Annotated in this window: 50 protein-coding genes (2 of these 50 only partly in view); 34 read left to right on the top strand and 16 right to left on the bottom strand. The window is 64.9% G+C overall.

The features are described 5' to 3' along the window. From ACEN98_RS09285 to ACEN98_RS09370, 18 genes are all read left to right on the top strand, one after another. Positions 1 to 285, top strand: the final stretch of a protein-coding gene (locus ACEN98_RS09285; protein ID WP_413383697.1) for a phage portal protein. It extends 1,128 nt beyond the left edge of the window; the window shows 285 of its 1,413 coding nt (coding positions 1,129-1,413); its start codon lies off the left edge, out of view; it ends in the stop codon at positions 283 to 285. A gap of 69 nt (positions 286 to 354) precedes the next feature. Next, entirely contained in the window at positions 355 to 2,403 is a 2,049-nt protein-coding gene (locus ACEN98_RS09290) for a prohead protease/major capsid protein fusion protein (RefSeq protein WP_413383699.1), read from the top strand. 78 nt (positions 2,404 to 2,481) lie between these two features. After that, positions 2,482 to 2,814, top strand: coding sequence for a DUF2190 family protein (locus ACEN98_RS09295; RefSeq protein WP_413383701.1), 333 nt, complete (start codon positions 2,482 to 2,484; stop codon positions 2,812 to 2,814). 8 nt (positions 2,815 to 2,822) lie between these two features. Continuing rightward, positions 2,823 to 3,125 (top strand): hypothetical protein, encoded by a 303-nt coding sequence (locus ACEN98_RS09300; protein ID WP_413383703.1) that lies wholly within the window; start codon positions 2,823 to 2,825, stop codon positions 3,123 to 3,125. A 2-nt stretch (positions 3,126 to 3,127) separates the two neighbouring features. Further along, positions 3,128 to 3,544 (top strand): hypothetical protein, encoded by a 417-nt coding sequence (locus ACEN98_RS09305; protein ID WP_413383705.1) that lies wholly within the window; start codon positions 3,128 to 3,130, stop codon positions 3,542 to 3,544. Between the two features lie 56 nt (positions 3,545 to 3,600). Beyond that, on the top strand, positions 3,601 to 4,233 hold the full coding sequence (locus ACEN98_RS09310; protein ID WP_413383707.1) for a phage tail tube protein: 633 nt from the start codon (positions 3,601 to 3,603) through the stop codon (positions 4,231 to 4,233). A gap of 2 nt (positions 4,234 to 4,235) precedes the next feature. After that, positions 4,236 to 4,634, top strand: a complete 399-nt coding sequence (locus ACEN98_RS09315) for a hypothetical protein (RefSeq protein ID WP_413383709.1) — start codon at positions 4,236 to 4,238, stop codon at positions 4,632 to 4,634. Positions 4,635 to 4,642: 8 nt separating this feature from the next. Next, a complete protein-coding gene (locus tag ACEN98_RS09320) occupies positions 4,643 to 4,936 on the top strand; it encodes a DUF4035 domain-containing protein (RefSeq protein WP_413383711.1) in 294 nt (97 codons plus the stop codon). 424 nt (positions 4,937 to 5,360) lie between these two features. Beyond that, positions 5,361 to 7,868 (top strand): hypothetical protein, encoded by a 2,508-nt coding sequence (locus tag ACEN98_RS09325; protein WP_413383713.1) that lies wholly within the window; start codon positions 5,361 to 5,363, stop codon positions 7,866 to 7,868. Next, a complete protein-coding gene (locus ACEN98_RS09330; protein ID WP_413383715.1) occupies positions 7,865 to 8,356 on the top strand; it encodes a hypothetical protein in 492 nt (163 codons plus the stop codon). Before ACEN98_RS09325 ends, ACEN98_RS09330 begins: the two co-directional genes overlap by 4 nt. Continuing rightward, the gene (locus ACEN98_RS09335) at positions 8,356 to 8,862 is read left to right on the top strand and encodes a hypothetical protein (RefSeq protein ID WP_413383717.1); all 507 of its coding nucleotides are present in this window, start codon (positions 8,356 to 8,358) and stop codon (positions 8,860 to 8,862) included. The genes ACEN98_RS09330 and ACEN98_RS09335 overlap by 1 nt, the downstream gene beginning before the upstream one ends. Continuing rightward, positions 8,862 to 9,233 (top strand): hypothetical protein, encoded by a 372-nt coding sequence (locus ACEN98_RS09340; RefSeq protein WP_413383719.1) that lies wholly within the window; start codon positions 8,862 to 8,864, stop codon positions 9,231 to 9,233. The genes ACEN98_RS09335 and ACEN98_RS09340 overlap by 1 nt, the downstream gene beginning before the upstream one ends. Continuing rightward, the gene (locus ACEN98_RS09345; protein ID WP_413383721.1) at positions 9,230 to 11,806 is read left to right on the top strand and encodes a host specificity factor TipJ family phage tail protein; all 2,577 of its coding nucleotides are present in this window, start codon (positions 9,230 to 9,232) and stop codon (positions 11,804 to 11,806) included. Before ACEN98_RS09340 ends, ACEN98_RS09345 begins: the two co-directional genes overlap by 4 nt. A gap of 100 nt (positions 11,807 to 11,906) precedes the next feature. Further along, entirely contained in the window at positions 11,907 to 12,293 is a 387-nt protein-coding gene (locus tag ACEN98_RS09350) for a hypothetical protein (RefSeq protein WP_413383723.1), read from the top strand. 67 nt (positions 12,294 to 12,360) lie between these two features. Further along, entirely contained in the window at positions 12,361 to 14,478 is a 2,118-nt protein-coding gene (locus tag ACEN98_RS09355) for a tail fiber domain-containing protein (RefSeq protein WP_413383725.1), read from the top strand. Positions 14,479 to 14,517: 39 nt separating this feature from the next. Continuing rightward, positions 14,518 to 14,916 carry a hypothetical protein gene (locus ACEN98_RS09360; RefSeq protein ID WP_413383727.1) on the top strand — a complete coding sequence of 133 codons (399 nt, stop codon included), beginning with the start codon at positions 14,518 to 14,520 and terminating at the stop codon, positions 14,914 to 14,916. Beyond that, positions 14,916 to 15,443 carry a glycoside hydrolase family 19 protein gene (locus ACEN98_RS09365; protein ID WP_413383730.1) on the top strand — a complete coding sequence of 176 codons (528 nt, stop codon included), beginning with the start codon at positions 14,916 to 14,918 and terminating at the stop codon, positions 15,441 to 15,443. Before ACEN98_RS09360 ends, ACEN98_RS09365 begins: the two co-directional genes overlap by 1 nt. Beyond that, positions 15,440 to 15,928, top strand: coding sequence for a hypothetical protein (locus tag ACEN98_RS09370; RefSeq protein ID WP_413383733.1), 489 nt, complete (start codon positions 15,440 to 15,442; stop codon positions 15,926 to 15,928). Before ACEN98_RS09365 ends, ACEN98_RS09370 begins: the two co-directional genes overlap by 4 nt. Before the next feature lie 128 nt (positions 15,929 to 16,056). Here the strand turns inward: ACEN98_RS09370 and ACEN98_RS09375 are convergent, their stop codons facing one another. From ACEN98_RS09375 to cphA (ACEN98_RS09415), 9 genes are all read right to left on the bottom strand, one after another. Beyond that, complete coding sequence (locus ACEN98_RS09375) at positions 16,057 to 16,461, bottom strand: STY0301 family protein (protein ID WP_413383735.1); 405 nt, start codon at positions 16,459 to 16,461, stop codon at positions 16,057 to 16,059. Then, positions 16,458 to 16,886 (bottom strand): BPSL0067 family protein, encoded by a 429-nt coding sequence (locus ACEN98_RS09380; RefSeq protein WP_413383738.1) that lies wholly within the window; start codon positions 16,884 to 16,886, stop codon positions 16,458 to 16,460. The genes ACEN98_RS09375 and ACEN98_RS09380 overlap by 4 nt, the downstream gene beginning before the upstream one ends. A 134-nt stretch (positions 16,887 to 17,020) precedes the next feature. Continuing rightward, the gene (locus ACEN98_RS09385; protein WP_413383741.1) at positions 17,021 to 18,013 is read right to left on the bottom strand and encodes a hypothetical protein; all 993 of its coding nucleotides are present in this window, start codon (positions 18,011 to 18,013) and stop codon (positions 17,021 to 17,023) included. A gap of 382 nt (positions 18,014 to 18,395) precedes the next feature. Next, positions 18,396 to 18,824: a type II toxin-antitoxin system YafO family toxin gene (locus ACEN98_RS09390; protein ID WP_413383744.1), complete on the bottom strand. Its 429-nt coding sequence runs from the start codon at positions 18,822 to 18,824 to the stop codon at positions 18,396 to 18,398. Between the two features lie 83 nt (positions 18,825 to 18,907). Further along, a complete protein-coding gene (locus ACEN98_RS09395; RefSeq protein WP_413383747.1) occupies positions 18,908 to 19,150 on the bottom strand; it encodes a hypothetical protein in 243 nt (80 codons plus the stop codon). A 112-nt stretch (positions 19,151 to 19,262) separates the two neighbouring features. Continuing rightward, on the bottom strand, positions 19,263 to 19,478 hold the full coding sequence (locus ACEN98_RS09400; protein ID WP_413383750.1) for a hypothetical protein: 216 nt from the start codon (positions 19,476 to 19,478) through the stop codon (positions 19,263 to 19,265). A 71-nt stretch (positions 19,479 to 19,549) separates the two neighbouring features. Further along, positions 19,550 to 19,918, bottom strand: coding sequence for a hypothetical protein (locus tag ACEN98_RS09405; RefSeq protein WP_413337230.1), 369 nt, complete (start codon positions 19,916 to 19,918; stop codon positions 19,550 to 19,552). Between the two features lie 166 nt (positions 19,919 to 20,084). Further along, positions 20,085 to 22,655, bottom strand: a complete 2,571-nt coding sequence (gene cphA / locus ACEN98_RS09410) for a cyanophycin synthetase (RefSeq protein WP_413383753.1) — start codon at positions 22,653 to 22,655, stop codon at positions 20,085 to 20,087. 53 nt (positions 22,656 to 22,708) lie between these two features. Beyond that, positions 22,709 to 24,886 (bottom strand): cyanophycin synthetase, encoded by a 2,178-nt coding sequence (gene cphA, locus ACEN98_RS09415; RefSeq protein WP_413383756.1) that lies wholly within the window; start codon positions 24,884 to 24,886, stop codon positions 22,709 to 22,711. A gap of 307 nt (positions 24,887 to 25,193) precedes the next feature. Between cphA (ACEN98_RS09415) and ACEN98_RS09420 the strand changes: the two genes are divergently transcribed. Next, on the top strand, positions 25,194 to 27,482 hold the full coding sequence (locus ACEN98_RS09420) for an ABC transporter ATP-binding protein (protein WP_413383758.1): 2,289 nt from the start codon (positions 25,194 to 25,196) through the stop codon (positions 27,480 to 27,482). A gap of 3 nt (positions 27,483 to 27,485) precedes the next feature. Next, positions 27,486 to 27,953, top strand: a complete 468-nt coding sequence (locus ACEN98_RS09425) for a DUF1854 domain-containing protein (protein ID WP_413383760.1) — start codon at positions 27,486 to 27,488, stop codon at positions 27,951 to 27,953. An 18-nt stretch (positions 27,954 to 27,971) separates the two neighbouring features. On the opposite strand, the gene ACEN98_RS09430 is transcribed toward ACEN98_RS09425, so the two are convergent. Together ACEN98_RS09430 and ACEN98_RS09435 are read right to left on the bottom strand one after the other, a co-directional pair. Beyond that, a complete protein-coding gene (locus ACEN98_RS09430; protein ID WP_413383762.1) occupies positions 27,972 to 29,948 on the bottom strand; it encodes a prolyl oligopeptidase family serine peptidase in 1,977 nt (658 codons plus the stop codon). A gap of 47 nt (positions 29,949 to 29,995) precedes the next feature. Further along, the gene (locus tag ACEN98_RS09435; protein ID WP_413383764.1) at positions 29,996 to 31,618 is read right to left on the bottom strand and encodes an ABC-F family ATP-binding cassette domain-containing protein; all 1,623 of its coding nucleotides are present in this window, start codon (positions 31,616 to 31,618) and stop codon (positions 29,996 to 29,998) included. 156 nt (positions 31,619 to 31,774) lie between these two features. Here ACEN98_RS09435 and ACEN98_RS09440 point away from each other — a divergent pair, with 156 nt between their 5' ends. Both ACEN98_RS09440 and ACEN98_RS09445 read left to right on the top strand, forming a co-directional pair. Beyond that, the gene (locus ACEN98_RS09440) at positions 31,775 to 33,007 is read left to right on the top strand and encodes a nucleotide disphospho-sugar-binding domain-containing protein (protein WP_413385968.1); all 1,233 of its coding nucleotides are present in this window, start codon (positions 31,775 to 31,777) and stop codon (positions 33,005 to 33,007) included. A 49-nt stretch (positions 33,008 to 33,056) separates the two neighbouring features. Then, positions 33,057 to 33,919, top strand: a protein-coding gene (locus tag ACEN98_RS09445; protein ID WP_413381855.1) for an IS5 family transposase whose coding sequence is annotated in 2 segments (ribosomal slippage) — positions 33,057 to 33,399 and positions 33,399 to 33,919 — 864 coding nt in all. Because the reading frame shifts where the segments join, the coding sequence is not laid out codon by codon here. Between the two features lie 17 nt (positions 33,920 to 33,936). On the opposite strand, the gene ACEN98_RS09450 is transcribed toward ACEN98_RS09445, so the two are convergent. Continuing rightward, entirely contained in the window at positions 33,937 to 34,266 is a 330-nt protein-coding gene (locus ACEN98_RS09450; protein WP_413383766.1) for a hypothetical protein, read from the bottom strand. Positions 34,267 to 34,429: 163 nt separating this feature from the next. Here ACEN98_RS09450 and ACEN98_RS09455 point away from each other — a divergent pair, with 163 nt between their 5' ends. The 8 genes from ACEN98_RS09455 to ahpF all read left to right on the top strand — a co-directional run bounded on the left by ACEN98_RS09455 (position 34,430) and on the right by ahpF (position 46,921). After that, complete coding sequence (locus ACEN98_RS09455; protein ID WP_413383768.1) at positions 34,430 to 35,509, top strand: SDR family oxidoreductase; 1,080 nt, start codon at positions 34,430 to 34,432, stop codon at positions 35,507 to 35,509. Between the two features lie 49 nt (positions 35,510 to 35,558). Then, a complete protein-coding gene (locus tag ACEN98_RS09460) occupies positions 35,559 to 38,099 on the top strand; it encodes an excinuclease ABC subunit A (protein ID WP_413383770.1) in 2,541 nt (846 codons plus the stop codon). A gap of 111 nt (positions 38,100 to 38,210) precedes the next feature. After that, a complete protein-coding gene (locus ACEN98_RS09465; RefSeq protein ID WP_413383773.1) occupies positions 38,211 to 41,681 on the top strand; it encodes a response regulator in 3,471 nt (1,156 codons plus the stop codon). An 8-nt stretch (positions 41,682 to 41,689) separates the two neighbouring features. Then, entirely contained in the window at positions 41,690 to 42,517 is an 828-nt protein-coding gene (locus tag ACEN98_RS09470) for a CheR family methyltransferase (RefSeq protein ID WP_413385969.1), read from the top strand. Continuing rightward, the gene (locus tag ACEN98_RS09475; RefSeq protein ID WP_413383775.1) at positions 42,514 to 43,146 is read left to right on the top strand and encodes a chemotaxis protein CheB; all 633 of its coding nucleotides are present in this window, start codon (positions 42,514 to 42,516) and stop codon (positions 43,144 to 43,146) included. The genes ACEN98_RS09470 and ACEN98_RS09475 overlap by 4 nt, the downstream gene beginning before the upstream one ends. Continuing rightward, the gene (locus ACEN98_RS09480) at positions 43,143 to 44,375 is read left to right on the top strand and encodes an ATP-binding protein (protein WP_413383777.1); all 1,233 of its coding nucleotides are present in this window, start codon (positions 43,143 to 43,145) and stop codon (positions 44,373 to 44,375) included. Before ACEN98_RS09475 ends, ACEN98_RS09480 begins: the two co-directional genes overlap by 4 nt. A gap of 154 nt (positions 44,376 to 44,529) precedes the next feature. Next, a complete protein-coding gene (gene ahpC / locus ACEN98_RS09485) occupies positions 44,530 to 45,093 on the top strand; it encodes an alkyl hydroperoxide reductase subunit C (RefSeq protein WP_056136676.1) in 564 nt (187 codons plus the stop codon). Between the two features lie 250 nt (positions 45,094 to 45,343). Further along, the gene (gene ahpF / locus ACEN98_RS09490; protein WP_413383779.1) at positions 45,344 to 46,921 is read left to right on the top strand and encodes an alkyl hydroperoxide reductase subunit F; all 1,578 of its coding nucleotides are present in this window, start codon (positions 45,344 to 45,346) and stop codon (positions 46,919 to 46,921) included. 83 nt (positions 46,922 to 47,004) lie between these two features. On the opposite strand, the gene ACEN98_RS09495 is transcribed toward ahpF, so the two are convergent. From ACEN98_RS09495 to ACEN98_RS09510, 4 genes are all read right to left on the bottom strand, one after another. Continuing rightward, positions 47,005 to 47,622, bottom strand: a complete 618-nt coding sequence (locus ACEN98_RS09495) for an NF038129 family PEP-CTERM protein (protein ID WP_413383781.1) — start codon at positions 47,620 to 47,622, stop codon at positions 47,005 to 47,007. Positions 47,623 to 47,633: 11 nt separating this feature from the next. Further along, positions 47,634 to 49,178: a glycoside hydrolase family 30 protein gene (locus ACEN98_RS09500; protein WP_413383783.1), complete on the bottom strand. Its 1,545-nt coding sequence runs from the start codon at positions 49,176 to 49,178 to the stop codon at positions 47,634 to 47,636. A gap of 32 nt (positions 49,179 to 49,210) precedes the next feature. After that, positions 49,211 to 50,437 carry a glycoside hydrolase family 30 beta sandwich domain-containing protein gene (locus ACEN98_RS09505; protein WP_413383785.1) on the bottom strand — a complete coding sequence of 409 codons (1,227 nt, stop codon included), beginning with the start codon at positions 50,435 to 50,437 and terminating at the stop codon, positions 49,211 to 49,213. 373 nt (positions 50,438 to 50,810) lie between these two features. Beyond that, the gene (locus tag ACEN98_RS09510) at positions 50,811 to 51,257 is read right to left on the bottom strand and encodes a hypothetical protein (RefSeq protein WP_413383787.1); all 447 of its coding nucleotides are present in this window, start codon (positions 51,255 to 51,257) and stop codon (positions 50,811 to 50,813) included. Between the two features lie 437 nt (positions 51,258 to 51,694). Between ACEN98_RS09510 and ACEN98_RS09515 the strand changes: the two genes are divergently transcribed. The 4 genes in view from ACEN98_RS09515 to ACEN98_RS09530 are tightly spaced (at most 18 nt apart) and all read left to right on the top strand, a layout consistent with a single transcriptional unit that may run on beyond the window. Then, complete coding sequence (locus ACEN98_RS09515; protein ID WP_413383789.1) at positions 51,695 to 53,407, top strand: RecQ family ATP-dependent DNA helicase; 1,713 nt, start codon at positions 51,695 to 51,697, stop codon at positions 53,405 to 53,407. Positions 53,408 to 53,425: 18 nt separating this feature from the next. After that, a complete protein-coding gene (locus ACEN98_RS09520) occupies positions 53,426 to 54,469 on the top strand; it encodes a ligase-associated DNA damage response exonuclease (protein ID WP_413383791.1) in 1,044 nt (347 codons plus the stop codon). After that, positions 54,462 to 56,093: an ATP-dependent DNA ligase gene (locus ACEN98_RS09525; protein ID WP_413383793.1), complete on the top strand. Its 1,632-nt coding sequence runs from the start codon at positions 54,462 to 54,464 to the stop codon at positions 56,091 to 56,093. The genes ACEN98_RS09520 and ACEN98_RS09525 overlap by 8 nt, the downstream gene beginning before the upstream one ends. Then, on the top strand, positions 56,090 to 57,671 hold the 5' portion of the coding sequence (locus ACEN98_RS09530) for a ligase-associated DNA damage response DEXH box helicase (protein WP_413383795.1). 905 nt of this gene lie beyond the right edge of the window; 1,582 of the gene's 2,487 nt are visible here — the first part of the coding sequence; the start codon lies at positions 56,090 to 56,092; the stop codon falls past the right edge of the window. Before ACEN98_RS09525 ends, ACEN98_RS09530 begins: the two co-directional genes overlap by 4 nt.

Below are 57,671 nucleotides of genomic sequence, written 5' to 3' on the forward strand. Positions count from 1 at the left end.
AAGACGCGCAAGCCGGTGACGGCGATGAAATGGACCATGCCGAAGCTGCAGTGGGTTGACCCGTTGAAGGATGTGATGGCGGCGAAAGAGGCTCACCGCGGCACGGTGAAGAGCATTTCGGAGACCATTCGCGAAATGGGCGAGGATCCCGACACGGTCTTCGCCGAGATCGCCGCCGAGCGCAAGAAGCTCAAGGACCTGGACATCCTGACCGACTCCGATGCGGCGGTCTCGCAGCGCCTGATCGACGCCGGAACCGCGGCGCAAATGATTGGCCAAGAGTAGAACCGTACCCCTTCCTGATACCCGCCCCGCCGGCACGCGCCGAGCGGGGCATTTTTTTTAAGGCGACACATGAATCCAAAAGACATCCCTGGCGAAGTCCTGCAGATGCCCATGCAGGCTCGCACGGCCCCGATCACGACGGTCAACGCCGATACGCGTACGGTCGACCTAGTGTGGACCACCGGCGCGGGCGTGCGGCGTTACGACTGGTACAACGATCGTTACTACGTCGAGGAGCTGAGCCTCGATCCCAAGCACGTCCGCATGGGACGCCTGCAGTCGGGCCAGGCCCCTTTGCTCAACACCCACTCGCGCTGGGATCTGAGCTCGGTGTTCGGCGTGGTCCGGTCCGCGTCGCTTGAGGCGGCGCAAGGCGTTGCCACTGTCGAGTTCTCGAAGCGCGAGGATGTCCAGCCCTACTACCAGGACGTGCTCGACAAGATCATCTGCAACGTCTCGGTCGGCTACACCGTTTTTGAGTACGACCGTATTCCGCCATCCGCCGATGGCCAGCCCTGGATCTACCGTGCCATCGACTGGGAGCCTAGCGAGATCTCGCTTTGCCCGATTGGCGCCGATGCGGACTGCGGCACCCGTAGCGACGATCCGAACCAGCCGAACACCAAACCGGGCCCGGACGTGCGCATGGCGCCCTGCAAGTTCAATACCCGTAGCACCCCAGCAGTTCAACCGCCGGCAGCCGCCGGTAACCAAACCAGAAAGGAACCCTCCATGGGTGTACAAGACACGACGGCGGCGCCGACCACGGCGCCAACCCAGGCTCAACTCGACGCGGCACGCGCCGAGGGCGCCACGCAGGAAGCGGAACGCCAGGCCGGCATTCGCGAGGCTGTCCGCCTCGGCGGCCTGGACGAGGCGTATGCCCAGCAGCTGATCGGCCAGCGTGACATGTCGGCAGCCGATGCCGGCATGGCGGTGCTGCGCGAGAAGGCGAAGCGCGACGCAGCTGCGCCGACCCGCAGCGGGGCCGATATCCGGACCATCAGCGACGAAACCGAAATGCGCCGCGCCGCGATCGGCGACGCCATCGTGCTGCGCGCGAACCCGAATGCCGCCTTCCGCAGCGACGCCAAGCGCATGGACGCCGCGCGCCAGTATCGCGGTATGACCCTGATGGACATGGCGCGCGAATCGATCGAAACGGCCGGCGGCAGCGCGCGCAGCCTGTCGCGCCGCGAGATCGCGGTGATGGCGCTGAACCTGGACCGCGACATGATGGGTCGCGCGGGCATGAGCTCCACCAGCGATTTCCCGCAAATCCTGGCCGGCACCGTGAACCGTACGCTGCGAGCCGCCTACGGCATCCAGCCGCGAACCTTCACCGGCTGGGCGCGCGAGTCCACCGCGCCGGACTTCCGCGAAGTGGCGCGCACCCAGCTGTCCGAATCGGCTGCGTTCAAGCAGATCAAGGAAGGCGGCGAATACAGGATGATCACCTTCGGCGACTCGGCAGAGAAGTACTCGCTGGGCAAGTGGGGCGGCATCGTGGCGCTGACCTGGGAAACGATCATCAACGACGACCTGGGCGCGTTCGACCGCATTCCCCTGGCGCTGGCGGCGGAAGCGGCGGCAATCGAAGGCGACATCGTCTACGGCATCCTGACGGGCGCCGCGGCCATGTCGGACGGCACGGCCCTGTTCCATGCCGACCACGGCAACTTGGCCGCTGTCGCCGGCGCCATCACCGACGTGACCCTCGGCGACGGCCGCGCCGCGATGCGTAAGCAGATCGGTCTCAAGGGCCGTGTGCTGAACCTGACGCCGTCGTTCCTGATCGTTGGTCCGGACAATGAGAGCGCGGCGAACAAGTACACGTCGGCGTCGTTCGTCGCAGCCAAGGCTGGCGACATCAATCCGAACTACAACACCAGCCTGGAGGTCGTGGTCGATCCGCGCATCCCGGGCAAGGAGTGGCACCTGTCGGCTACCCCGGCGCTGGTCGACACGATCGAGTACGCGTACCTGGAAGGAGAGCAGGGCCTGTTCACGGAGACCCGCCAGGGCTTCGAGGTCGACGGGCTGCTGATCAAGGCCCGTCACGTGTTCGGGGCCAAGGCAATCGACTGGCGCGGCATGTACAAGAACGCCGGCGCGTAAGCACGGTTCGTTCGCAAGGCTGGCCAGCTGGCGCTGGCCGTTTCGCTTTTCCGAAGTCTCCAATCTCATAGGAACCATATGCAAAACTTTATCCAGAAGGGCGGCACGCTGACGCTGTTGTTCGCTGCCGGCGCGGTGGCCGGCCAGGCGGTATTGGTCGGTAAAATCTTCGGCGTCGCAGTGGCGGATGTCGCTGCGGGCGACACGGGCGAGGCAGTGACCGAAGGCGTCTTCGAGCTGCCCGCACTCGGGACCGATGTCGCCGCCCAAGGCGCGATCCTGTACTGGGATGCCGCGAACAGCCGCCTGACCACGACGGCCGCCGGCAACACCCGCGTCGGCGTTGCGACCGTGGCCAAGGCCAACGGCGCGGCCACGGCGACGATCAAGATCGACGCGGTCATCGCCTAAGCCATCCCATGGTCTTCGATGCTTCCGTATTCTGGCCGGCCTTCAAGGATGCCGGCATGTTGGATGTGGCGGTCTACCAGCCGCTGAATGGCGTGGCGGTGTCGTTCGACGTCGGCTTCTCTCGGCCTGACCAGGTGGTGCTCGACGGGATGGTGCATACGACCGACTACAGCATCGAGTACCAGGCCGCCGACATCGAGCTGCAACGCGGCTACGTGCTGCGGATCGATGGCGTCGACTACAAGGTTCGCCAGACGCCCGCGGCGAAGGGCGACGGCACGTTCTATGTTGCTTCGCTCGAAGAGGTGTAGCGATGACGCTGCGCGAAAGCTACATCCAGGGGCTGATCGATCTTCTGGCGGCCATCCCGTCGTTCCCGGCCGGCGTGCACCGCTCCATGTCCGTGGCGTTCAGTCGTGAAGACAGCCCGGCGCTGATCGTCCACCGCGGCGCGGAGGACATCGAGAACAGCCTGGGTGACGATACCGAACGGCACTGCGAGATCCTGATCAGCGTCGTCTCGCGCGGCGACGCCCCCGACCAGGAGGCTGACGAGGTCATGGAGATCGCGCACCCCGCCATCATGCAGTTCAGCGCACCGGGGCTTTACCTGGTCGAGGAGGTGGGCACGAATGCACCAGTGTTCGCCGGCGCCGACGGTAACGCCTGCATGGTCACTACCCGCTACAAGGTCCACTACTGCACGTCCAGGCTCAGCCTCGGCGCCTGAGTCTCTGCGGCATCAACTTATACCGCACAAACGGTTTTAACTTTTGGAGGATTTACATGTCCGGAATTTCTGCACAAGGCAGTACCCTGCATATCGCGACCGGCGATGGCGCCGCGAAGAACATCACGGACATTTCCGTGGGCTTCCCCGCGATCGTCGAAAGTGTGGGCCACGGCTTCACCAACGGGACTGTGGTCGCCCTCGCTGATATCGGCGGCACAATGGCGGCCCTGAACGGCAAATCGCACGTCGTCGCGAATGCGACGGCTGACACCTTCGCACTCCTCGACGTCAACACGACCGGCCTGGTGTACGCGGCTGGCGGTACCGCCACGCCGTCGCAGTACACCAAGATCAACGGCCTGCTGTCGTTCGATGGCTTCGATGGTGCCGCGTCCGACATCGACTCGACGGACCTGGACAGCCAGGCGATGGAATACATCAGCGGCCTGCGCGACGAAGGCAAGTTTGGCTTCGAGATCAAGGTGCTGGCGGCCGACAACGGCCAGATCGCCCTACGCGCCGCGCGCACCAGCGGCGTCGTGGTCGGCATGAAGCTGACGTTGCCGGATGGCAGCGTGGCGACTTTCAGCACGCTCGTCAAGTCGATCCCCAGCTCGGGCGCCGTGAATGCGCTGCTCAAGGGTAAGGTCGACACCAAGATCAGCGGCCCGGTCGTGTGGAGCTGACCATGACCCTGTTATCGAAATCGGCAATCCTCGGCGCCCAGGATCTGAAACACGAGGATGTCCCCGTGCCGCAATGGGGCGGCACCGTGCGCGTGCGCGTCATGACCGGTGTCGAGCGTGACGAGTTCCGCGCGGCGATCGCATCCGACAGCGGCAGCATTCCGGTCGGCCAGTTCTCGGCGGCTCTGCTCGCGGCCACCTGCATCGACGAGAGCGGCGCACGGCTGTTCACGATGGACGACATCAAGGCGCTGCAGGCCAAGAGCGCCGCATCCCTGGATGCGCCGGCGGCCGTCGCCATGCGCCTGAACGGCCTCGGAGATACTGCGGTCGAGGACGCCGCAAAAAACTCCGCGAGCGGCCAGAGCGGAGATTCTGGTTCCGACTCGCCAAAGAGCTAGGCAAGAGCGTGCGCCAGGCGCAGCTGGAGATCAGCTCGGCCGAATTCACCGAGTGGATGGCGTTCTACGAGCTCGAGCCGTTCGGGGACATGATTGCGGACCTCCGGCATGGGACTGCGGCGGCGCTCCTGGCGAACATCAACCGGGACAGCAAGTCCCGGCCAGAGCCGTACTTAGCCGAGGACTTTATCTCGTGGCGTCGTGAGGATCAGCCGGCGGAAGAGGATCCGGTACTGCTCGAGGACCCAGTTGCGCAGTCGAACCTGCTGAGGGCCGCGCTGTTCGGGCTCCCTCCAAAGTAATTGTGGCATTATTGCTCCATAGACATACTTAGGGGGAAATGGTGAGCGAAGTAATCTGCAGGGATTGTGGCACGGCCGGGAAGCCGGCTCGGATTACCAAGGGATCAACGATGATTGAGCTGATCCTTTGGATCTGTTTTATCGTGCCTGGCCTGATTTATTCATTCTGGCGACTGTCATCGCGGTATGACGCCTGTGCTTGCTGCGGCTCGACTGCGCTCGTGCCGGTGGATTCACCAGTCGGGCGTACGTTGGCGCATCAGCATCAGTCTGCTGTGTCATCAGACCCGGTTCGGACGTCGAATGCACACGCCACAGGCGCTGCGCTGGGCCGAACCTTCAGAAAGCTTGTTCTGCGCAAGTAGCTGTACACCTGTAATGCACAAAGCTCGCTTCGGCGAGCTTTTTTTTATTGGACAAACATATGGCAAATCTCGGCTCGCTCGTCGTCACCCTCGAGGCCAACATCGCGAAGTACCTCAGCGACATGAAGAAATCGGGCAAGGAAACTGAAGACGCCATGAAGCGTGTCGAGGGCGCGATAGAGATTGGGAAAAAAGCCCTCGAGGTCTTGGGCGTTGGGGTGACGGTCGGCGCATTTGCGGAGTTGATCAAGGGATCGATCGACGCGGCAGATGAGCTGCGCGATATGTCCCAGAAAACGGGCGTAGCTGTTCAAACGCTGAATGGCCTCGGCTTTGCGGCTGGCCAAGCCGGCGGTAACCTGGAAAGCGTGTCGGCAGCTGCAGGCAAGGTCAACAAGTCCGTCGCCGAGGCCGCTGGCGGCAACAAGGACATGATCGAGGCGTACTCCAAGTTGGGAATCTCGGTGCGCGATGCACAAGGCAATCTGAAGACGGCCGACGTCGTCATTGCCGAGGTTGCGGACAAGTTCAAGGATTACGCAGACGGCCCGGAAAAGACGGCGATCGCGCTTCGCGTCTTCGGTAAGGCCGGCGCCGATATGATCCCGCTCCTGAATGACGGCGGCGATGCGCTGCGCGAGAACATCGCCTATGCCAAGCAGTACAGCGGCGTAACGGACGAGCTGGCCAGCGCGTCGGACAACTTCAACGATACGATGGGAAAGCTGACGGTCCAGCAGAAGGGATTCGCCAACTCGATCGCATCTGCCGTGCTACCGCTCCTGCAGACCGTAGCCGACGAAATGCTCGGCGCCGCTGAAAGTTCGAACAAGTTCTCCCTGGCCGGCGCCGTAGTCCGCACGGTCCTCGAAACGTTTGTCGTCGTCGGATCGGAAGTTGCCTTCACCTTCAAGGCTGTCGGCACGGAGATCGGTGGCATCGCGGCCCAGCTCGCTGCGCTGGCACATGGTGACATCAAGGGCTTCAACTTTATCGGCGACGCCATGAAGGCCGATGCCGCGAAGGCGGCGAAGGAGCACCAGGAGTTCATCGACAAGGTCCTCGACCGCACGCCGCAGCCTGCGGTAGCCCCGGCCCCGGCTGTGGCCGACGATGCCAACAAGCCCAAGCCCCGTGCGCCGACGTTGCGCGCAAAGGGCGACGACCCGACCAGGGCGTTGCTGGAGGGACAGATCAAGGCGATTGAGGCCGCCTATGCCCAGGAGCGCGATACAGCCGCCTTCCAGGACCAGTTCATGCAGGAGCTGCGTGCCCAGGACATCGTGGATGTGCAGACGTATGCACAGTACAAGATTGCCGCGATCGAGCAGGCCCGAGACGCTTCGGTCCGTGCATACGACGCGGAGATCTCGGCGCTGCAGAAAGCCCAGGCGGTGGCCGGCAAGGATGCCGACAAGGCTGCGATTGCGAACAAGATCGCCGAGAAGGTCGCGCTGCGAGACAAGGCCCGCCTGGACGCGACCCGTGCGTTGGAGATGCAGACCTTGAGCATGTCGGCCGCCCAGTCTGGCCTGAACAAGTCGATGGAGGATTGGAATCGTGAGCAGGATCAGGCGGAAAGTCAACTCAGGTTCAACAATGACCTATACGGCAAGTCTGCGCTCGAAGTAGCCAAGTTGACCGACGCGCGCCGACTTGAGCTCGATATCGAGGAGAAGATCCGGCAGGCAAAGGAAAAGGGGACGATCACCGAGGCATCGATTGCACAGTACCGGAAGGACGCGGCCGACCACGCAGCCAAGATCAACAGTGCCACGACACAGAGCATCGGCCGCCAGACCATAGATTCGCTGAAAACGCCGCAGGAACAAGAGAATGCGCAGTATGCGAACCATCTCAAGGATCTGCAGTCGTATCGCGACAAGGAGCTCGCAAATACCATTGAGGCTGACCAGGCTATCGAAAGGGAAAAGCAACGTCATGCGGCCGCGATCGCGGAGATGGAGGCGGCGAACTACCAGCAGTCGCTCTCGATGGCTGGTGGTGCGGCCGATCAACTCTACGGCCTGCTCCAGCAATCGGGGAGGGAGCAGTCGGCACTTGCGAAGGCTGCATTTCTCGCGAGCAAGGCGATAGCTGTTGCTGAAATCATTTTGAATACCGAGGTGGCAGCAGCGAAAGCAGGCGCACAGTTGGGCGTCTTCGGCCTTCCGATGGCAACGGTGATCCGGGTGTCCGGTTATGCAAGTGCAGGGATGGTGGCCGGGATGGCGATCGCCGGCGCCCGCGAGAAGGGTGGACCGGTATGGGATGGCGGGGCCTTCCTGGTCGGCGAGAAGGGTCCGGAGATCTTCCGGCCGCCGACCCACGGCACGATCATCCCGAACGACAAGATCGGCGGCGGTGGCGGCGACATGAAGCTGACCATCGTGAATAACACCAGGGCGCCGATCGGCAACGTCACCGAGCACCGGATCTCGGCCACGGAGCGTGCGCTCATCATCGAGGAGGCCGTGAGCGCTACTGCATCTTCGCTGGCCGACCCAAACAGCCGCACGTCGCGCGCAATGAACCGTAACTACTCCGTGCCGAGGTCCCGCTCATGACGAATCCAGTAATGCCGAACGGCTTCACGCCGACCGTGTCCTCATATTCGCTGGATGATCCGGGCGGCGTGCTGCGCACCGAGGTCGCCGGCGGCGCCGCGCGCTTCGGCCTGGACTGGGACCGCGGGCCGCAGCGTTATCAGGTGACGCTGATCCTGGATGCGCTCAAGTTCTCGGTGTGGACGGCCTTTTACCACCACATCATCAAGAAGGGTGCGATCACCTTCGACATGCGGCTCGACTCCGGCTTCGGCCCCGAGCTGCACGCCGTGAACATCATGCCCGGTTCGTACTCGGCCGCGCGCACGGGCGGCACCGCCATCGTGGTGTCCTTCGTCGTCGAGGCCGAGAACAAGGTCTACGAAATGACAGCTGCCGATGCCGCCGGGATGCTCGACGTGTACAACACCTACGGTGCGGGCTCCAACGCGCTGCTGCAGCGCCTGGCGACCTTCGCCCTGGTCGACACTAACGTACTGGACTTCTGATGAGCCTCGACCTTGAAACGCGCCTGCGCCGCTTCCTCGCGTCGGCGCCGCAGACGATCTGGACGATCGCGACGCTGCAGATCAGCCACTCGGCCATGAGCAAGACCTACCACCTGTGGCGCGAACCCTACGCCGGCCAGACGGTCGTCGATGGCGTGCTGGTCGATATGGATCCCTGCAACATCGAGATCAAATTGGCCGGCAATGAAGGGCATCTCGACCAGAAGTTCGATATCCAGATCGGCCTGGTCGACATCGAGGACGAGTTCCGCGAGCAGCTGGACCGGATCCCGGTCGACACGACGGAGAAGATCAGGATCGTGTATCGCGAATACTTGAGCGACGACTTGACGATGGCGCAAGCGACGGCGGTGCTGCAGGCCGAGAGCATTTCGTATGCCCTCGGCGCGGCCAGCATCAGCGCCGTGTCGCCGCGCCTGAACATGAGCCGCACCGGCGAACTCTACGCACCGAAAGACATCCCGATGTTGAGAGGATTCCTGTAATGAATATCAACGATTACTTGGCCAGGCAGTACGACACGCCGCCTTGCTGGCAGCTGGTTGCAGACGTCTACACTTCCGAGCTGGCCTTGCCGGTCACGGACTACAAGACCGTCAACACGTCGATCCGCGCGATCGCCAGCGCCTTCCGCATCGCCCTGCACAAGTCACCCGAAGGCTTTGCCCAGATCGCGGAGCCGGCCGATTACTGCGTCGTCCTGATGGGCAAGACGGCCGCGATGGGCCTGCATCACTGCGGCGTGTTCTACCAGGGGAAGGTGCTGCACGCGCTCGATGCCGGCAACCGCTATGAGGAGATGTCGGTAATCCGCGACGCCTACGGCGTGATTGAATTCTGGGCGCGCGCAGCATGATCCGCATCCGCTTATACGATTCCCCGTTCGCACCAGCGGCGCCCCGGGTGTTCGAAGTCCCGAGCCTGGCGGAATGGCTGCTGGACCACTACGGACCGGCGCCGGACGTTACGGTCCAGATATTCCGGGGCGAACCCTGCGCCGAGACCGAGATCAGCCGCGATGTCCGGGCCATCCTTGCCGGCGACTGCGCCGAGTATGTGGTGCTGCAAAGCCCCGGTGCGCAGTACTACGCGGTGATCGCCATCGTCTCGGCGATCATCGCCGTGGCGGCGATCGTGCTGATGCCAAAGCCGGTCATGCCCAGCAACGTGAACCGGACCCAGCAGAGCCCGAATAACGCGCTCGGCAACCGCGAGAACAAGGTGAGGCTGCTCGAGCGTGTTGAGGACATCTATGGCACGGTCAAGTCGATCCCGTCGCTGATGATGCCGACCTATAACAAGTACATCCAGCATTCGAAGTTCGAATATGGCTACTACTGCGTCGGCCGCGGCTACTACGACATCGACGAGGTGCGCGACGGCGACACGCTGATCGCCGACATCGATGGCGCCAGCGCGGCCTTCTACGCCCCGTTCACGTCGCCGAACAGTGGCACCCCGATGCTGCAGATCGGCGCGCCGATTGGCGACGGTGTCGTGACCGCGAAGCGGGCCATCGAGGTCGACGGGATCACGCTCAAGGCGGTCAACCAGGTGCAACTGCCGGCCAGTGCGAAGTACCGATACACTCCGGCGGCCGGAGGCGACACGATCACGCAGATCGACAAGAAGCCGAACTTCAATTCGGTGATCGACGTCGGGGATCAGATCACGGTCGTGATGGCAGGCTTTAACAAAACCACGTACGCCGGCCTCGATTACGACGGGTCGAAGGTCGACGAAACTGTCGTCGCGGGCCCGTATAACTATTCGGGCACGTACACGGTCGCTGCGGTCGACGATGGCGTGATCACGCTGACCACGGCCAGCTGGCCAGCCGAGAAAGAGGTCGACAGCGCGATCACCATTGTGGGCGCCACGTACGTCACGGACTGGGTAACGCTGCCGGAGGCGGACCGCACCGAAGTGTGGTGCAACGTGGTTGCCCAGAACGGCATGTTCAAAGACGACAACGGAAAGCTGATCACGGCCGTCGGCTTCACCATCGAAATCGAGCGTCTGGCTGCGGACCTGACGCCGACCGGCGCCGTTGAGACCATTACCGCCTCGTTGTCGGGAGCGGTGCAGGACGAGCGGGCCGAAACAGTCGAACATGTGACCGGCTGGACCGGGCCGGCGCGCGTGCGGATGTACCGCACCACGCCGTTCGACTTCGACTTCAAGGGGACGGTGGTCGACGAGATCAAATGGACTGATCTCTATAGCGTATCGCCGGTATCGAAAGCGGAGTTCGGGAACAAGACCACCGTGCACACGGTGACGCAGGCAACGGCGCGCGCCACGGCTGTGAAGACCCGTCAGCTGAACTGCCTGGCGTCGCGCAAGCTCCCGATCTATAACGGCGTATCGTTTTCCGGCGTGCTCGGCGACGATGGCCGTCTCGTGTCGGGAACTATCGCGGCCACATCGAGGCTGGTTGACATCATTGCCGCAGTGTCGATCGACCCCAAGATCGGGCGGCGCGATCTGGCGTCCGAGGTCGACATGAAGCAGATCTGGGACGTGCAGCAGGCGCTCGATGCGTGGAATCCCGAGTGTGGGCAGTTCAACTACACCTTCGACACGGACAACACCAGCTTCGAGGAAGCCGTGGTCATGATCGCCAACGCCGGCTTCTGCATCGCGTACCGGCAGAACGGCAAGATCCGGCTGGCCTTCGACCAAGCTCAGGCGAACAGCACCGCGCTGTTTACGCATCGGAACAAGAAGCCGAAGGCGGAGACGATCACGCGCACGTTCGCATCGGACTCGGACTATGACGGCGTGGAGTTCGTGTACGCCGATCCAGACACCGGCCAGTCGGAGACGATCACGCTGCCGCTCGACGGCTCGCATACGAAGGCGAAGAAATTCGAGATCGCCGGCATTCGCTCGTTCGCCCAGGCTTGGCTGCGGGCGAACCGGGAGTATCGCAAGCTGCTCGGTCAGCGCATCACCATCGAGACCACGACGACGACAGATGCACGCTCGTTGCTGCCGAACGCACGGATCGACATCGTCGACAACACGCGCTTCAAGTCGTACGACGGTGAAGTGGTGGGACAGGATGGGCTCACGCTGACGCTAAGCGGTGACGTGGCCTTCGTGCCGGGCCAGCCGCACAGCATCGTCCTGATGCGCCGGGATGGCTCGTTGCAGAGCATCGCCTGCAGGGCTAGTGCGGAGCCGAACCAGGTCATCCTGCAGGCGTTGCCCAGCGAGGAGATCGTGACGAGCTATGGGTCGGATGGTATTCGGACGATCTATAGCTTCGCGGCCGATAGTGCACGCGGTGCGCAGGCTTACCTGGTGCAGGAGATGGATCTCTCCGACCCGCAGTACGTCACGATCAGGGCCATCAACTATTCGGCCGACTATTACGCTGCGGATCATGCAGCGATGCCCGATAAATCCGAGATCATTAATTGAGGGATGGGATATGGTTGTACAGGTACAAGTTCCTCACAGCGTAATCGCGGGGAAGGAGCCGCTACCTACAGAGGTGATCGTGGGTGGCCTGGCGCTCAACTTGACGGATTACACGCTGTACAGCAAGGGATACGACGACGTCATCGTCAGGCTTACCGGAGTGGTCGCGATTGAGAACGATGAGGACACGGATGCGACCGTTTACCTGCCTTGGGTCAAAACTGTTGGTGCCGCGGTGCGTCAGTACACGTCGACTTCGAAACTTTCGTTTAACCCGGCAACCGGCCGACTGCATGCAACGTCGTTTTCCGGGGATGGCGCAGGCCTGACGGGCTTTACCGCTGAGCAGATCGAAGCTGCGCTGGGGTTCGTTCCCGTCGAGCCAGCAGGTGTGCCGCTGCCGCCGGAAGCGACTGATCTGCCGACGGCGCTCGACCTGCTCAATAGCATCCGCAGTTTGTTGGTCGGTAGCGAAATGGGGTCGTAAAAATGACAATTGCAGTTTCAGCAAAGCGCCAGTGGCGCTTTTTTTTCGTCCAAAGAAAAGGATTTACATGCCGGCGCTGAATATCAACGACCTGAATAACGGCAAAAAGGATCTCGACCATATTGGTGAGGTCGCGACATCCGAAGCAGAGACCGCGACGGACCGTCTCGGCAGGATTAAGTTGACAGTCCGTGGGGCGATCAATTCGCTAAAGGCTTTCAATGTACGCGGAGCTTTCGTCGGGGGAACGCCGTACGCAACGAAAGATGTCTATGTTTCCGACGGTGTTGCCTATGTCGCGCTGATTGACCATGTTGCGACGACGGTCGATGCAGACCTTGCGGCAGGTAAGGTCACGGTCCATCAAGGGGCAACGCGCGAGGATTTGATTGCCTCTTTGGGCTCATCCCTGATCGGCTTCATCCAGGATGCGATCGGCGCGGTCAAGCGTACCGTGTTGGAAAAGCTCCGCGAGCGCGTGAGCATTACCGACTTCATGACCGACGCCCAGCGCGCAGACGCGAAGGCCTACACTTACACGCTGGATATGACCGACGCATTCTCGGCTGGCATGTCCTATCTCGTCTCGCGCGGCGGCGGCCGGCTGTTCGTCCCATCGGGCGGCTACCGCCTTGATGGCAAAGCCGGTGCCGATGCCTACAAAGACGGCATCCTGATCCCGAGCACTGGCGGCGTGACGACGACCGCTAACGGCATCATCATCGAGGGGGAAGGCGCGGGCACCATCCTGCGCGCCAATTCTGCCACGATGATGGCCGTGCGGAACGCGCGCCTGTTCTCGGGCGTGCGCGACCTACAGATCGACGGCAATGGCCTTGCTTCGGTAATCGGTTACGGCGGCGCCCCCGAGAGCATCACGCAGACCACGACGTTCACCAGCCAGTCATACCAAACCGTGCGCGACGCATTCATCTCGAACTGCACGCACCAGATCATGCTGCAGCCCGGGCCGACCGTTGGCGGATCGGATTCCGGCGGCTTTTACCACTACTTCGAAAACGTCACGACGAACATCAGCGGAACGTATGACGTGTGGTTCCGCCCCGACCCGACTGGCGCAGGGAATCGCACTACACGCACGACGTTCAAGAACTGCCGATTCCTGCGGGCAGTCGACTCGATCTACATCCAGGCTGGTACCGAAATCGACTTCATCAGCTGCTGGTGGGAGCTGTGGACGGGGAAGCTGCTGAACTACGTCCCGGCAAGCGCGGCCGCGGCGAACATCCGCCTGATCGGTGGCTATGGTGAAAGCTCGGGCGCCGCGGTCGGCCCGGTGGCGACGGCGCCGGAGGCGGTATCGCTGATCGGGTTCTCCCACAACCGACCGCCCGATGCCTCGGAATACAAGATGCATCGCAGCCTCCCGGGCGCGATCAACGTCGCGAAGCTGCCCAATCTCGCCGCCCGCCTGACGTTCGGCTATCCCGGCTTCGTCGACTTGGTTGCGGACCCGGACAATGCCGGCGCCAAAGCGCTGGAACTGCAGATGAATGGCGCGGCGAAGAAGCGTTTCAGCTCGACCGGCATCGAGACGTTCTACGGCACGGTTGGCAATATCCAGTTCGAGGCCTCCGGCGCAACGCTGACTTTCACCCGGGCGGGATCCAACGTGATTTCGGCCACCGGTGCGGGGGCAACGCTGTCATACCAGTCGGACTCTCATTTCTGGAAAACGGCGGCCGGCACGGACATCCTGTCGCTGTCCGCCTCGGGGCTGCTGGCGCGCCAGGACAACGCGACCGACCTTGGTGGGGCGACCTTCCGCTTCAAGACTGTGTACGCCGGCACCGGCGCCATCAATACGTCCGATGGACGCGAAAAGCAGCAGGTGCAGGACATCGACCAGGCCGCCATACGGGCGGTAAGGCGGGTCAAGTTCGTCCAGTTCAAGTTCATCGACGCCGTGGCCACCAAGGGCGACGGCGCGCGCTTGCATTTTGGCGTGATCGCCCAGCAGGTCAAGGACGCGTTTGAAGCCGAAGGCCTCGATGCGTTCGCGTACGGGCTGCTCTGCTACGACGAGTGGGAAGAAACACCGGAAATCGTGGACGAGGAAGGCGTGATCGTCCAGGTGGCGCGCCCGGCGGGCAACCGGTACGGCGTCCGCTACGACGAACTCTTTTCCCTGAAGCTGGCCGCTCTTGAGGCGGGCACGAATTGATCCGCAACTACTACCACACCTACCATGAAAGTAAATGAAATGAGCGAACCCATCACGACCGGCGCGGCCGGCGTCGCAGGCTGGAAAATCCTGGGCGGCCTGGCCGGCACCGGCGTCGGCGCAGGCCTGGCCGCATACATCGTCATGTCCATGACGAAGCCGAAGACCGATCAAGAATGGCACGTTGCCCTTATCTGCACGCTCGTCGGGTCCATCGGCGGCGGCGCCTGCCTGATCAGCTGGCTCGGGCTCCAGCGCTGGGCCGATGACATTTTCGGCCTCGTTGGCATGTTCGGTATTGCGTTCGCGTGCGGCCTGCCGGCGTGGCTGATCATCCGCGCGTTGTTCATCTACATCGACAAGCGCCGCGACGCCGATATCACGCAGATCATCGCGGACGGCGCGCAAGCTGCGAAAGCCGTGAAGGATGCGATCTGATGGACGCCGACGACCTCCGCAGCATCATGCCGCTCGCCCGCAAGCTGGCCGACCTCTTCGCCACGCCGTTGACGTCCGCGATGGCCGAGTTCGGCATCGACACGCCGCAGCGCCAAGCCAGCTTCATTGCCCAGATCGCGCACGAAAGTGGCCAACTGCGTTTCACTCGCGAGATGTGGGGACCGACGCCAGCGCAGCGCGGATATGAAGGCCGTGTCGATCTCGGCAACACGTACCCGGGCGATGGCTTCCGCTATCGCGGCCGCGGCCTGATCCAGATCACCGGCCGCGCGAACTACAGGACGTGCGGGGCGATGCTGGGATTCGACTTGCTGAGCTCCCCGGAACTGCTTGAAGGGCCGACGCTGGCTGCGCGGTCGGCGGCGTGGTTCTGGCGCAAGCACAGTTTGAATGCGCTGGCCGATGCAGGCGAACAGGTCGAGATCTGCCGGCGCATCAACGGCGGCAAGAATGGCCTGCAGGAGCGTCTCAACTTCTATGCTGCGGCACGGAAGGTCATCGTATGAGCCGCATCGGAGACCCGCTGATCGGCGTCGTGCTGGCGGTTCTGCTTGCCGTGGGTGGATGGCTTGGCCTGCGCCACTATGGCGCCGAACGATACGACGCGGGCCACGCTGCGGCGATCGCCGAGCGCGCTGCAGCCGACGCCGCTGCCGTGGTGAAGCGCACGCGCGAAAACGCTACGACGGCCGCCCACCAGGTGGCCAGCAACGCAACCATTACGGAGAAAAATCATGAAGAAATTCAGCCTGTGCGCGAGCGCATTGTTACTCGTCGCGTGTACGTCGGCTCCGCGTTATGTGGTGACCGACCTGCCGCCCCCACCGAAGCGCAAAGCGCCGGCGGCAGCAACGAAGCCGATCCACCCGGCAGGCTGGTTCGACAAGACGCTGAGCGAGATATTAGAGCGCTGAAGCTGCAGGTCGAGGAAGACCTGGCCACGGGGCGTTCGTGCCAGGCCGTGCTCAAGGACGAAGGCATGGTGCCGTGACGGACCCGCACATCATCGCCCGGGCCGCGCGCCCGAGCTGGTGCTGCGCGTGGTATAGGGTCAGCCGGTCATCGTGCCACCGGCACTGCGGCCGCAGCCAGCCCCACCCAGCTCGACGCCCGTTGGTACTACTTGCACGTCGCCTTGACGGTCATCGGGACGTTCCGACCTTCGCGGACCTGCACGACGCAGCTGGTCACCTTCGGGTTGATCTGTTCCCACCATGCGATCGTCCTGTCCTCGCCGTAGAAGCAGACGAGCCACTTGCTCTCACCTGGCTCGAAGCCATGGTGCAAGTCTCGGCCGCCCTTCACCTTGTGCGGCTCGCCGACCAACGCCTGTTTGCCGTTGATCTCGCCAGCGTACATGAGGGCGTTGCGGAGCGGGGACTTGGCGACGAAGCCCCCGCCCTTGTGCTGGTACGGTACCTCAGCCAGGGCCGTGTCCGTCGAAGGGTAGAACTTCGGGCACTCGATGACTTGTGAATGCACGGCCGGCGCCAGGGCCGCGCAAAGCAGAAGCGCGCGCCTCATTTCACCACCACGTAAAACTGATCCGCGTTGTCGCTGTCGTGGTGGCCGGCGCCCGGCTGGTAAGGGCGATCGCCGTAAGCCCTGATAGGCCTGGAGTGCACTCGCTGCCCAATCCACTGATCCATGACGATGATCGACGTCGCCCGGCCGCTGGTAACGCTGCGCCCTCCAAACCCCATGAACAATGCTGCGTGTGAACCCTTCTTGTTCGGAAAGCGGAAGCCGCCTTTGCCATCGGGCTCGAAATTGGCGATCACCGTGCCCGGAGCAAGGGAGCGCAGGTCGACTACACGCTGTCCGCGCTTCCAGGTGCTTGTGTGCCCGGCGCTCGTCAGCCGCTGCACGAGCGCGACGCATCCGCCGTCGCCGTACGACGCATGCCCTTCCAGTTTCTCGATTTCCCCGGTATAGACCACGTTGCCCATATGCCCTCCTGTTGTCGATGAAGACATAGTGGGCGTGTTGGGTTTATGGCAACTTGGCAGTCGTCAACTGCCGAGCGGTGTGAGGTCAAGGTGACGGGCGCACGGATGTTTACCTCATAACATCCAGCGGTGCTTTATTCATCCCTTGCTGCGAGCGGTTGCTGTGTGACTGAAATCACGGTTGCTGTTGTGATTTCACCGCGCAGCGAACGAGCGTTTATGCTGAGATAGACCGGTCGCCGGGACCACTCGGCATCTTGTAAAAGTGCTACTTGCGAACGATTAAGTGTTTGATCACGGAACGACGCGAAAAATTCCTGTCCCGTTTGGCGGTTTTCCACCCGCAAGCGGATTTCGTCAGGTCGGCGGAGGTCTGTCGCTAGGATAGTGTAATTACCATTCAGTTGGACCTCTTCCGACTCTGTGCGTCGAGCAGTTCCGATTACGCGGGCTGCCTCGCCTTCAATCTCGAGGTCGTTAACTTCGAGGGAGTTCGCGTTTGCAGCTGAGCGCAGAATGCCTTGTCGGGCATCATCGAAATCATCACGCGTGTGGCGTAGAGCAGGCACACGTGTCAGCGCATCCGCCATGATTTTGGCGCGCTTTGTTTCCTCTTGGCTCATGGCAATACGATCACGAGTGGTTTGCTCGATCTGTTTGTCATCGCTCCGGTGCTTGAGGAAAGCTTTGTAGGCCAACAAACTGGCCCCGGTAACGGTAATGCCAAGCACGGTGAGCACAAGCATTTCAGGGCTCATTTTCGTAGTAATTGCTGTAGCAAGCTTTTCAGCGAACTCGCCTAGATTGATCTCGAGAACTGAGCTCCCGCGTTTGACCTTGGCCTTGAACTGGACGTCTCGTCGTTCAGTATCGGTCAGGCTTCGGGAGTTTGCAGTGCCGTGAACTGTACGTGCGTAAGCTCTGTTTACTGCACGTTGCAACTCTATCACGGCCTCGGCGATGTCAGAAGTGATCGTCGAGTCGTATCCCGGCCCTTTGAGGCGGATCTGTAAGAACGGCCAACCGTCGAATTTTAGTTCAAGCGGGGTGTCGCCGATCTTGTTTTTCAGAGCTTTCTCGAGATACTCGAAGGCTTTTTCTTCACTGTCGATTACAACTTGTTTCAAATCATCCCTCTCTACAGTTGACTTGCAACCGTTCAGCGGTGCACACGTCCGCGTCGGGTTAAGGTAAAGATGGATATTGAACTAGAAATATTGCTTTTGCAACGTGGGTTTTGCCTCGGCGCTTATTTTTAAGGCGTAGCTTTTGGCGTAGCTTTTTCTAAATCGGTTCCGCTGTCATAGGCAAAAGTACCTATGCATCATTGGGGTGTGCTTTTCGGTCGCGAGGCGTTTGGCCGCATCGGCGTTGATTTCGCGTGGAACGTTCATGTGGTCAAGATCGGGGACAGCGGGGCAAGAGGGTGCCAGGACCGCCATTTTACCGCGTCAGCGTGACCTGGGGAGGGCTCGCTGCGGCACGCGCCAAGTCAAGGCCGTCACCGCGTTAGTTTGACCTGGAATAATTTACATCGATGAAATTTGCCGGCTGTCTCGCGTCATGGTTGAACGCCTGCGCGATCCTAATGTATTCATTCATCACCGCGATTTCGATCGGGGTACGCTTTTTGATGAACTCATGCGCGTTTGGATTCTCCAGAATGCCAATCAATAAATAGGTTTCCCTTTTCGTGAAACCATTGATATTGCACGCATAAACAAGCGCTTTATTGCTTGTTTTTCGCGATGGAGGACGCCGTTTGAAGTCGATGTTCCATTGGGCATACAACGGATCGTCCTCCGGCGGCACCATATGGGCATGGCGCAACGTGTCGGGAGGACTGGCTGGCGGGACGTAGAAGCCGTCCTTGCCGAAAATATAGCTTTCGTGTTCGCCCGCTGGACCGAGTTTTTTCCACTCGAAAAAATCCGTCAACAGTTGGTTGATCTCGTGAAACGATAAGGCGCCACTAAGGAGAGTCGAAATTTTTACCGAAACTTTAAGAGTCAAAGAAACCCCTATTCTTGCTCGAACGGCTTGCCGAACAAGGCGCGGTATTGCTCCTCTGGGGTCAGCTTTTTATTTCGGTAGATGGACTTATAGACGTCCAGCGTTTCTGGTGCGCCACCCGCGGCGATGGTACCCTGCTTGCGACGATACTTTTCCAACGCTGCGTTGGAAACCTTTGAGCCTACGGTCAACCTGGCGAACGCAGAGCGCAAAAATTCGAGACTTGTTTGAGCGTGAGTATAAATGATCATGACATGCTCCTTTGCTCCAAGTGTATCACGCTCGATGCGGGGCCGGACAGCGACTGTTCGGCCACGGCCGCACGCCGATGACAGGAAACAAGGCAGCACATGTGCGGCTCGGTCATGAAATCGAACCGCGCCGTCGCTTGCCCTGCACCGCCAACACCCTGAGCGCCGTCTCCAGCCCCACGCGCCGATACTCCATCGCCCTTGCCGCCGCGTGCACGCCCCGCGCCCGCAACGCATCCTGCACACTCTCGGCCGTCCAGCGGTCGCTCCGCCGTTCACCGAGCATTTTCTTCAGCAAGCCCTGGTCGTCGATCCATCGGTAAGTCATGACGTCCTCCTTGTGGTTGAGGACATCAGTTTCCCGTTAATTTCGCCAAGGCAACTTACTGGGCATCAAGTTCAGGACAGGCGCGCGTGGTTGAGGATGAGCCAGGCCACGGTGATGACGACCATGCCGGTAAAGGTCACGCACGACCACGTGAAGAACCAGGCCGACACGATCCCGGCCTGCAGCACCTTCTCGAACAGGATGCCGAGCGCGAAATCGAAGGCGGTCAGGAACGACCAGCGCCGCAGGTAGACGGGCAGGTAGCGGCTCATTTTGCGGTTGTGCTGGTGCGCGGCGTGCCGTTCGATGCGGTCGCGCGCGGCGCTGACGTCGCGGAACAGCCAGTCGAAGAACAGGAAGCGGTACAGGAGGCGCCGGAAGGGCATTTCCGGGGCCGGGTCGTTGTCTGCAACGGGGTGGGATTGCTTGTCGATCGTCATGGTTGCACCGCTCGCTCGAATTCTCATTCATGGTATGCCAGATGCCGCGCCTGGCCACGTTCGTTGCCTAACGTAGCGTGCGCGGTGCCTGACGTTTCTGAGCAGCACCAATAAAAAGCAAAACGGGCGCTCGCGGCGCCCGTTTCGGAACAACGGCCAGAGGGCGTCAGCCTTCCTTGACCCGCTTGGCGATGTGCGCCAGCGCCTCGTCCACCTGGTCGATCAGGATCAGCGACAGGTCGCCCGGCCGCAGGCGTTCGAGCGCCTTGTCGATGGCGACGAACTCGCCCTTGATCTCGTCGATGTGCGTCGTCCGGGGCGCGCCGGCGAGGCCCTCGCGCAGCAGGCCCACGACTTCGCCCTCGAGGCGGCCGCGCTGGCACTGGTCTTCGTACAGCAGCACGTCGTCGAACGCTTTACCCAGGATGCGGGTCTGGTCGCGGATGTCCTCGTCGCGGCGGTCGCCCGCGCCCGAGATCACCACCGAGCGGCGCTTGGCCGGCATCGATTCGACGGCGTTCACGAGGGCCTGGATCGCGTCCGGGTTGTGGCCGTAGTCGGCGATGACCGTCGCGCCGCGGTAGTCGAACACGTTGAAGCGGCCGGGCGCGTTGTCGCTCTCGCCGACGAACGTCTTGAGACCCACGCGGATCGCATCCCACGAGATGCCGACGGCCCACGCGGCGGCCACGGACGCCATCACGTTCTCGACCTGGAAGCCGATCACGCCGCCGCGGGTGATGGGCACCTCGGCCAGTGGCACGCGTTCTTCGTTCTTGCCTTGCGCCGCGACGAGGTGGCCCTTGTCGACGTAGACGATGCGGCGGCCCTGCGCGCGGTGCTTCTGCATGACGGGCAGCGAGCAGTCCGCGGCGAAATAAGTGATGTCGCCCTTCGTGTTCTCGGCCATGCCCGCGACGATCGGGTCGGCCGCGTTCAGCACGGCCATCCCGTTCGGCGCGACGTTCTGCACGATCACGCGCTTCAGGACCGCGAGGTCTTCCAGCGTGGTGATGTAGTTCAGGCCCAGGTGGTCGCCCGAGCCGATGTTGGTGACGACGCCGACCTGGCAGCGGTCGTACGCGAGACCCTCGCGCAGGATGCCGCCGCGCGCCGTCTCGAACACGGCCGCGTCGACGTCCGGGTGCAGCAGCACGTTGCGCGCGCTGCGCGGGCCGCTGCAGTCGCCGCTGTCGATGCGGCGGCCCTGGATGTACACGCCGTCCGTATTCGTCATGCCGGTGCGCAGGCCGGAGCTTGCGAGCAGGTGCGCGATCAGGCGCACGGTCGTCGTCTTGCCGTTCGTGCCCGTCACGGCGACGACCGGGATGCGGCCGTCGTCGCCCGGACCGTACAGCGTGTCCATGATGGCTTCGCCGACGGCGCGGCCCTTGCCGAACGACGGCGAGATGTGCATGCGCAGGCCCGGCGCGGCGTTCACTTCGACGATGCCGCCGCCCTGGTCCTCGATGGGTTTCAGCACGCTGTCGCACACGAGGTCGACGCCGCAAATGTCCAGGCCGACCATGTGCGCGGCCGCGATGGCGCGCGCCGCCACTTCCGGATGCACGTCGTCCGTGACGTCGGTGGCGGCGCCGCCCGTCGACAGGTTCGCGTTGTTGCGCAGGGTGACGCGCCGGCCCTTCGGCGGGACCGATTCCGCGTCATAGCCCTGCTTCGCCAGCGAGGCGAGGGCGATGTCGTCGAAGCGGATCTTCGTGAGCGACGTCGCGTGGCCGTCGCCGCGGCGCGGGTCCTTGTTGACGATGTCGACGAGCTGGCGCACGGTGTGCACGCCATCGCCCACGACGTGCGGCGGGTCGCGGCGCGCGGCGGCGACGAGCTTGTTGCCGACGACGAGCAGGCGGTAGTCGTGGCCCGGCAGGTATTTTTCGACCATGATCTCGTCGCGGAACTCGGACGCGGCGGCAAAGCCCGCGTCCAGCTGCTCGCGCGTGGTGACGTTCACGGTCACGCCCTTGCCCTGGTTGCCGTCCTTCGGCTTGATCACGACCGGCAGGCCGATTTCCTGGGCGGCGGCCCAGGCGTCGTCCGGATCGTTCACGCTGCGGCCCAGCGGGACGGGCACGCCGGCCGCGTTCAGCAGGGTCTTGGTCAGTTCCTTGTCCTGCGCGATGGATTCCGCGATGGCGCCGGTGGCGTCGATCTCGGCGGCCTGGATGCGGCGCTGGCGGCTGCCCCAGCCGAATTGCACGAGGCTGCCCTCGGTCAGGCGGCGGAACGGGATGCCGCGCGCGACGGCGGCGTGTACGATCGAACCCGTCGACGGGCCGAGGCGCACGTCCTCGTCCAGGTCGCGCAGCTGCTTCAGCGCGCCTTCGAGGTCGAACGGCTGGTCGTTGCGGGCCGCGGCGCACAGCTGCCCGGCCAGTTCCATTGCGAGGCGGCCGACGTCTTCTTCGCTGTACTCGACGACGACCTGGTAGATGCCGCGCTCCAGCGTGGCGGTCGTGCGGCTGAACGTGACGGGGCAGCCGGCCTGCGCCTGCAGGGCCAGCGCGGCGACTTCCAGCACCTGGGCCAGCGGGATCGTGTCGTCATGGCCGGTCGGCTGCAGCGGCCAGATTTCCGGGAACAGGGCGCGCAGGCGCGTCTCGAAGCCGGGCAGGGCGCCGATCGATTCCTCTTCCGGCGCGCAGGCGACGATCGCCTCGATCGACGTGTGGTGGCTCCAGAGGTTGGGACCGCGCAGGGCGCGTACGCGTGATACTTCCATAAGTCTTTCCTTTAGGGTCTTGCGGTATCGGCCCGGTCATGCCAGGCTCGCCATTAGGCCTTTTTCTTTTTGCCGGCCGGGTCGAACGTGCGCAGGCCGGCGCAGATCAGGTCCGTCGGCACGTCCAGCGCCCAGCCGGCCAGCGCGGCCGCGAGCAGGGCATTCGGCTGCGCCGCGGTGGCGGGCTTCACTTTGTCGATACCCAGCAGCGGCATTTCCTCGCTGCCCTGGGCCAGGACGATGTGGTGGTTGCGCACGAATGCGACGCGGCCGCCGCCCGCGCGGTGCGCGGCCAGGGTGGCGTTGGCTTCGTCCTGCGCGTAGAACAGCACGGCGCCGTCGGACAGTTCGGCCAGCGCGGCCACGCGTTCATCGGCCGCGTTCAGCACGGCCGCGCCATCGGACAGCACGACGTCGACCTGGCTGCGCACCACGTTGTAGAGCGCATCGTCGTCGCGCACGTACAGGTCGGCCACGTCGGCCACGCTGCCCATGTCGGTCACGATGCCGACGAGGCAGCGGTCGTACGGCAGGCCCTCGGTCAGGATCGTGCGCGCGTTCGATTCGAACACGGCGGCCTGCACGGTGCGGTTGATCAGCAGGCGCTGGCCGGCGTCGAAGCGGGTGCCGTCCTGCGCCGTGACCTGGCGGCCGTCGAGGAACAGGCCCTCGCGGTTGGCCACGCCCACGTGCTTGCCGGCCAGGTTCAGCACGGTGCCGACGAGGCGCGCGGCGAGTGCCGCGTCCGTGGTGCCCGTGACGCCCACGAGCGGGATGCGGCCCGTCTCGCCCTCGGCGAACAGGTGTTCCACGATCGCCTTGCCCACGTTGCGCGGCTCGCCCTTGGCGGGCTTGATGTGCGCGAGCAGGCCCGGGCTGGAATTGACTTCGATGATAGCGCCGCGCTGCTCCTCCAGCGGGCGCGAGATGTCTTCGCACACGAGGTCGATGCCGGCGATGTCCAGGCCGACGACGCGCGCGGCCAGCGCGGCCACGTACGCGACTTCCGGGTGGACCTCGTCCGTGACGTCGTCGGCCACGTTGCCGTTCAACTGGATCAGCACTTTCTGGCCGGCCTGCGGGACCGAAGCCGGCGTGAGGCCCTGGCGTTGCAGGTCCAGCTTGACCTCGTCGCTTTCGGCCGGCACGACGGGGCTGAGCGGGAATTCTTCGGAATTGCCGCGGCGCGGATCGATGTTGATCTGGCCGTCGCACAGCTGCGTGACGGTGGAGGTGCCGTCGCCGACGACCCACAGCGATTCGCCCTTGGCGGCGGCGACGACTTTCGAGCCGACGACGAGCAGGCGGTGTTCGTTGCCGGGAATGAAGCGCTCGACGAGGACGGCGCTGGAATCGCCTTCTTCGGACGCGATGGCGTAGGCGGCATGCACGTCCGCTTCCGACATCAGGTTCAGCGACACGCCGCGGCCATGGTTGCCGTCGACGGGTTTGATGGCGACCGGCAGGCCGATGTCCTGCGCTTCTTCCCACGCGGCTGCCGCGCTGCGCACGACCGACCCTTCCGGCACCGGCACGCCGCAGGAGGCGAGCAGGGTCTTGGTCAGGTCCTTGTCGCTGGCGATGGATTCGCCGATGGCGCTCGTGCGGTCCGTCTCGGCCGTCCAGATGCGGCGCTGCGCGCTGCCGTGGCCCAGTTGCACGAGGTTGCCTTCGGTCAGGCGGATGGACGGAATGCGGCGGTCGGTGGCGGCGTCGACGATGTGGCCGGTCGAGGGGCCCAGGCAGTAGCGGTCGACCAGTTCCGTCAGCGCATCGACCTTGGCCTGCAGGTCGAACGGGGTGTCGTTGATGGCGGCCATCAGCAGCGCGTGGCCAGCCTGCAGGGCGGCACGGCCGACGGTTTCGTCGCGCGTGCGGAATGCCATTTTATAAATGCCGCGGTCGGCGGTGGAGCGGGTTTTACCGAAACCGGTCTTCATGCCGGCCAGGTTCTGCAATTCGAGGACGATGTGTTCGAGGATGTGACCGGACCACGTGCCGTCGCGCAGGCGCTCCAGGAAGCCGCCCCGTTCGCCGACGCCGCAGCGGTGTTCGATCAGGCCCGGCAGCCAGGCGGTGAGGCGTTCATACAGGCCGGGGAGTTTATTCGAAGGACATTCTTCGAGTTCGCCGATGTCGAGCCACGTTTCGATGACAGGGCGGTAGGTCCAGATGTTCGGTCCACGCAGGTGGTTTACACGAAGAATTGCAATGTCTTTCTTATTTGTCATGAAAATATCCAGCCACGCGACGACCGCTCTCTCATCGCGTGGCATTGCCTAAGTTTGCACATCGATGGCCAAAGACGCTGCCGGATCGCGGCCCCGTCTTCCTCTCTTTCCATAATGCACATGTTGTATACTTGCCGGAACGAAGCTTACCGTGCCGAACCGATTTCTGCCACTCTGGCCCCTCCGATAGAATACCGTACACGCCGAAGCGCCGCGTTTCGGAAGGTGCGCGTGTCAACGGCAACACCGCCCTCAACGTTCCATCGTACAGATCAGAACCAAAACTCGCCTTTGCCGGCGGCATCACATGACAACTCAACAACTTATTCCCTCCGGTCCGCAGGCGTTGACCGCCGGTTTCCTGCCTGAGCACTGGCAGGCGGACGTCGCGAAGAAGCTTGCGCCAGGGGAAAACGTTTTAAACAGCGTCGAGGTTGACCTCGATGCGAAATTACGTTTCACCAAAGGTATTCTTGTCGTCACGAATTATCGCCTGCTGACCCGCGCACCCGGCGACACGATATGGCGCGACTGGCCGTATCGTGCCGGTTTGACAATGCGCCACCACGACCATGCGGGCGTCGGCCACCTCGAACTCGTCGACCAGAACGGCCTGCTGGCGGCCTGGCGCTTTACCTTGGGCCAGAATCTGCAAGCCATCCGCGTCGTGGACCAGTTCCAGGACCAGGTCGAAAGCCACGTCAGCGGCGTCGCCGTGCAATCGCCCGAGCAACATACTTGCCCGAGTTGCAAGGCACCGCTGGAACCGGACCAGGAAGACTGCCCGATCTGCACCAAGGTGCTGCATACGCCGCCGTCGACCTGGACCCTGTTCCGCCTGTGGCGCTTCGCCCGGCCTTACAAGGGGCAGTTGCTCCTCGGATTCTTGCTCATGTTGGCAAGTACCGGCGCACACATGATTCCGCCGTATCTGACGATGCCGCTGATGGACAACGTGCTGATCCCGTACCAGAACGGCAAGCACATCGACACGCACCTCGTCTACATGTACATGGGCGGCCTGTTCGCATCGAGCATGCTGGCCTGGGCGCTGGGCTGGGGCCGCACCTACATCCTCGCCCTCGTGTCCGAGCGGATGGGCGCCGACATGCGTTCCGAAACCTATGAACACCTGCTGAGATTGTCGCTGGAATTCTTCGGAGGCAAGCGCACGGGCGACCTCATGTCGCGCATCGGCAGCGGCTCGGACCGCATCTGCGTGTTCCTGTCGCTGCACCTGCTGGACTTCCTGTCCGACGTCCTCATGATCATCATGACGGGCGTGATCCTGTTCAGCATCAATGCCAAGCTCGCCCTGATCACGCTCGTGCCGCTGCCGTTCATCGCGTGGATGATCCACGTCGTCCGCGACAAGCTGCGTACCGGCTTCGAAAAGATCGACCGCGTGTGGGGCGAGGTCACGAACGTGCTGGCCGACACCATCCCCGGCATCCGCGTCGTGAAGGCGTTCGCGCAGGAGCATCGCGAGGCGTCGCGTTTCCGCGATGCCAATAAACACAACCTGGCCGTCAACGACAAATTGAACAAGGTGTGGTCGCTGTTCTCGCCGACCGTGTCGCTGCTGACGGAACTGGGCCTGCTCATCATCTGGTGCTTCGGCATCTGGCAGGTGAGCCAGCAGGAGATCACCGTCGGCGTGCTGTCGGCGTTCATCGCGTACAGCGGCCGCTTCTACGTCCGCCTCGATTCGATGAGCCGCATCGTGTCCGTCACGCAGAAATCCGCGTCGGCCGCGAAGCGCATCTTCGACATCCTCGACCACGTGTCGAGCGTTCCCGAGCCCGTCAACCCGGTGAAACTGGACAAGGTCGAGGGCAACATCGCGCTGCGCGAAGTGGGCTTCCGCTACGGCAACCGCGCCGTCAACCGCGGCATCTCGCTGAACATCAAGGCCGGCGAGATGGTGGGCCTCGTGGGCCACTCCGGCTCGGGCAAGAGCACCCTGGTCAACCTGATCTGCCGCTTCTACGACGTGGCGGAAGGCGCGATCCTGCTGGACGGTCGCGACATCCGCAGCTTCGCCGTCGCGGACTACCGCCGCCACATCGGCCTCGTGCTGCAGGAGCCATTCCTGTTCTTCGGCACCATCGCGGACAACATCGCCTACGGCAAGCCGGATGCGACGCGCGAAGAGATCATCGCCGCCGCCCGCGCCGCGCACGCCCACGAATTCATCCTGCGCCTGCCGCAGGGGTACGACTCGATGGTCGGGGAGCGGGGCCAGGGCCTGTCCGGCGGCGAGCGCCAGCGCATCTCGATCGCCCGCGCGCTGCTGATCGACCCGCCGATCCTGATCATGGACGAAGCGACGTCCTCGGTCGACTCGGAAACGGAAAAGGAAATCCAGAAGGCGCTGGACAATCTGGTGCAGGGTCGCACGACGATCGCGATCGCGCACCGCCTGTCCACCTTGCACCGCGCCGACCGCCTCGTCGTGCTGGACCGCGGCCAGGTGGTGGAAGAAGGCAACCACGACGAACTGATGGCCCGCGAAGGTGCGTATTACCGCCTGTACGAAGCGCAGGCGCGCAACGTGGACCAGGATCCGGACGACGACGGCAGCAAGGACGACTGAACGATGAATGCAACTTTTCAACTGAAGCGTGACCCGTTCGGGAAGCTGGTCCTGACGAATGCCGAGGGCGAGGAATTCGTGGGCGTCACGCCCGTGCGCTCATTCCCCGTGCAGGCGCCCTCGAAGGGCATCTCGCTCGTGCGCGACGGCGGCAAGGAAGTCGCGTGGATCGACGACCTCGACACGATGCCGGCCGACATCCGCGCGCTCGTGACGGAAGAACTCGATGGCCGCGAATTCATGCCCGAGATTTTGTCGATCAAGGGCGTGTCCAGCTATGCCACGCCGTGTACGTGGACCGTGAAAACCGACCGCGGCGACACCGAGTTCGTGCTCAAGGGCGAGGAAGACATCCGCCGGCTGGGCACGTATTCGCTGCTGATCGCGGACAGCCATGGCATCCACTTCCTCATCCGCGACATGTTCGCCGTCGACAAGGGGAGCCGGAAGATTCTCGACCGGTTCCTGTAAGCGCCGGACCTGCGCCGTTTACCGCCGGCCGGGTCCGATATGCCGGTCGAGGAAGCGCTCGACGCGTTGCCAGAAATCGATCCGGTTCTTCGCCAGCGACCAGCCATGACCTTCGCCGGCGTACGTCACCCATTCGACCTGCTCGTTGCTCCGTTTGACGGCGGCATAGAATTTTTTGCCATGATACAGAGGTACGCGCTTGTCTTCGTCGCCATAGGCCAGCAGCAAGGGCTGGTGAATGCGTGATGCCTGCTGGATCGGCGAGGTTGCCTTCAACTGTTCGGCATCCTTGACCGGGTCGCCGATCAGGAATGGCATGCCGTAGCGCAGGTATCCCTCGGGATAGTCCGGCTTGGAAAACCAGGTGCCGGTGTACATCAGTTCGATGTCGGTCACCCCGATCCAATCGATGCCGCAACGGTAGAGGCCGGGGTCGTTGACGAGTCCCATCAGCGTCGCATAGCCGCCGTAGCTGGCACCCGCGATGCAGATCCGCTTGGGGTCGGCGATCCCCTGGTCGATGGCCCAGCGCGTGCCGTCGGCGATGTCGTTCTGCATGGCCAGGCCCCATTGCTTCAGGCCGGCCTCGAAATGACGCATGCCGAAACCGGTGCTGCCACGAAACTCCACCTCCAGCACGGCATAGCCGCGCGACGCGAGGAATTGCGACTCGGGATTCCAGCCCCAGCTGGCGCCGCGGATCCAGGGCCCGCCGTGCACCAGCACCACCATCGGCAGGTTCTTGCGCGTGCCGCCGGGCGGCAGCGTCAGCAGTCCGGGGATCTCGAGGCCGTCGCGCGCCTTGTACCGGACAGGTTCCTGCCGCCCCATGCGCGCGGGATCGATCTTCGGATAGGTATTGCCGACCAGTTCGAGCGTCCCGGATTGCGTGTGGTACAGGAGGTAGCGCAGCGGCTGGCGGTCGGAATAGGATTTTACGAGTACCCAAGGCACGGTGGACCTGGCCGGAGCGTCGATCATGTTGATCGCACCGGGCAGGGCCTTGTCCACTGCCGCCTGGAGCGCCGTCATCGCCGGATCGAACCAGACGTCGGCCTCGGCATCGGTGGTCAGGCGCACGCCCAGCAGCTTGCTGTTGCCGAGCAGGCTGCCGTCGAAGTCATAGCCACGCGTGACGACGACCGGCTCCTTGTTCACCGTACCGGTGGCGAAATCGAAAGTGCGCAGCGATGCCGTGTCCTCTCCGGCGTTGGCCACGACGTACAGCGTGCCATCGGGACCGAAGCCGAGCGGCGTGATCGCATCCCGGGTGCCGCGATAGGTGTCGAAGCTGGCCACCTCGCGCCACTTCCCCGTCGCCGGATCGCGATAGTGCATGACGGTCTTGATGTCGCCGTACAGCATGGCCAGTCGCGGCGCACCTTTGGCATCGAGCATGAAGGCGCTGACTTCCACATCCGGTTCGGGACCGACCTCGGCGTTGCCGGTCAATGTGTTGAGGCGGCGCAGCCGGGTACCGAAGTACTTGTCGTTTTTGTCGTACATGGGACGCGCCACGTAGATCCATTCCGAATCCTGGCTGCCGGCCTGGGAGAGGAGGAACGTGTTCCACGGCTGCGGCGAGGGTTGGCGGACGGTACGCTGTGCCAGCTGGCGGTAGTTGCTGCCATCACGGTCGACGGCGAACAGGCCGGGCGCACCGTCCTGGTCGGCGCTGGCGTATTCCGCATCGCGCACATCGAACACGAGCCTGTTGTCATTCACCCAACGGAATTGGTCAACGTCGAGATCGGCGAAGGACACGACCGCCTTGGCGTCCTTCGTTTCCAGGTCCATCACGGCAAGGAAATCGCGGAGGCCTTCGCGATTCGTGCGCATCGCCAGGTAGCGCCCGCTGGGCGACAATTGGGCCCCGCCAAACGCGTTATTGCCGAAAAAAGCGTCGACCGGTGGCGGCGTACCCTGCGCCCACGCGGGCGCGCAGATTTGCACGGCGACGCCCATGAGCAACGCGATGCTCCACCTTGACCGCATGTCCTTCTCCTTGCAAATGTATTGACATAATATTGCCAGAAGATCAGTTATTTATCGACAACGTTTTCAGCCGCATCGCCAGCGATCCACCCACCCGCCGTCCACTCGAGCCGGTGGGTGAGCGCCAGCTTCTCCAGCAAGCGCCCGTCGTGCGATACGACGACGAGCGCCCCAGGCCACGACCCCAGCATCGCTTCCAGCGCCTCCACGCTCGCGAGGTCGAGGTGGTTGGTCGGCTCGTCCAGCATCAATAGCTTCGGTGACGGCTCGCGCAGTACGGCCAGCAGCAGCGCGCCGCGCATGCGTTCGCCGCCGCTCAGCTCGCCGCTGGGCCGCAGGATGCGGTCCGGGCCCAGCCCCGCGAGCGCGAGCATCTGGCGCAGGCGGCCTGCGTCGTGCGAGGTGGGGAAATGATCCAGCAGGCTGCGTGCCGGATCGAGCATGGCCAGGTGCTGGTCCAGCAGCACGCCGGGCAGCCCGTGCACGCTGCCGGACAGCGGGGCGATCTCTCCGGCGATCGTGCGCAGCAGCGTCGATTTGCCGCAGCCGTTCGGCCCCGCAAGCGCGATGCGCGCCGCGCCCTGCACGCGCCAGTCCAGCGGCTGACGGGGACCGTGGCGCGCGACGAGCGCGTCGAACGCGAGCGCAGTCTGGCTGGGCGGGATGTCGACGTCCAGCTGCGGAAAGGCCGGCTGCTGGTGCAGCGCATCGAAGGTCGCGAACGCGCCGGCCACGCCATCCTGTAACGCCTGCCGCGCGCGCGCGTGGCGCTCGGCGCGGGCGCCGTCCGTCTGTTCGGCGCGCTGGGGCAGGGCGTTCAGCACGATCTTCGGCATGCCGCCGTCCGCCTTCGCGCGCGCGCCGCGGGCGCTCTTGCGCGCGGCGCGCTCGGCCTGGTCGCGCATTTTCTGCTCGCCCTGGCGCCGCTCGGTGCGGGCGCGTTCCAGCCGGGCGCCGACGGCGGCCAGTTCCGCCTCGCGTTGCTCCGCCACGAGCGACCATCCACCGCCATGGCGCCGCAGCCCGCCCGCGTGGACTTCCAGCGTGCGCTCGACGTGCTCCAGCAGGTCGCGGTCGTGGCTGATGAGCAGCAGGCCGCGGCCGGACTGGCGCCATGCGCGCATCCGGTCGAGCAGGAACGCGCGGTTGCCTGCATCGAGGTGGTTGCCCGGTTCGTCCAGCACGAGCAGGTCGGCGTCCGAGCAAAAGGCGCCGATCAGCGTGAGCAGCGTGTGCTGGCCGCCGGACAAGGCTTGCGGTGCGAGACGCGCATCGAGACCGGCGCCGTCCAGCATCGCCTCCCAGCGCGCTTCCAGGTCCCAGCGGTCGCCGACGAGGTCGAAGTCCTCGTCGCGTGCATCGCCTGCAGCCAGGCGGCGCAGCGCGGCCAGCGGGGCGTCGAGGCCGGCGACTTCGGCCAGGGACCGTGCGGACGTGGCCCCGGTCTGCTGGGCCACGTAGCGGATGCGTCCCGGGCGCTCGATGCGGCCGGCGGCGGGTTCGAGGTCGCCCGCGAGCACGCGCCCCAGCGTGGACTTGCCGCTGCCGTTATGGCCGATCAGGCCGACCGTCTCCGCTTGAAACGACTCGTGCAGGTTCGTGAAGAGAATGCGCCCGTCGGGCAGGACGATGTCGACCCCGTGCAGGGCCGCGAGATAGGGATGCGCCATGAGGAACTCCTGAATGCCAAGGAAAGCCGGAAGGTTTCGAGGCCGTCGCGTTGCGAACGGCGGGCATTACAGGCGCATGGGTAGAATCTCCTGATAAACGAACTCATATTCTAGCAGGAGCTCCGCATCGAACCTCAACACTACGTCGTCGTCACGATCGGCTCGGCCGGCGATCTGTTCCCGTTCCTCGCGCTGGCGCTCGCGCTGCGTGCCCGCGGCCACCGCGTGAGCTTCCTCGCGCCCGAGCAGCACGGCCCGTGGGTGCGCCCGACCGGCCTGCCGTTCACGGGCCTGCCCGCCGACGAGGCGGTGCTGCGCGATCCCGACCTGTGGCACCCGACGCGCGGCTTCGGCGTCGTGTGGCGCGCGACGCGGCCCGCGATGGCGCGCATCGTGCCCTTCGTCGCGGCGCTGCCGCAGCATGAATCCTGCACGCTGCTCGTGCATCCGCTCGCGCTGCCGGAAGCAGACCTGTGCCGCGCGGTGCATCCCGGTGTGAAGGTCGCGGCCGCCTACCTCGCGCCGGCGAACCTGATGACGGTGCATGATCCGCTGCTGGTGGGCCCGTGGCGCGTGCCGGCGTGGGTGCCGCTGGCCGCACGCCGCGCGTTCTGGCGCTGGGTGGGCCGGCGCTTCATCGATCCCGTCGCGCTGGCGGACGTGAACGCGGCGCGCACGGCGCACGGCTTGACACCGGTGCCGTCGCTGATGGACTGGATCGCGTCCGTGCCCGACCTGTCGCTGACGCTGTTCCCCGACTGGTTCGCGCCCACGCAGCCCGACTGGCCGCAACCGCTGGTGCGCGGCGATTTTCCCTTGTTCGATCCGAATGCGGATGCGACGCTCGCCGCCGACTTGCAAGCGTTCCTGCAGGCCGGCCCGGCCCCGCTGGTGTTCACGCACGGTACCGGCAACACGCAGGCGACCGCGTACTTCCGCCATGCGTGTGCGGCCGCCACGCGCCTGGGCCGGCGCGCCGTGTTCCTCACGCCGCACCGCGACCAGGTGCCGGCCGACCTGCCGCCCACGATGCTGTGGCAGGACTACGTGCCGCTGCGGGCCCTGCTGCCGCAGGCGGCGGCGCTCGTCCACCACGGCGGTATCGGCACGACGGCGGAGGCGCTGCGCGCGGGGACGCCGCAGCTCGTCGTGCCGCTGGCGCACGACCAGTTCGACAATGGCGCGCGCGTGACGGCGCTCGGCGTCGGCGCGAGCCTGCCGGCGGGGCGGCTGGACGAACGGCGGCTCGTGCGCGCGCTGGGCGGCCTGCTGGCCGTGTCCGGTCTCGACGAACGGACGCGGGCGGTCACCCGCCGATTCGAGCCGGGCGCGGGAATCGACGGGATGTGCGAAGCGCTGGAGTTCAGTCCTTCCTTCAGGGCCGACTAGGGTCTGTCTGACTGAGTGAACGAAATTTTGTTTGGTTGGTCAGATGGCGATGAGCCGAACTGATCTAACTGAACAGCAATGGCGGCAGCTGGAGCCACATTTGCCGCCCAATCCACGTCACGGTCATGCGTATGTCGGGCATCGACATGTGATCAACGGGATCTTGTGGCGATTGCGAACTGGCGCGCCCTGGCGCGACATTCCGCCTCGCTACGGTCCCTGGCAGACCTGCTACGACAGGTTTGTGCGCTGGTCGCGCAACGGTACATGGCACCGCCTTCTCAAGATCATGCAAGCGGCAGCGGATGCGTCTGGCCGCATCGACTGGGATGGCGCTGCGCTTGACGCGACCCATGTGAAGGCGCAACGAAGTGCGGCCGGCGCCCGGAAGACGCTTCCTTCGTCAGAAAAAAGGGGGATGTAACTGACGAGTGGCTGGGACATTCGCGTGGTGGCCTCACCAGCAAAATCCATCTCTGCGTAGACGGGCATGGCTTGCCTTTATCTTTCGTAGTCACAGCCGGGCAATGCAGCGACGCGGCGAACATCGGCACCGTCCTTGATGCCATCTCCGTGCCCCGATCGGGACGAGGGCGTCCGCGCAAACGCCCGACGTGCCTACGTGTCGACCGGGCATATGGCGCGCGTCATTATCGGCGAGAGATCCAGCAGCGGGGAATTCGCTGCGTCTGCCCGGAACGACTCGATGCACAGAAAAACCGGCTGCGCAAAGGGCGTCGGGGCGGATCGCCACCGCGCTTCGACGCTGAAGCGTACAAGGGGCGTAACGTCGTCGAGCGCGCCATCAACCGATTAAAAGACTTCCGCGCCGTCGCAACGCGATACGATAAACGCGGCCATAACTTCTTCACCGCCGTGCTTGTGGCGACAATTGTTTTATGGCTGCTCTGAGGTCAGTCAGACACGCCCTAGTCAGCTTCGCGCAGCCACGACGTCGATTTGCCGCGGGCAACGGTGAGGCTTTCCGCCGGCGCGCTCGGCGTGGGAGGGCTGAGGCTGCGATCCAGCTCTCCAGGATCCGCCTGCGCCCTGGCGGGCTTGCCGGACATATAGGACTTCACCCCAACCGAACACCGGTAGCACACCGCGCCCGTCGCAATGATGATCGCGCTGAGCGTGATCGCGAGGCCGTCCGGACGGCCGGCGACGACCAGGATACAGGCGAGCACGATGATGTCGAGACAGACAACATAGTTGAAACGGTTGGGGATATCAGGATCGACTTTTTTTACCGACATGCGAACTTCCGGAAAACCTTGCAAGCCTAGGCATTCTATCATCTATTATTTCCGCGTGGAAATATCATGAGCCGGGTTCAGTCAGATAGATTGTGGCCAACGGCGCGACGCGCTTTCCTGAAGCAGGCAAAAATGGTGGTTGCCATCGACAAGGAGAAGCGGCATGACAAGAAGCGCACTCGTCGTGGGCGCCAGCGGGATCGGCGGCCATGCCACGGCACGGGAACTGCTGGCCCACGGCTGGACCGTGTACGGCCTCGCGCGCCGCCCGCCCGCCGACCTGCCGGGCCTGATCCCCGTGCCGGCCGACCTGATGGATCCGGAACGGCTCGGCGCAGCGCTCGCCACGGCATTTGGCGACGGTGGCCCGACGCACGTCTTCATCACGACATGGATGCGCCAGGACAGCGAAGCGGAAAACATCCGCGTCAACGCCGCGCTCGTGCGCAACCTGCTCGATGCGCTCGGCTCGCGCAAGACGCTGCGCCACGTGGCGCTGGTGACGGGCCTTAAGCATTACCTCGGCCCGTTCGAGGCGTACGCCAGTGCCGGCACCTTGCCCGACACGCCGCTGCGCGAATCGCAGCCGCGCCTGCCCCTCGACAATTTTTATTACGCGCAAGAAGACGAGGTGGTTGCGGCGGCCGCCCGCGACCGCTTCACGTGGACCGTGCACCGGCCCCACACGGTCATCGGCATGGCGGTCGGCAATGCGATGAACCTGGGCACGACCCTGGCCGTGTACGCGTCGATCTGCAAGGCGACGGGCCGGCCGTTCCGCTTCCCCGGTTCGCAGGCGCAGTGGGAAGGCCTGTCCGACGTGACGGATGCGCGCATGCTCGCGCGGCAGTTGCGCTGGGCCGCCGACCACGACGCCGCGCGCAACGAGGCCTTCAACATCACGAACGGCGACTACTTCCGCTGGAGCTGGCTGTGGCGCCGGCTCGCCGCATGGTTCGGCGTGCAGGCGGCCGGTTTCGAGGGCGAGATCCGGCCGCTGGAGGCCGAGATGGCCAACGACCACGCCGTCTGGCGCGAGATCGCCACGCGCCACAAGCTCGTCGAGGCGGACCTGAACCGGCTCGTGTCGCCGTGGCACACGGACCTCGACCTCGGCCGTCCCATCGAAGTGATGACGGACATGGCGAACAGCCGCCGGCTCGGCTTTGCCGCGTGGCAGTCGACCGAGGATTCGTTCTACGACCTGTTTGCCGAGTTGCGGGCGCGGATGCTGATTCCGTGATCGTGGGCCAGCGCACGGACTGCCGTGTTCGCATGTGCTTGAATGAGGCATGCGCGACCCATTAACGAAGACAGGCTACGTGCGCGTGCGCGGCGCGCGCGAGCACAATCTGAAGAACGTCGACCTCGACATCCCGCGCGACGCGCTCGTCGTGTTCACGGGCGTGTCCGGCTCGGGCAAGTCGTCCCTCGCATTCGGGACCCTCTATGCGGAAGCGCAGCGGCGCTACCTGGAATCCGTCTCGCCCTACGCGCGCCGGCTGTTCCACCAGATGCCGGTGCCGGAAGTGGACGACATCGACGGCCTGCCGCCCGCCGTCGCCCTGCAGCAGCAGCGCGGCACGCCGACGACGCGGTCCTCGGTCGGCAGCGTCTCCACATTGTCGAACTCACTGCGCATGCTGTACTCGCGTGCCGGCGATTATCCGCCCGGCCAGGAGCTGCTGTACGCCGAATCGTTCTCGCCCAACACGGCGGAAGGCGCGTGTCCGCAATGCTCGGGACTTGGGCGCGTGTACGACGCGACGGAAGCGTCGATGGTGCCGGACGACAGCCTGACCATCCGCGAGCGCGCCGTCGCCGCGTGGCCGCCCGCGTGGCACGGGCAGAACCTGCGCGACATCCTCGTCACCATGGGCTACGACGTCGACACGCCGTGGCGCGACCTGCCCAGGAAGGACCGCGACTGGATCCTGTTCACGGACGAGACGCCCACCGTGCCCGTGTACGCGGGCCTGACGCCGGAGGAAACGCGCCGCGCCCTCAAGCGCAAGGAGACGCCCAGCTACCAGGGCACGTTCAGCGGCGCGCGCCGCTACGTGCTGCAGACGTTCGCGAACACGGAAAGCGCGTCGATGAAGAAGCGCGTGGCGCGCTACATGGTCAGCACGGAATGCCCGCTGTGCCAGGGCCGCCGCCTGCGCCAGGAAGCCTTGTCCGTGACGTTTGCCGGCATGGACATCATGACCTTGTCGCGCGTCCCGCTGGAACGCCTGGCGCAGATGCTGCGTCCTTACGCGGACGGCACGGCACCCAGGCGCGCCGATAAGCATCCGGAGCAGCTGATCGTCACGCAGCGCATCGCCGCGGACCTGTGCGCGCGGCTCGACACGATGCTCGCGCTTGGCCTGGGCTACCTCGCGCTGGAACGCAGCACGCCGACCCTGTCGCCGGGAGAATTGCAGCGCCTGCGCCTTGCCACGCAGGTGCGCTCGAACCTGTTCGGCGTCGTGTACGTGCTGGACGAGCCGTCGGCCGGCCTGCATCCGGCCGACACGGAAGCGCTGCTGGACGCGCTCGCGCGCCTGAAGGCGGCCGGCAACTCGCTGTTCGTCGTCGAGCACGCGCTGGACGTGATCCGGCACGCGGACTGGATCGTCGACGTCGGCCCGCAAGCGGGCGAGCAAGGCGGGCAGGTTCTCTATAGCGGCCCGCCCGATGGCCTGCGCGACGTGAAGGGCTCGCACACGCGGCGCTATCTGTTCACGGATGCGCAGGACGCCGTGCGCGCGCCGGCACGGACCCCGCGCGAGCCGGCCGGGTGGCTGCGGCTGGAAGGCGTCACGCGCAACAACCTGCACGATCTCGCCGTCCGCTTCCCGCTCGGCGTGATGACGGGCGTGACGGGCGTCTCCGGCTCCGGCAAGTCGACGCTCGTGAGCCAGGTGCTCGTCGATCTCGTCGGCGCGGCGCTGGGAGAGGGGCAAGGACGAGGCGGGGCCGACGACGGGACGGAGGAGGGCATGGACCTGGAGCGCGAGGCCGACATCCCGACCGTGGGCCACATCGCGGGGGGGCCCATGCACGGCATCCGTCGCCTCGTGCGCGTGGACCAGAGGCCGATCGGCCGCACGCCCCGGTCGAACCTCGCCACGTACACGGGCCTGTTCGACCAGGTGAGAAAACTGTTCGCGGCGACGCCGGCCGCGAAGAAGCGCCGCTACGACGCCGGCCGGTTCTCGTTCAACGTGGCCAAGGGCCGCTGCGAACATTGCGCGGGCGAGGGCTTCGTGATGGTCGAGCTGCTGTTCCTGCCGAGCGTGTACGCGCCTTGTCCCACGTGCGGCGGCGCACGCTACAACGCCGACACGCTGGCGATCCGCTACAACGACCGCAACGTCGCGGACGTGCTGGGCATGACGGTCGACGAGGCGCATGCGTTCTTCGCGGACGAGGAAGCCGTCGCGCGGCCGCTCTCCGTGCTGCGCGAGGTGGGGCTCGGTTATCTGCGGCTGGGGCAGAGCGCGACGGAGCTCTCGGGCGGCGAGGCGCAGCGCATCAAGCTGGCGACGGAGCTGCAGCGCGCCGGCCGCGGCGGGACGCTGTACGTCCTGGACGAGCCGACGACGGGCCTGCACCCGCTCGACGCCGACCGCCTGCTGGCCCAGCTCGACCGTCTCGTCGATGCGGGCAACACCGTCATCATGGTCGAGCACACGATGCGCGTGGTGGCTGCCTGCGACTGGGTGATCGACATCGGTCCCGGCGCGGGCGAGGCAGGCGGCAAGGTGGTGGCGGAAGGGCCGCCGGCGCAAGTCGCGCGGGCGAAGGGCAGCCGCACCGCCCCGTATCTTCGGCGATCCCTGCCGTAAATACGCCGCAACGCCGTCGACTTGACAAAAAGTCACGCTCAAGCGAACGCCTCCGTTTCTTCGCTTGCGTTACACTTGGGATATTTTTTTTCACAAGAGTAACCACACAGCATGCCCGGTTCGAGTATCGATAGTGACCAATTCCGCCGGATCCTGTCGCGCAACGTCGCCATGCCGCTGGGCATGGGCGTGCTCAGCGCGCTCGTCTTCGTCGGTATCATCGCCTACCTCATCAATGTCCTGAGCTGGGTCGAGCATTCCGAGCACGTGATCGGCCGCGCCAACGAGGTCAGCCGCCTGTCGTCCGACATGGAGGCCGGCATGCGCGGCTACGTGCTGTCCGGCGACGACGATTTCCTGGCGCCTTACCTGACGGCCAAGCCGCGCATGGATGCCGAGCTGAAGAACCTCGAGCGGCTCGTCGACGACAACCGGGCGCAGCTCGACCGCATCGAGCGGGTGCGCGCGGCGCAGCTCCAATGGCAGGCGTTCGCCGAAGAGATGATCGGCCTGCGCGGCAAGAAGAGCGACTTCGTCGAGATCATCCAGAACATCAAGGCCGGCCGCGGCAAGATCCTGACCGACCAGGTCCGGCGCGAGTTCCTCGATTTCATCCTGGAAGAACAACGCATCCTGCAGGAACGGAACGCCACGTCGCGTTCCGTGATCGCGTGGTCCGTCGCCGCCTTCCTCGCGTTCAGCCTGATCGTCGCCGGCCTGCTCGCCGTGTTCGGCCGGCGCGACCTGCAGGCGCTGTCCAAATCGTACGGCGACATCCTGCAGCACGAGGAAGACCACAATACCCAGCTGACGCAACAGGCGTGGCTGCGCTCGGGCCAGACGGAACTGGTCGGGAAGACGACGGGCATCATCAGCCTGGAAACGCTGGCCGACGCCGTGTTGAACTATGTGGCGAACTACCTGAACGGCGTCGTGGCCGCGATGTACGTGCGCGCCGATGACGGTACGTTGACCCGCATCGGCGCCTACGGGTTCGCGCATGCGGACACGGACCGCGCGCGCATCGTGCATCCGACCGAGTCGCTGGCCGCGCAGGCCGCCGACCAGAACCGCATCGTCACCTTGCGCGACCTGCCGCCGGACTACATCAAGGTCGGCTCGGCGCTGGGCGAGACGGCGCCGCGCGAACTCCTGATCGCGCCCGTGTCGAACTTCGGCAAGATCAAGGGCGTCATCGAGATCGGCTTCCTGCACCCCGTGCGCGAGCGCGACGTCCAGTTCATGGAGACGATCGCCGCGTCGGTCGGCGCCGCCGTCGCCAACGTGCTGCACCGCCAGCGCCTGCAGGCCGCGCTGGAAGAGCAGCAGGCCCTGAACGAGGAACTGCAGGTGCAGCAGGAAGAACTGCGCACGGCGAACGAAGAGCTGGAAGAGCAGTCGCGCGCGCTGGAGGAATCGCAGTCGGCGCTGGAAAACCAGCAGGCCGAGCTGGAGCAGACGAACGAACAGCTGGCCGAGCAGGCCGCCAACCTCGACACCAAGAACAGCGCGCTGGTGCAGGCCCAGGAGCAGTTGCGCGAGCGGGCGCTGGAGCTGGAGCGCGCGAGCCGCTACAAGTCCGAGTTCCTCGCGAACATGTCGCACGAACTGCGCACGCCGCTGAACTCGTCGCTGATCCTGGCGAAACTGCTGGCCGACAATGCGGCGGGCAATTTGAACGACGAGCAGGTGCGCTTCGCCCAGACGATTTATTCGGCGGGCAATGATCTGCTGAACCTGATCAACGACATCCTCGACATCTCGAAGGTCGAGGCCGGCAAGCTGGAGCTCGTGCCGGAAGACTTGCCGCTGCGCCGCGTCATCGAGGGCCTGGCCCGCGTGTTCGAACCGCTGGCGCGCCAGAAGCACCTGGACTTCAGCCTGACGGTCGAGCCGGACGTGCCGATCAGCATCCACACGGACCGCCAGCGCCTGGAACAGATCCTCAAGAACCTGCTGTCGAACGCCGTCAAGTTCACGGACAAGGGCAAGGTGCATCTCACCGTGAGCGCCAACACGGATGGCTGGATCCAGTTCACCGTGCAGGATTCCGGCATCGGCATCGCGCCCGAGCAGCAGGATAAAATCTTCGACGCGTTCCACCAGGCCGACGGCTCCACCGCCCGCAAGTACGGCGGCACCGGCTTGGGCCTGTCCATCTCGCGCGACCTGACCGCCTTGCTGGGCGGCACCCTGACGCTCACGAGCGCGCCGGGCGAAGGCAGTACATTCGTCCTGAGCCTGCCGCGCAACGGCACCGTCGCCGCGACGCCGCCCGTGCTCCCGCCGGCGCAGCCGCCCGTGCGGGCACCCTTGCCGGAACCTGAGCCGGTGGCACCCGCGCAGGGCCTGGCGTTGCCGGCGTTCGCCGACGACCGCGCCCAGCCCGCCGCCGGCGTGCGCACCGTGCTCGTGATCGAGGACGAGCCGGAATTCGCACGTATCCTGTACGGCCTCGCGCACGACATGGAATTCCGCTGCCTCGTCGCGCTGACGGCGCAGGAAGGCCTGGAACTGGCGACGAACGAGAGTCCCGACGCGATCCTGCTCGACATCCGCCTGCCGGACGGCTCCGGCCTGTCCGTGCTGCAACAGCTGAAGGACAATCCGGGCACGCGCCACATCCCCGTCCACGTCGTCTCGAGCCAGGAGAACGGCGGCGAGGCGCTGCACCTGGGCGCGATCGGCTATGCACTGAAACCGACGTCGCGCGAGCAGCTGGAAGACGTGTTCCGCAAGCTGAAGGACAAGTCGTCGCAGGAAATGAAACGCGTGCTGCTCGTGGAAGACGACGAACGCCAGCGCGACAGCGTCGTGCAATTGATTTCCGATACGGACGTCGAGATCGCGGCCGTCGGGTCCGGCACGGATGCGCTGGACCTGTTGCGCACGCAGACGTTCGATTGCATGATCATCGACTTGAAGCTGCCGGACATGCAGGGTAACGAATTGCTCAAGCGTATGTCTCTGGAAGAACTGTGTTCGTTCCCGCCCGTCATCGTGTACACGGGACGCAATTTGACGCGCGACGAGGAAGCGGAACTGCTGAAATATTCGCGCTCGATTATCATCAAGGGTGCGCGCTCGCCGGAGCGCCTGCTGGACGAGGTCACGCTGTTCTTGCACAAGGTGGAATCGGAACTGTCGTCGGAACGCCAGTCGATGCTCAAGACGGTGCGCGGACGCGACCGCGTGTTCGAAGGCCGCACGATCCTGCTCGTGGACGATGACGTGCGCAATGTGTTCGCGTTGACCAGCGCCCTGGAACAACGCGGCGCCAGGGTGGAGGTGGGCCGCAATGGGTATGAAGCCATTGCCAAGCTCGATGAACATGAGTCGATCGACCTGGTCCTGATGGACGTGATGATGCCGGGCATGGACGGACTGGAAGCGACGCGCCGCATCCGTCAGGACAAGCGCTTCGCGCGCCTCCCGATCATTGCGATCACGGCGAAGGCAATGAAGGACGACCAGGAACAATGCCTGGCCGCCGGCGCCAATGACTATCTCGCCAAGCCGATCGACCTGACCCGGCTGTACTCGCTGCTGCGCGTGTGGATGCCGACGCTGGAGCGCATTTGAAAAAGACGATGCACAGCCTGCCGAGCGACGACATCGAGTTGCGGATGCTGGTCGAGGCTGTCTACCTCAAGTACAACTACGATTTCCGCGACTACACCGGCGCCTCGCAAAAGCGCCGCGTGCTCGCCGCGCTGCGCGCAATGGAATGCGAAACGATCTCGGCTTTGCAGGCGCGCGTCATGCACGACTCCGCCGCGTTCGCGCAGCTATTGCAGTTTTTGACCATCCCGGTGACGGAAATGTTCCGCGACCCGGATTATTATCTGGCTGTACGCCGGCTCGTCGTGCCGTTCCTGAAGACGTACCCGTCGCTGAACGTGTGGGTGGCCGGCTGCAGCACGGGCGAGGAAGTGGTTTCGCTCGCGATCCTGCTGCACGAGGAGGGCCTGCTGGAGCGCACGCAGATGTACGCGACCGACATCAATCCGGAGTCGCTGGAAGCGGCACGACGCGGCGTGATGCCGCTGGATAAGATGCGCGTGTACACGGAAAATTACCAGAAGGCGGGCGGCACGCGCGCGTTTTCCGATTACTACACGGCCGCGTACGGCGGGGCGCTGTTCGACCGCGCGCTCGTCGAGAACGTCACGTTCGCGGACCACAGCCTCGCCACGGACAGCGTGTTCGCGGAGACGCACTTCATCAGCTGCCGCAACGTGATGATCTACTTTAACCGGCGCCTGCAGAACCGGGTGCTGGGCCTGTTCCACGAATCGCTGTGCCACCGCGGCTTCCTCGGCCTCGGCAGCAAGGAAAGCATCGACTTTTCCACGTACGCCCAGCAATTCGAAGCGCTCGCGAAGCGGGAACGGGTGTTCCGCAAGGTGGCGTCATGAGTTCCGCCGTCGACCCCATTCCGCAGGAGGGCGCAATGCGCGCCGCGCTGCGCGGACGGCGCTTCGAAGCCGTCGTGATCGGCGGCTCGGCCGGCGGCGTGGATGCGCTCGTCGCGCTGCTGCCCGCCATTCCGGCCGGCTATACCTTGCCCGTGTTCTGCATCCTGCACATGCCAGGCGACCGCGCAAGCCGCCTGGCCGAGCTGTTCGACGAGCGCCTGCCGGTGCGCGTGAAGGAAGCGGCCGACAAGGAAGAGATCGTGCCCGGCACCGTGTACTTCGCCGGACCGGGCTACCATCTGTCCGTCGAACGCGACCGCACGTTTTCGATCAGTTGCGAGCCGCCCGTGCACTTCGCGCGGCCCGCGATCGACGTGCTGATGGAGTCCAGCGCGGACGCCTACGGTCCGGCCCTGGCCGGCATCCTGCTCACGGGCGCGAACCACGACGGCGCCGACGGCATGGCCCGCATCCGCGCGCGCGGCGGCTTCACCGTCGTGCAGGATCCCGCCGACGCCCAGGTGCCCACGATGCCCGTGACCGCCATCAACCGCTGCAAACCGAACCTGATATTGCCTCTGGCGCGCATCCACGCCTTGTTGCCCATGTTGGAGATGAATGAACCATGAGCGCACACGACCCCAGTAAATTACTGATCGTCGACGACCTGCCGGAAAACCTGCGCGCCCTCGACGCGCTGATCCGCGACGAGCAGCGCCTCGTGTTCCAGGCCCAGTCCGGCGAGGAAGCCCTGTCCCTGATGCTCGAACACGATTTCGCGCTGGCCATCCTCGACGTGCAGATGCCCGGCATGGACGGCTTCGAACTCGCCGAGCTGATGCGCTCCACCTCGCGCACCCGCAACATCCCGATCGTGTTCGTGTCCGCCGCCGGCCGCGAGCTGAACTATGCATTCAAGGGCTATGAGACGGGCGCCGTCGATTTTCTCTATAAACCGCTGGACCCGGACGCCGTGCGCAGCAAGGTGCACGTGTTCGTCACGCTGGACCAGCAGCGGCGCGAAATGCAGCGCCAGATGGAAGCGCTGGAGGCGGCGCGGCGCGAGCAGGAGGTGCTGCTGGGCGAGCTGAACGCGACGCAGGCCGAGCTGCAGCGCTCGCTGCGCATGCGCGACGAATTCATGTCCCTCGTCGCGCACGAACTGCGCACGCCACTCAACACGCTGTTCCTGGAAACCCAAATGCGCAGCCTGCAACTGAAGCGGGGCAATTTGCCGGCGTTCAATCCGGACCAGATGAACAACATGATCAAGCGCGACGAGCGCCAGATCAAGGCGATGATCCGCCTGATCGACGACATGCTCGACGTCTCGCGCATGAAGAGCGGCACCTTGTCGATCCGCCCGGCGAAGGTCGAGCTGATGGCCCTGCTGGAACGCGTGGTGAACGATTTGTCGTTGCAGGCCGCGGCGGCCGGCGCCAACGTCGTGCTGGCGCCGCATCACCCGGTCGAAGGGTTCTGGGACGAGTTCCGCATCGAACAGGTCGTCGTCAACCTGCTGACCAACGCGATGCGCTACGGTGGCGGCGGCGCAGTGGAAGTCAGCGTGCATAAGGAAGAGCTGCAAGACGGCGGCTGCAACGTCCGTATCGCCGTGCGCGACCACGGCAAGGGGATTGCGCCCGACTATATCGAACGTATCTTCGAACCGTACGAGCGTGGCGCGAAAAGCGGCGAGCCGAAGGGCCTCGGCCTGGGCCTGTACATCTCGCGTCAGCTGGCCGTCTCGCACGGCGGCCAGTTGACCGTCGAGAGCACGCCGGGGCAGGGGGCGACGTTCAGCCTCACGCTGCCGTGCATGGAGACGGCGCTGCAAGCGGCGGCAGCGCCGGCCTGATCCTTTGGTCGCCAATGTTCCCGATAGGCACCGGCTATCGCGCTACGATAGCTAAAATCAATTGATAGAATCCGTTCAATCAATTTCACATGAAGGGTGTGACAGGGTATAGTTCACACCTAAGCTTTTTTTAACCCCGAAAGAGGAGTACTGAATGTCCATCATCAACACCGAAATCAAGCCGTTCAAAGCAACCGCTTACCACGCAGGCAAGTTCATCGACCTGACCGAAGCCGATTTCAAAGGCACGTGGTCGGTCCTGATGTTCTACCCGGCGGACTTCACCTTCGTCTGCCCGACCGAGCTGGAAGACCTGGCTGCTTTCCAGCCGGAATTCGAAAAGATGGGCGTCAAAGTCTACGGCGTGTCGACCGACACCCACTTCGCCCACAAGGCGTGGCACGACACGTCGGACGCGATCAAGAAGGTCAACTACCCGCTGATCGGCGACCCGACCGGCCTGCTGTCGCGTAACTTCGAAGTCATGATCGAGGAAGAAGGCCTGGCCCTGCGCGGCACCTTCGTGATCAATCCGGAAGGCCAGATCAAGGTCATGGAAGTGCACGACAACGGCATCGGCCGCGACGCGTCGGAACTGATGCGCAAAGTGAAAGCAGCCCAGTACGTCGCATCGCACCCGGGCGAAGTCTGCCCGGCCAAGTGGACCGAAGGCGCCGAGACGCTGAAGCCGTCGCTGGACCTGGTCGGCAAGATCTGAGTATCGTAGGGTGGGCGGCCTCCGCCCACGCGCGTTACCGCAACAGTAGCACCTGGTAGTACCAGGCACCGGCCGCGAGGGGCGGCCGGTGCCTACCCCCTCCCCACGAGCCCATCCGGAACGGGCCCGCACAGAAAACACAGGCGATCTCGCTAGTCGATCTGCCTTCCAGATTCACTATTTAGATTGGATGGATGCGTCCTTGATGGACCGCATCGGCCTGAACACGACTGAAGAAAAGGATACGATCATGCTCGAACAAGAACTGAAAAACCAACTCGCCGGCTACCTGCAACGCGTCCAGCAACCGTTCGAGATCGTCGCCTCGCTCGACGACAGCGACACGTCGAAGCAAATGCTCGACCTGCTGCAGACGATCCAGGGACTGCGCGCCGACAAGATCACGCTGCGCACGGACGGCAACGACGCCCGCAAGCCGTCGTTCACCCTGAAGCGTGTCGGCACCGACATGAGCCTGCGCTTCGCCGGCCTGCCGCTGGGCCACGAATTCACGTCGCTCGTGCTGGCGCTGCTGTGGACGGGCGGCCATCCGCCGAAAGTCGAGGCCGAGACGATCGATGCGATCAAGGCGCTGGACGGCGACTACGAATTCGAGATGTACATGTCGCTGACGTGCCATAACTGCCCGGACGTCGTGCAGGCCCTGTCGCTGATGGCGATCCTGAACCCGCGGGTGAAGACGACCGTGATCGAAGGCGGCGCGTTCCAGGCCGAAGTCGAGTCGCGCAAGGTGATGGCCGTGCCGATGGTGTTCCTGAACGGCGAACTGTTCGGCTCGGGCCGCATGCTGATCGAAGAGATCGTCGCCAAGCTGGACAAGGGCGCCGGCGCCCGCGACGCCGCCAGGCTGAACGCGAAGGATCCGTACGACGTGCTGATCGTCGGCGGCGGCCCGTCGGGTGCGGCAGCGGCCGTGTACGCGGCCCGCAAAGGCATCCGCACCGGCGTCGCGACGGAACGCTTCGGCGGCCAGGTGAACGATACGATGTCGATCGAGAACTACATCTCCGTGCTGGAAACGGACGGCCCGAAATTTTCGGCCGCGCTGGAAGCGCAGGTGCGCCACTACGGCGTCGACATCATGACGCAGCAGACGGCGGCGAAAATCATCCCGCCGTCGGCGCCCGGCGAACTGGTCGAGGTGCAGTTCGAGAACGGCGGCTCGCTGAAGTCGAGCACCGTGATCCTGTCGACTGGTGCGCGCTGGAGGAACGTGAACGTGCCGGGCGAGCAGGCGTACAAGAACGCCGGCGTGAACTACTGCCCGCACTGTGACGGCCCGCTGTACAAGGGCAAGCGCGTGGCCGTCATCGGCGGCGGCAACTCGGGCGTGGAAGCGGCGATCGACCTGGCCGGTATCGTCGAGCATGTGACGCTGATCGAATTCGCGTCGCAGCTGAAGGCGGACGCCGTGCTCGTCAACAAGGTCGAGAGCCTGTCGAACGTGACGATCCACGTGAACGCGCAGACGACGGAAATCACCGGCGACGGCAGCAAGGTGGGCGGCATCAAGTTCAAGGACCGCATCAGCGGCGAGGAACACCACGTGCCGCTGGCGGGCGTGTTCGTGCAGATCGGCCTGGTGCCGAACACCGAGTTCCTGAAGGGCACGGTGGAATTGTCGCGCTTTGGCGAGATCGTCGTGGACGCCCACGGCCGCACCAACATCCCGGGCGTGTTCGCCGCGGGCGATGCGACGACGACGCCGTTCAAGCAGATCGTCATCGCGGCGGGCGAGGGTGCGAAGGCGGCGCTGTCCGCGTTCGACTACCTGATCCGGATGCCGGTGGCCGTCGAAGCAGCGTAAGCGTTCAATGGTAAAAAAAGCCCGGGCGGGAAACCGTCCGGGCTTTTTTGTTTCCAAAAACCGGGGTCAGAGCCCGGTTTTGATCAATTTCCCAAATTCGGGCTCTGACCCCGGTTCCGGCGCCGCAGTGCCAGTGCGGCCAGTACGCAGCCCGTCGCGAACAGGGGCAGGCTGGCCGGTTCCGGTACCTTCGTGGCGGTCACGAACGCAGTGTCGGCCCAGACCGTGGCCGGTGCGCCCGGCATCAGGTCGATCGACGCGACGTTGCCCGTCGTGCCCGGCACGTAGTTGTCGAGCGCCGCGTTCACCAGGGCGATACCGAAGCCGGTGCCGATCGTGCCGCCGGGCGCGATGTCGAACGCGGCGTCGAAGCTGAACAGGCCGCCGAACGTCACCGCCTGCAGCAGTTCGTTGAACGTCTGCCCGTTGCCGAGCGTGACCGCGGCGCCGATGTCGCCGCCGACGTCGCCCGTCGGCAGCGCGGTGGCGCCGAACGCGCCCGTGAAATGGGTCAGCGTGGCCGTTGCCGGCGCCGCGCCTGCCAGGGCCGCGAACGTCAGGTCGAGATAGCCGGTGCCCGTCAGGCTCGTCGTGTCGACAGTAAAGTGGATCGTCGGACCGGCGAACGCGGTGTTCGCACCGCCGGCGAGGGCCAGCGCCAGCAGGGTGCGTGTGAAGAAGGATGTCAGGTACTTGATCATGGCGAAGTCTTTCAGAACGTGATGCCTTGGAGTTTCGGGGTATAGGCGATGGCGCCCTTCGATGGGTTGCCGAACGTCGTCGTCACGGTGACGGTGGCGCCGGGCGCGAGCTGGTTCACGGGCAGCGCGATGGTTGGCACGCCGTTCACGTCACCCTGTCTGTTGTCGAGCGTGACGCCCGCCGTGAGGCCTTCCAGCACGAAGCGCAGCGTCGATGCCGTGAGCGTCGCGCCCGTCGTATTCGTGAACGACACCGTGCCGCTGAACTGGCCCGTGAAGCGGTTCGCCGTCAGGCCGCCCTGCACGATCTTCACGCTGCCGGTGAGGTCGGCGACGGCCGGCTGGCTCACGAAGGTGCTGACGCTGGACGGTTCCAGGTCGGCGCTGGCGCCGCCCGCGATGACCGGGTAGTCGCCCGCATAACTCTCGTTGGTGGCGGCCGACGTGACATAGCGCTGCAGGGTGCGCGGCGCGCCGCTGCCGAACGTCAGGTCGACGCGGCGCTGGGCCGTGCCGTTGTTGACCGCCACGACGACGACCTTGCCGTCGCCGCCCTTGTACGCGGTCACGTACACGTCCGGGTAGGGATTCTGCGTGGCGCCGATGCGCACGTAGCCGGGCCGCACGAATTTCGCGTACTGCGACATGATCCAGCCGCGCTTGCTGACGTTGCCGTCTTCCGTGATCAGGCCGTAGAACCGGCGGATGTACCACCACACATACGCGCTGTAGTTCGCCGCCATGCTCCGGTGGACCTCGATCGCGACCGGCATCGCCTTCGCCCAGTCGTTGGCGTCCGACGTGCTGTCCGTGTAGTGTTCCGTCATCCACACCTCCTTGCCCTTGGCGCGCGCGAGCGGGTAGTCGCTGGGCGTCGTGCCGTACAGATGGCCCGCCACGATCGAGAGCTGGGCCGCCGCGCCCGCGTCGTTCAGGATCGGATCGGACAGCACCTTGCGCATGCCCAGCGATTCCGGCGCCATCAGCTTGAGGCCGGCGAAGCGCGGGCCCTGCGACTTGATGAAGTCGATGAACTGGGCGGACGTCCACGTGCAGCCTTCGTAGTCCGGATCCCAGTCCGGCTCGTTCTGCACGGAGATGCCGTACAGCTGGGCGCCGTTCGTGCGCATGTAGTCCGCGAAGCCCAGCAGGTGCGTGGCGTAGTCCGGGTAGTAGCTGGGGATCAGGCTGCCGTGCGCGATGGCGTTCGACGTCTTCATGTACGCCGGCGGCGTCCACGGCGTGGCGAACAGGGTGACGCCCTTGGCCTTCGCCAGCTTCGCCGTCGGCAGCTGCGTCGCCCACGCGGTGCTGGACGGGTCGATGCGCATCCGCATGACCGTCAGGCCGATCTGGCCCGGGCCCGTGCCGAACGCGGTGTCGACCTGCGCCGGCGTCAGGTCGGCGATCCAGCCCGCGCCGTTATGCCCGCCGAATCCGCGGATGACCTGGTAGGTCGTCGCGGGATCGATGGCGACCGTCTGCGCGATGGCCGCGGGGAACGCCGATATCGCGAGCAGGGGCAGGCTCCATCGTAGTAATCGTTGTTTCAGCATGACTCATCTCCTCCTGGGTTGGTTTTATTGACTTACTGACTTACAAACGTGTTGACGCTGCCGGGATCGATCCACGCGGTCGCGACGCCGCCCGTCACCGTGTACTGGCCGGCATAACCGGTGTTGTCGGTCGACGTGGTGCGGTATTTCGTGAAGCCGGGGGCGGCGCTGCCGACCTGCAGCTGCAGCTGGCGCTGCGACGTGCCGTTGTTGATGGCCACGACGACCAGTTTGCCGGCGGTGTTCTTGTAGGCGGTGACGAAGACGTCGGCATACGGTTTTTCCGTCGCGGCGACGCGCACGGAACCGGGGCGGACGTATTTCGCGAACTGCGCCATGATGTAGCCGCGCTTGCTGACGTTGCCGTCTTCCGTCAGCAGGCCGTAGGAGCGGCGGATGTACCACCACACGTAGGCGCTGTAGTTGGCCACCATGCTGTTGTGCAGTTCCAGCGCCACCGGCATCGCCTTCGACCAGTCGTTGGCGCTGGACGTGCTGTCGGTGAAGTGCTCCGTCATCCACACCTCCTTGCCCTTTGAGCGGGCGAGGGGATAGTCGCTCGGGTTCACGCCGTACAGGTGCCCGGCGACGATGTCGAACTGAGGCGCGGCCGTCGCGCTGCCCAGGACCGGATCGGTGAGCGGCTTGTAGAAGGTGGCGGACTCGCCCGCGATCACCTGGTAGGTACCGAAGCGCGACCCCTGGCTCGACAGGTAATCGATGAATTGCTGCGAGTTCCACAGGCAGCTTTCGTAGTCCGGGGCGAAGTCGGGTTCGTTCTGGATCGAGATGGCGTACAGCGCGGCGCCGCCGGCCTGCATCGTGCTCGCGAAGTTCAGCAGGTGCGTGGTGTAGTCGCCATAGCGGCTCGGCAACAGGCTTCCCTGGACCAGGCTATTGTTCGTCTTCATGTTCGCCGGCGGCGTCCACGGCGTCCCGAACAGGATGACGCCCTTCGCCTTGGCGAGTTGCGCGGACGCCAGTTGCGTGGACCACTTGCTGGGATCCGGATCGATGCGCAGGCGCATGATGGACAGGCCGATCTGGCCCGTGCCGGTGCCGAATGCGGCGTCGACCTGGGCAGCGGTCAGCTCCGCCGCCCAGCCGGCGCCGCTGAAGCCGCCGAAGCCGCGCACGGTCTGGTACGTCGTGGCCGGGTTGATGGCGACCGTCTGCGCGGACGCGCCGGCGGCCAAGGCGGACAACATGACGAGCGCCGACGCGACGCGGCGGGTGGTGCGCGAAAAAGCATGGGGCATGAACATCTCCGTGGTTCGGGTTGATTGCCGGGCGGGGGCGGCCCGGAGTTCACTGCGTGTGCTGCTTTTGCTGCGGACCCGTGCCGGGATCGCCGGCGGGCAGGACGAGCGACGCCCGTGCCCGCTGTGGGAGCACAGGATCACCGTGAAAAAAAGCGGACTGGCGGGTCGCGCGCTCAGCGCGGGGCGGGACGAGAGGGGGGACGCGGTCGGCGCTGCGGGATCAGGGTGTGCGGCATATCTCCTCCGATTATTGTTATTTGCTGTTATTTCACAAAATTATGTTTGCGATAACATTTTATGACAACTATCTTATGCCTCGGTGGATGCCTGATCAAACCAAAGATTGTTAGCGATAATTCACAAATTGTATTTATGCCAACCGGGTGGAGGCCATGTCGCGCGCGTGCCGGCGCCGCTGGCCGTCGCGTCGCTCGACGTGGGGGCGCGAGGGGACCGGATGGGCGCCCGTACCGTCCAGCCCGAACTCCAGCGCATGACGCAGCGCACGCACGGTGACAGGTTTCGTGACGGTGGCGCTGAACGCGTGATACAGCGGCGGGAAGGGTTCGTCCTCGTCGAGCAGCAGGATCGTGGGGGTGTCGGGCGCGAGGCGCGAGAGTTCGCCGGGCAGCGAGCGCCGGTCGCCGGCGGCGTGCGCGCTGGAGGTGAGGATCACGTCGAAGCGCAGCGCCTGCATGGCGTTCAGCGTCGCCTGCGCCGTCGTCGTCTCGGCGACAACGTAGCCGAGCGACTTGAGCAGGGTGACACTGTGGCGGCGTGCGGCCGCGTCATCGTCGAATATCAGGGCGTACTTCATGATGAGTCCTCCTGGCTCAGGTATGGCGACCTCCTCATATTGTTCAACTGTTAATTTGTAACAAATGATACGGAAGGCAACGAGCGGATACGTGGCGTCTTCAGTGGTAAAACAGCGGCGCGAAGCCATTCAACGCATCGGTTTCGCACAGCAGCCACGTCGCCGCGCTCGTGAGCGCGAGCCAGGCTGCGGTAAAGGGAGCGGGCAGGAAGCGGACCATGATGAACCTCCGAATGCGGATTGCTGTCGGGTTGATGTTGATGTCATCTTAGAACGTGTTCTTGAGAGAAACTATCGGCTGGCAATCCGTCACTCTGTAGGAATAAAGCTCGTCGCCTTGTATGAACGCTTGTGGTCGCTCGTGCACGGCATCCTACGGTGACTGTAGGTTGCGTCCTATGGTGTGTGGCCGTGCTCAGGCTTACATTGGCATCATCATGACCACACACGATCCCAAACTCCTCCACAAGGGTGTACTCGCGGTTCGCCGCAACACCATCCGCCGCCTGCTGCATACGGTGTTCGGCATCGAACACCTGCGCGACGGCCAGCAACGCGTGATCGACAGCGTCCTCGATGGCAGGGACACGCTGGCGATCATGCCGACCGGCAGCGGTAAATCGCTGTGCTACCAGATCCCCGCCCGCATCCTGGACGGCATGACGGTCGTCGTCTCGCCGCTGATCTCGCTGATGAAGGACCAGCTGGAAAAGCTCGGGGAACTCGGTATCCGCGCCGAGCAGGTCAACAGCAGCCTGTCGGCGGAAGAGGAGAGGAACGCATTGGCCGCGATCGCGGAGGGCCGCTGCGAGATCGTGTTCTGCACGCCCGAGCGCCTCGTCATGCCCGAATTCGTCGATGTGCTGAAGGCCGTGAAAATCGCCCTCGTCGTCGTCGACGAAGCCCACTGCATTTCGCAATGGGGCCACGACTTCCGCCCGGCCTATCTCGAGATGGCCGGCGCGATCGGGGCGCTGGGCCGCCCGCCCGTGCTGGCGCTGACGGCCACCGCGACGGAAGACGTGGTCGACGACATCGGCCGCCAGCTCAATCGCCCGCGCATGAACGTCATCAACACGGGCATCTACCGGCCGAACCTGCAGTACGCGGTCGTGCAGGTGACGAACCCGGACGAGAAACTGCAGCAAGCGCTGCGCCTCGTGCGCGACACGGCGGGGACGGGCATCGTCTACGCCGCGACCGTCAAGGCGGCCGAGGAGATGCACCAGCTGCTGCTGGACGCCGGCGAATCCGTCACCCTGTACCACGGCAAGCTGCACGCCGCCGAACGCAAGGCGAACCAGGAGCTGTTCATGAACGACGAGCGGCGCGTCATGGTGGCGACGAACGCGTTCGGCATGGGCATCGACAAGCCGGACACGCGCTTCGTGATCCACCTGCAGATCCCCGCGAACCTGGAAGCCTATTACCAGGAATCGGGCCGCGCGGGCCGCGACGGCCGGGATGCCAGCTGCACCCTGCTGTTCCTGCAGGACGACAAGCGCGTGCAGCAGTTCTTCCTCGTGAAGCACTATCCGACGGCGGACGAGATCCGCGCCGTGTACGAGGCCGTGCACGCGCTCACGGAAAGCGGGACGGCGACGCCGGATCGCGTGGATGACGTCGCCGGCGAACTCGCGGGGCCGCATCTGAAGGTGTGTTTGAAACTGCTGAAGGATGCGAAGCTGCTGCGCCAGAACCGCAAGCTCGCGTACCTGCCCGGCAGCGCGTCGCCCGAGGATAAACTGTTCGCGGCGATGGCCGAGGTGTATCGCCAGAAGCAGGAGCGCGACAAGGAAGCGCTCGAACAGATGGTATCGTATGCCGTGAGCGGTTTCTGCCGCTGGAAGCTGCTGCTCGATTATTTCGGCGACGAGGTCGAAGGCTTCGAGAAGTGCTGCCGCTGCGATAACTGCTTGAATCCGCCGGCCGCCGTGCTGACGGAAGATATCGACATCCGCGACGACGAATTCGACCGCGAACCGGACGCGGACGCGCCGGCCGGCCCCGCGTTCGACGTGGGCGCGCGCGTCACGGTACCGAAGTATGGCGAAGGCGTCGTGCTGTCCGTGGCCGGGGACCAGGTCCACATCGGGTTCCCGGACGGCGAGCAGCGCGCGTTCCTCGCCGATTTCGTCACGCTGGTCTAAAAGGAGGACGCCGAACGCATGGGCGACATGGTCATCGTAAGGAAGGAAGGCCTGTACTGTGTGCCGGGCCAGTTCTACATCGACCCGTGGCGGCCGGTCGACCGGGCCGTCATCACCCATGCCCACGGCGACCATGCGCGCTGGGGCCACAAGCATTACCTGGCCTCGCAGCAGAGCGTCGGCATCCTGAAGTCGCGCCTCGGCCAGGACATCAACATCGAGGGGCTTGCATACGGCGACAAGGTCGTCCACAACGGCGTGACGATCTCGCTGCACCCGGCCGGCCACGTGCTTGGCTCCGCCCAGATCCGGATGGAGCACCAGGGCGAGATCTGGGTCGCGTCGGGCGACTACAAGGTCGAGCCGGACGCCACGTGCGCCCCGTTCGAGGCCGTCCGCTGCCACACGTTCATCACGGAATCCACGTTCGGCCTGCCGATCTACCGCTGGGATCCGCAGCAGGAAGTCTTCGACGACATCAACCGCTGGTGGCGCCGCAATGCCGATGAAGGCCGCACGAGCATCCTGTACGCCTACGCGTTCGGCAAGGCGCAGCGCCTGCTCTGTGGGTTGGACCCTTCTGTCGGGCCCATCGTCTGCCACGGCGCCGTCGAGCCGCTGAACCGCATCTACCGCGAGGGCGGCGTGGTCCTGCCGCATACGCAGATGGTCAGCGAGACGGACAAGGCGGATTTGAAAAAGGCGCTCGTGCTGGCGCCGCCGTCCGCATCCGGCTCGCCGTGGACGCGCCGCTTCGGCGACTATTCCGACGCCTTCGCCAGCGGCTGGATGCTGCTGCGCGGTGCCCGTCGGCGGCGCGGCGTCGACCGCGGTTTCGTGCTGTCCGACCATGCCGATTGGCCCGGTTTGCTGGACGCGATCCACGCCACCGGCGCCCAGCAGGTGATCGTCACGCACGGTTCGATACCCGTGATGGTGCGCTGGCTGTGCCAGATCGGCCTCGATGCGAAAGCGTTCGACACGGAATACGGCGAGGAGGACGACGAAGCCGTCACGGCCACGCCGGAAGAACCGCAGGCGGAGGAGGCGAAGGATGCGTGAATTCGCCCGCCTGTACGCCGAACTCGACGAAACCACCGCCACCAACCGCAAGCTCGAGGCGCTGCAGAATTACTTTGCCAGCGCCGCCCCGGAAAACGCCGCCTGGGCCGTGTACTTCCTCGCGGGCGGCAAGCCGCGCCAGGCCGTGCCGAGTAAACTCATGCGCCAGTACGCCATCGAATACGCGGGCCTGGACGAGTGGCTGTTCGACGAATCGTATGCGGCCGTCGGCGACATGGCCGAGACCATCGCCCACATCCTGCCGCCGCCCAAGCGCCACAGCGACGTGGGCCTGGCCGTGTGGATGGAAGAGCGCATCGGCCCGTTGCGCGGCGCCGATCCGGGCAGGATCCGGGAAGCGCTGTTCTCGTACTGGGACGAACTCACGTGGCGCGAACGCTTCCTGTTCGTGAAACTGATCGGCGGCGGCTTTCGCGTGGGCGTGTCGAAGCTGCTCGTCACGCGCGCGCTGGCGTCCATCGCCGCGGTCGACTCGAAACTGATCGCGCAGCGCCTGATGGGCTGGACGGATGGCCGTGTCAAACCGACGGCGACGGGGTTCCTGCAACTGATCGCGGCGCAGACCGACAACGAGCACCAGCTGCGCGGCGGCCAGCCTTACCCCTTCTTCCTCGCGCACCAGCTGCAGGGCGAGCCTGCTGCCTTGGGCGACATGGGCGACTGGCAGGTCGAGTGGAAGTACGACGGCATCCGCGCGCAACTCGTGCGGCGCGGCGGCCAGAACTACCTGTGGTCGCGCGGCGAGGACCTGATCACGGAACGCTTCCCGGAGCTCGCGAGTCTATCCCTGCCGGACGGCACCGTGATCGACGGCGAGGTGCTGATCTGGACGACGGGCGATTCGCCGGCACCGTTCGCCGACCTGCAGAAGCGCATCGGCCGCAAGACGCTCTCCGCCAAACTGCTGGCCGAGCTGCCCGCGGTGCTGCTCGCGTACGACCTGCTGGAGCTGGACGGCGTCGACACGCGCGCGCTGCCCCAGCACGAACGGCGCGCGCTGCTGGAGACGCTCGTCACGGGCGCGGCGCAACCGCAGCTTCGCATCTCGCCGCTCGTGACGGCCGACTCGTGGGACGATCTCGGCAAGCTGCGGGCGGAGTCGCGGGCGCGCGGCGTCGAAGGCATGATGCTGAAGGCGCGGAACGCGCAGTACGGCGTGGGCCGCACGAAGGACGTGGGCACGTGGTGGAAGTGGAAGATCGATCCGTATGCCGTCGACGCGGTGCTGATCTATGCGCAGGCGGGCAGCGGCCGGCGCGCGTCGCTGTACACGGACTACACGTTCGCCGTGTGGGATGGCGAGGGCGACGCGCGCAAGCTCGTCCCGTTCGCGAAAGCCTATTCGGGCCTCACGGACGCGGAGATCGCGCAGGTCGACAACATCATCCGCAAGACGACGGTCGAAAAATTCGGTCCCGTGCGCTCGGTGCGGCCGACGCTGGTGTTCGAGATCGGCTTCGAAGGCATCGCGCTGTCCACGCGCCACAAGGCCGGCATCGCCGTGCGCTTTCCCCGTATCCTGCGGCGGCGTGACGACAAGCCCGTCGAAGAGGCGGATACGCTCGATACGTTGAAGGGCCTGCTCGGAGCGGCCGGGCCATGAGCAGGACGCAGGCGGAGCAGGCCGTCGACGCGTGGTTCGCCGCGCGCGGCTGGAAGGTGTTCCCGTTCCAGCGCGCCGTGTGGAAGGCCGCGCTGGCCGGCGAATCGGGCCTGCTGCACGCGAACACCGGCGCGGGCAAGACGTACGCGGTCTGGTTCGCCGCGCTGCTGCGCGGCGCCAAGCGCACGCGGCGTGCGAATACCGGCCTGCGCGTGCTGTGGATCACGCCGATGCGCGCGCTGGCGGCGGACACGCAGCGGTCGCTGGAAGTGTCGGCGGCCGAGCTGGGCGCCGCGAGCCCTGACGTCATCGGCACGTGGTCGATCGGCGCGCGCACGGGCGACACGGGCGCGGCCGAGCGCGCGCGCCAGTCCAAGGCGCTGCCCGGTGCGCTGATCACGACGCCGGAAAGCCTGTCGCTGCTGCTGTCGCACGCGGCCGCGCGCGACCAGTTCAAACACCTGGACATGATCATCATCGACGAGTGGCACGAGCTGATGGGCAGCAAGCGCGGCGTGCAGGTGCAGCTCGCGCTGGCGCGGCTGCGGCGCTGGAATCCGGGCCTCGTCGTGTGGGGCCTGTCGGCCACGATGGGCAACCTGGCGGAAGCGCGCGGCGTGCTGCTGGGCGATCCGGAGGCGGGCGTGCTCGTCGAAGGCGACCTGAAAAAACAGATCGTCGTCGACTGCCTCGTGCCCCAGGGCGTCGCGCGCTTTCCGTGGGCGGGCCACCTGGGCCTGCAGATGCTGCAGCCCGTGATCGACGAGATCGAGCGGCACGCCGCGACGCTGGTCTTCACGAACACGCGTTCGCAATCGGAGCTGTGGTACCAGAACATCATCGAGGCGCGCCCGGATTGGGCCGGCCTCGTCGCGCTGCACCACGGCTCGCTCGACCGCGAGGTGCGCGAATGGGTCGAGACGGGCCTCAAGCGCGGCGACCTGAAAGCCGTCGTGTGCACGGCGAGCCTGGACCTGGGCGTCGACTTTTTACCCGTCGAGCGCGTGCTGCAGGTGGGCAGCGCCAAGGGCATCGCGCGGCTGCTGCAGCGCGCGGGCCGCAGCGGCCACGCGCCGGGCCGCATCTCGCGCGTGACGCTCGTGCCCACGAACAGCCTGGAATTGCTGGAAGCGGCCGGCGCCAAGCGCGCCGTCGCGACGCGCCGCATCGAAGCGCGGCAGGTACCGAACAAGCCGTTCGACGTGCTCGTGCAGCACCTCGTCACTGTCGCGCTGGGCGGCGGCTTCCGGTCCGACGAGTTTTACGAGGAAGTGACGAGCGCGTGGTCGTACCGCCTCCTCACGCCGGAGGAATGGCAGTGGGCGCTGGACTTCGTTGCGCGCGGCGGCCAGAGCCTGACGGTGTATCCGGAGTACAAGCGCGTGCTGCCGGACGAGGAGGGCGTCTACCGTGTGCCCGACGTGAAGATCGGCCGGCGCCACCGCATGGGGATCGGCACCATCGTGTCGGATGCGCAGATGCAGGTGAAGTACGTGAGCGGCGGCCGCATCGGCAGCGTGGAGGAATCGTTCATCGGGCGCATGAAGCCGGGCGACCGCTTCCTGTTCTCCGGCCGCA

It is taken from the genome of Massilia sp. CT11-137, from assembly GCF_047302885.1.
GTDB lineage: Bacteria > Pseudomonadota > Gammaproteobacteria > Burkholderiales > Burkholderiaceae_D > Telluria > Telluria orientalis.

Excerpts from the sequence above, each read along its gene's own strand:
- ACEN98_RS09290 (WP_413383699.1), top strand. The coding sequence starts at position 355 with ATGAATCCAAAAGACATCCCTGGCGAAGTCCTGCAGATGCCCATGCAG.
- ACEN98_RS09295 (WP_413383701.1), top strand. The coding sequence starts at position 2,482 with ATGCAAAACTTTATCCAGAAGGGCGGCACGCTGACGCTGTTGTTCGCT.
- ACEN98_RS09300 (WP_413383703.1), top strand. The coding sequence starts at position 2,823 with ATGGTCTTCGATGCTTCCGTATTCTGGCCGGCCTTCAAGGATGCCGGC.
- ACEN98_RS09305 (WP_413383705.1), top strand. The coding sequence starts at position 3,128 with ATGACGCTGCGCGAAAGCTACATCCAGGGGCTGATCGATCTTCTGGCG.
- ACEN98_RS09310 (WP_413383707.1), top strand. The coding sequence starts at position 3,601 with ATGTCCGGAATTTCTGCACAAGGCAGTACCCTGCATATCGCGACCGGC.
- ACEN98_RS09315 (WP_413383709.1), top strand. The coding sequence starts at position 4,236 with ATGACCCTGTTATCGAAATCGGCAATCCTCGGCGCCCAGGATCTGAAA.
- ACEN98_RS09325 (WP_413383713.1), top strand. The coding sequence starts at position 5,361 with ATGGCAAATCTCGGCTCGCTCGTCGTCACCCTCGAGGCCAACATCGCG.
- ACEN98_RS09330 (WP_413383715.1), top strand. The coding sequence starts at position 7,865 with ATGACGAATCCAGTAATGCCGAACGGCTTCACGCCGACCGTGTCCTCA.
- ACEN98_RS09335 (WP_413383717.1), top strand. The coding sequence starts at position 8,356 with ATGAGCCTCGACCTTGAAACGCGCCTGCGCCGCTTCCTCGCGTCGGCG.
- ACEN98_RS09340 (WP_413383719.1), top strand. The coding sequence starts at position 8,862 with ATGAATATCAACGATTACTTGGCCAGGCAGTACGACACGCCGCCTTGC.
- ACEN98_RS09345 (WP_413383721.1), top strand. The coding sequence starts at position 9,230 with ATGATCCGCATCCGCTTATACGATTCCCCGTTCGCACCAGCGGCGCCC.
- ACEN98_RS09355 (WP_413383725.1), top strand. The coding sequence starts at position 12,361 with ATGCCGGCGCTGAATATCAACGACCTGAATAACGGCAAAAAGGATCTC.
- ACEN98_RS09360 (WP_413383727.1), top strand. The coding sequence starts at position 14,518 with ATGAGCGAACCCATCACGACCGGCGCGGCCGGCGTCGCAGGCTGGAAA.
- ACEN98_RS09365 (WP_413383730.1), top strand. The coding sequence starts at position 14,916 with ATGGACGCCGACGACCTCCGCAGCATCATGCCGCTCGCCCGCAAGCTG.
- ACEN98_RS09370 (WP_413383733.1), top strand. The coding sequence starts at position 15,440 with ATGAGCCGCATCGGAGACCCGCTGATCGGCGTCGTGCTGGCGGTTCTG.
- ACEN98_RS09375 (WP_413383735.1), bottom strand. The coding sequence starts at position 16,461 with ATGAGGCGCGCGCTTCTGCTTTGCGCGGCCCTGGCGCCGGCCGTGCAT.
- ACEN98_RS09380 (WP_413383738.1), bottom strand. The coding sequence starts at position 16,886 with ATGGGCAACGTGGTCTATACCGGGGAAATCGAGAAACTGGAAGGGCAT.
- ACEN98_RS09395 (WP_413383747.1), bottom strand. The coding sequence starts at position 19,150 with ATGATCATTTATACTCACGCTCAAACAAGTCTCGAATTTTTGCGCTCT.
- ACEN98_RS09400 (WP_413383750.1), bottom strand. The coding sequence starts at position 19,478 with ATGACTTACCGATGGATCGACGACCAGGGCTTGCTGAAGAAAATGCTC.
- ACEN98_RS09405 (WP_413337230.1), bottom strand. The coding sequence starts at position 19,918 with ATGACGATCGACAAGCAATCCCACCCCGTTGCAGACAACGACCCGGCC.
- cphA (WP_413383753.1), bottom strand. The coding sequence starts at position 22,655 with ATGGAAGTATCACGCGTACGCGCCCTGCGCGGTCCCAACCTCTGGAGC.
- cphA (WP_413383756.1), bottom strand. The coding sequence starts at position 24,886 with ATGACAAATAAGAAAGACATTGCAATTCTTCGTGTAAACCACCTGCGT.
- ACEN98_RS09420 (WP_413383758.1), top strand. The coding sequence starts at position 25,194 with ATGACAACTCAACAACTTATTCCCTCCGGTCCGCAGGCGTTGACCGCC.
- ACEN98_RS09425 (WP_413383760.1), top strand. The coding sequence starts at position 27,486 with ATGAATGCAACTTTTCAACTGAAGCGTGACCCGTTCGGGAAGCTGGTC.
- ACEN98_RS09430 (WP_413383762.1), bottom strand. The coding sequence starts at position 29,948 with ATGCGGTCAAGGTGGAGCATCGCGTTGCTCATGGGCGTCGCCGTGCAA.
- ACEN98_RS09435 (WP_413383764.1), bottom strand. The coding sequence starts at position 31,618 with ATGGCGCATCCCTATCTCGCGGCCCTGCACGGGGTCGACATCGTCCTG.
- ACEN98_RS09450 (WP_413383766.1), bottom strand. The coding sequence starts at position 34,266 with ATGTCGGTAAAAAAAGTCGATCCTGATATCCCCAACCGTTTCAACTAT.
- ACEN98_RS09455 (WP_413383768.1), top strand. The coding sequence starts at position 34,430 with ATGACAAGAAGCGCACTCGTCGTGGGCGCCAGCGGGATCGGCGGCCAT.
- ACEN98_RS09460 (WP_413383770.1), top strand. The coding sequence starts at position 35,559 with ATGCGCGACCCATTAACGAAGACAGGCTACGTGCGCGTGCGCGGCGCG.
- ACEN98_RS09465 (WP_413383773.1), top strand. The coding sequence starts at position 38,211 with ATGCCCGGTTCGAGTATCGATAGTGACCAATTCCGCCGGATCCTGTCG.
- ACEN98_RS09470 (WP_413385969.1), top strand. The coding sequence starts at position 41,690 with ATGCACAGCCTGCCGAGCGACGACATCGAGTTGCGGATGCTGGTCGAG.
- ACEN98_RS09475 (WP_413383775.1), top strand. The coding sequence starts at position 42,514 with ATGAGTTCCGCCGTCGACCCCATTCCGCAGGAGGGCGCAATGCGCGCC.
- ACEN98_RS09480 (WP_413383777.1), top strand. The coding sequence starts at position 43,143 with ATGAGCGCACACGACCCCAGTAAATTACTGATCGTCGACGACCTGCCG.
- ahpC (WP_056136676.1), top strand. The coding sequence starts at position 44,530 with ATGTCCATCATCAACACCGAAATCAAGCCGTTCAAAGCAACCGCTTAC.
- ahpF (WP_413383779.1), top strand. The coding sequence starts at position 45,344 with ATGCTCGAACAAGAACTGAAAAACCAACTCGCCGGCTACCTGCAACGC.
- ACEN98_RS09495 (WP_413383781.1), bottom strand. The coding sequence starts at position 47,622 with ATGATCAAGTACCTGACATCCTTCTTCACACGCACCCTGCTGGCGCTG.
- ACEN98_RS09500 (WP_413383783.1), bottom strand. The coding sequence starts at position 49,178 with ATGCTGAAACAACGATTACTACGATGGAGCCTGCCCCTGCTCGCGATA.
- ACEN98_RS09505 (WP_413383785.1), bottom strand. The coding sequence starts at position 50,437 with ATGCCCCATGCTTTTTCGCGCACCACCCGCCGCGTCGCGTCGGCGCTC.
- ACEN98_RS09510 (WP_413383787.1), bottom strand. The coding sequence starts at position 51,257 with ATGAAGTACGCCCTGATATTCGACGATGACGCGGCCGCACGCCGCCAC.
- ACEN98_RS09515 (WP_413383789.1), top strand. The coding sequence starts at position 51,695 with ATGACCACACACGATCCCAAACTCCTCCACAAGGGTGTACTCGCGGTT.
- ACEN98_RS09520 (WP_413383791.1), top strand. The coding sequence starts at position 53,426 with ATGGGCGACATGGTCATCGTAAGGAAGGAAGGCCTGTACTGTGTGCCG.
- ACEN98_RS09525 (WP_413383793.1), top strand. The coding sequence starts at position 54,462 with ATGCGTGAATTCGCCCGCCTGTACGCCGAACTCGACGAAACCACCGCC.